The sequence below is a fragment of the Planctellipticum variicoloris genome (genome assembly GCF_030622045.1).
GTDB classification, from domain to species: Bacteria; Planctomycetota; Planctomycetia; order Planctomycetales; family Planctomycetaceae; genus Planctellipticum; species Planctellipticum variicoloris.
Genome location: NZ_CP130886.1, coordinates 4,727,787 through 4,785,457, shown reverse-complemented (window position 1 = coordinate 4,785,457; position 57,671 = coordinate 4,727,787). Strand labels below are relative to the sequence as shown.

At 63.7% G+C, this 57,671-nt stretch carries 47 protein-coding genes, 1 tRNA gene and 1 pseudogene; 29 read left to right on the top strand and 20 right to left on the bottom strand.

Going from position 1 to position 57,671, the window contains the following annotated elements:
- The first annotated feature begins 788 nt into the window (after window positions 1–788).
- From SH412_RS18635 to SH412_RS18605, 7 genes are all read left to right on the top strand, one after another.
- Window positions 789–1,019 (top strand): hypothetical protein, encoded by a 231-nt coding sequence (locus tag SH412_RS18635; RefSeq protein ID WP_336519518.1) that lies wholly within the window; start codon window positions 789–791, stop codon window positions 1,017–1,019.
- 98 nt (window positions 1,020–1,117) lie between these two features.
- Window positions 1,118–2,140 (top strand): hypothetical protein, encoded by a 1,023-nt coding sequence (locus tag SH412_RS18630; RefSeq protein ID WP_336519517.1) that lies wholly within the window; start codon window positions 1,118–1,120, stop codon window positions 2,138–2,140.
- A complete protein-coding gene (locus SH412_RS18625; protein WP_336519516.1) occupies window positions 2,140–3,207 on the top strand; it encodes a helix-turn-helix transcriptional regulator in 1,068 nt (355 codons plus the stop codon). The genes SH412_RS18630 and SH412_RS18625 overlap by 1 nt, the downstream gene beginning before the upstream one ends.
- A 107-nt stretch (window positions 3,208–3,314) precedes the next feature.
- Complete coding sequence (locus tag SH412_RS18620) at window positions 3,315–3,719, top strand: hypothetical protein (protein WP_336519515.1); 405 nt, start codon at window positions 3,315–3,317, stop codon at window positions 3,717–3,719.
- Between the two features lie 335 nt (window positions 3,720–4,054).
- Window positions 4,055–4,498 (top strand): hypothetical protein, encoded by a 444-nt coding sequence (locus SH412_RS18615; protein WP_336519514.1) that lies wholly within the window; start codon window positions 4,055–4,057, stop codon window positions 4,496–4,498.
- A 60-nt stretch (window positions 4,499–4,558) separates the two neighbouring features.
- Window positions 4,559–4,957, top strand: a complete 399-nt coding sequence (locus tag SH412_RS18610) for a hypothetical protein (RefSeq protein WP_336519513.1) — start codon at window positions 4,559–4,561, stop codon at window positions 4,955–4,957.
- A gap of 109 nt (window positions 4,958–5,066) precedes the next feature.
- A complete protein-coding gene (locus SH412_RS18605) occupies window positions 5,067–6,371 on the top strand; it encodes an MBL fold metallo-hydrolase (RefSeq protein ID WP_336519512.1) in 1,305 nt (434 codons plus the stop codon).
- An 18-nt stretch (window positions 6,372–6,389) separates the two neighbouring features.
- Here SH412_RS18605 and SH412_RS18600 read toward each other — a convergent pair whose 3' ends face one another.
- On the bottom strand, window positions 6,390–7,124 hold the full coding sequence (locus SH412_RS18600; protein ID WP_336519511.1) for a hypothetical protein: 735 nt from the start codon (window positions 7,122–7,124) through the stop codon (window positions 6,390–6,392).
- A 330-nt stretch (window positions 7,125–7,454) separates the two neighbouring features.
- Between SH412_RS18600 and SH412_RS18595 the strand changes: the two genes are divergently transcribed.
- On the top strand, window positions 7,455–7,871 hold the full coding sequence (locus SH412_RS18595) for a helix-turn-helix transcriptional regulator (protein ID WP_336519510.1): 417 nt from the start codon (window positions 7,455–7,457) through the stop codon (window positions 7,869–7,871).
- Window positions 7,872–7,965: 94 nt separating this feature from the next.
- On the opposite strand, the gene SH412_RS18590 is transcribed toward SH412_RS18595, so the two are convergent.
- Complete coding sequence (locus SH412_RS18590) at window positions 7,966–8,241, bottom strand: helix-turn-helix domain-containing protein (RefSeq protein ID WP_336519509.1); 276 nt, start codon at window positions 8,239–8,241, stop codon at window positions 7,966–7,968.
- 101 nt (window positions 8,242–8,342) lie between these two features.
- Between SH412_RS18590 and SH412_RS28660 the strand changes: the two genes are divergently transcribed.
- Window positions 8,343–8,786: a helix-turn-helix transcriptional regulator gene (locus SH412_RS28660; RefSeq protein ID WP_419555744.1), complete on the top strand. Its 444-nt coding sequence runs from the start codon at window positions 8,343–8,345 to the stop codon at window positions 8,784–8,786.
- A 56-nt stretch (window positions 8,787–8,842) separates the two neighbouring features.
- Here the strand turns inward: SH412_RS28660 and SH412_RS18585 are convergent, their stop codons facing one another.
- Window positions 8,843–9,337: a hypothetical protein gene (locus tag SH412_RS18585; protein WP_336519508.1), complete on the bottom strand. Its 495-nt coding sequence runs from the start codon at window positions 9,335–9,337 to the stop codon at window positions 8,843–8,845.
- On the opposite strand from SH412_RS18585, the pseudogene SH412_RS28655 reads away from it, so the two are divergent.
- Window positions 9,311–9,946, top strand: a pseudogene (locus SH412_RS28655) (tyrosine-type recombinase/integrase); the annotation flags it as partial. The gene SH412_RS18585 and the pseudogene SH412_RS28655 overlap by 27 nt on opposite strands.
- Window positions 9,947–10,274: 328 nt before the next feature.
- Here SH412_RS28655 and SH412_RS18580 read toward each other — a convergent pair.
- The 4 genes from SH412_RS18580 to SH412_RS18565 all read right to left on the bottom strand — a co-directional run bounded on the left by SH412_RS18580 (window position 10,275) and on the right by SH412_RS18565 (window position 12,766).
- Window positions 10,275–10,348, bottom strand: a tRNA-Arg gene (locus tag SH412_RS18580).
- Window positions 10,349–10,508: 160 nt separating this feature from the next.
- Window positions 10,509–10,976, bottom strand: coding sequence for a nucleoside-diphosphate kinase (gene ndk / locus SH412_RS18575; RefSeq protein ID WP_336519507.1), 468 nt, complete (start codon window positions 10,974–10,976; stop codon window positions 10,509–10,511).
- 78 nt (window positions 10,977–11,054) lie between these two features.
- Window positions 11,055–12,191 carry a glutamine-hydrolyzing carbamoyl-phosphate synthase small subunit gene (gene carA / locus SH412_RS18570; protein ID WP_336519506.1) on the bottom strand — a complete coding sequence of 379 codons (1,137 nt, stop codon included), beginning with the start codon at window positions 12,189–12,191 and terminating at the stop codon, window positions 11,055–11,057.
- A gap of 182 nt (window positions 12,192–12,373) precedes the next feature.
- Window positions 12,374–12,766, bottom strand: a complete 393-nt coding sequence (locus SH412_RS18565; RefSeq protein ID WP_419555743.1) for an ArsR/SmtB family transcription factor — start codon at window positions 12,764–12,766, stop codon at window positions 12,374–12,376.
- A 666-nt stretch (window positions 12,767–13,432) separates the two neighbouring features.
- Between SH412_RS18565 and SH412_RS18560 the strand changes: the two genes are divergently transcribed.
- The 6 genes from SH412_RS18560 to SH412_RS18535 all read left to right on the top strand — a co-directional run bounded on the left by SH412_RS18560 (window position 13,433) and on the right by SH412_RS18535 (window position 20,774).
- Entirely contained in the window at window positions 13,433–14,179 is a 747-nt protein-coding gene (locus tag SH412_RS18560; RefSeq protein ID WP_336519504.1) for an SDR family NAD(P)-dependent oxidoreductase, read from the top strand.
- 38 nt (window positions 14,180–14,217) lie between these two features.
- Window positions 14,218–15,666 (top strand): DUF6513 domain-containing protein, encoded by a 1,449-nt coding sequence (locus SH412_RS18555; protein WP_336519503.1) that lies wholly within the window; start codon window positions 14,218–14,220, stop codon window positions 15,664–15,666.
- On the top strand, window positions 15,645–17,108 hold the full coding sequence (gene pabB, locus SH412_RS18550) for an aminodeoxychorismate synthase component I (RefSeq protein WP_336519502.1): 1,464 nt from the start codon (window positions 15,645–15,647) through the stop codon (window positions 17,106–17,108). Before SH412_RS18555 ends, pabB begins: the two co-directional genes overlap by 22 nt.
- Window positions 17,105–17,773 carry an anthranilate synthase component II gene (locus tag SH412_RS18545; RefSeq protein ID WP_336519501.1) on the top strand — a complete coding sequence of 223 codons (669 nt, stop codon included), beginning with the start codon at window positions 17,105–17,107 and terminating at the stop codon, window positions 17,771–17,773. Before pabB ends, SH412_RS18545 begins: the two co-directional genes overlap by 4 nt.
- Window positions 17,774–18,087: 314 nt before the next feature.
- Window positions 18,088–19,620: a thioredoxin family protein gene (locus SH412_RS18540; protein ID WP_336519500.1), complete on the top strand. Its 1,533-nt coding sequence runs from the start codon at window positions 18,088–18,090 to the stop codon at window positions 19,618–19,620.
- A 398-nt stretch (window positions 19,621–20,018) separates the two neighbouring features.
- Entirely contained in the window at window positions 20,019–20,774 is a 756-nt protein-coding gene (locus tag SH412_RS18535) for an SMI1/KNR4 family protein (protein WP_336519499.1), read from the top strand.
- 34 nt (window positions 20,775–20,808) lie between these two features.
- Here SH412_RS18535 and SH412_RS18530 read toward each other — a convergent pair whose 3' ends face one another.
- Together SH412_RS18530 and rho are read right to left on the bottom strand one after the other, a co-directional pair.
- Window positions 20,809–20,985, bottom strand: a complete 177-nt coding sequence (locus SH412_RS18530) for a hypothetical protein (protein WP_336519498.1) — start codon at window positions 20,983–20,985, stop codon at window positions 20,809–20,811.
- A 209-nt stretch (window positions 20,986–21,194) separates the two neighbouring features.
- Window positions 21,195–23,075, bottom strand: a complete 1,881-nt coding sequence (gene rho, locus SH412_RS18525; protein WP_336519497.1) for a transcription termination factor Rho — start codon at window positions 23,073–23,075, stop codon at window positions 21,195–21,197.
- Between the two features lie 910 nt (window positions 23,076–23,985).
- Between rho and SH412_RS18520 the strand changes: the two genes are divergently transcribed.
- From SH412_RS18520 to SH412_RS18500, 5 genes are all read left to right on the top strand, one after another.
- Window positions 23,986–28,362: an amidohydrolase family protein gene (locus tag SH412_RS18520; RefSeq protein WP_336519496.1), complete on the top strand. Its 4,377-nt coding sequence runs from the start codon at window positions 23,986–23,988 to the stop codon at window positions 28,360–28,362.
- Window positions 28,363–28,487: 125 nt separating this feature from the next.
- Entirely contained in the window at window positions 28,488–30,101 is a 1,614-nt protein-coding gene (locus SH412_RS18515; RefSeq protein ID WP_336519495.1) for a HEAT repeat domain-containing protein, read from the top strand.
- A gap of 610 nt (window positions 30,102–30,711) precedes the next feature.
- Window positions 30,712–31,668, top strand: coding sequence for a DUF1559 domain-containing protein (locus SH412_RS18510; protein WP_336519494.1), 957 nt, complete (start codon window positions 30,712–30,714; stop codon window positions 31,666–31,668).
- 35 nt (window positions 31,669–31,703) lie between these two features.
- Window positions 31,704–32,132: a hypothetical protein gene (locus SH412_RS18505; RefSeq protein WP_336519493.1), complete on the top strand. Its 429-nt coding sequence runs from the start codon at window positions 31,704–31,706 to the stop codon at window positions 32,130–32,132.
- Between the two features lie 244 nt (window positions 32,133–32,376).
- On the top strand, window positions 32,377–32,862 hold the full coding sequence (locus SH412_RS18500; protein ID WP_336519492.1) for a YbhB/YbcL family Raf kinase inhibitor-like protein: 486 nt from the start codon (window positions 32,377–32,379) through the stop codon (window positions 32,860–32,862).
- 24 nt (window positions 32,863–32,886) lie between these two features.
- Here the strand turns inward: SH412_RS18500 and SH412_RS18495 are convergent, their stop codons facing one another.
- Window positions 32,887–33,705 (bottom strand): hypothetical protein, encoded by an 819-nt coding sequence (locus tag SH412_RS18495; protein ID WP_336519491.1) that lies wholly within the window; start codon window positions 33,703–33,705, stop codon window positions 32,887–32,889.
- A 588-nt stretch (window positions 33,706–34,293) separates the two neighbouring features.
- Here SH412_RS18495 and SH412_RS18490 point away from each other — a divergent pair.
- Window positions 34,294–34,827 carry an HNH endonuclease gene (locus SH412_RS18490; RefSeq protein ID WP_336519490.1) on the top strand — a complete coding sequence of 178 codons (534 nt, stop codon included), beginning with the start codon at window positions 34,294–34,296 and terminating at the stop codon, window positions 34,825–34,827.
- Between the two features lie 287 nt (window positions 34,828–35,114).
- On the opposite strand, the gene SH412_RS18485 is transcribed toward SH412_RS18490, so the two are convergent.
- Entirely contained in the window at window positions 35,115–38,333 is a 3,219-nt protein-coding gene (locus tag SH412_RS18485; protein WP_336519489.1) for a hypothetical protein, read from the bottom strand.
- A gap of 442 nt (window positions 38,334–38,775) precedes the next feature.
- On the opposite strand from SH412_RS18485, the gene SH412_RS18480 reads away from it, so the two are divergent.
- Window positions 38,776–40,275, top strand: a complete 1,500-nt coding sequence (locus SH412_RS18480; protein WP_336519488.1) for a hypothetical protein — start codon at window positions 38,776–38,778, stop codon at window positions 40,273–40,275.
- Window positions 40,276–40,935: 660 nt separating this feature from the next.
- Window positions 40,936–41,388: an IS200/IS605 family transposase gene (tnpA, locus tag SH412_RS18475; RefSeq protein ID WP_336519487.1), complete on the top strand. Its 453-nt coding sequence runs from the start codon at window positions 40,936–40,938 to the stop codon at window positions 41,386–41,388.
- 817 nt (window positions 41,389–42,205) lie between these two features.
- Here tnpA (SH412_RS18475) and SH412_RS18470 read toward each other — a convergent pair.
- On the bottom strand, window positions 42,206–43,288 hold the full coding sequence (locus tag SH412_RS18470) for a sugar kinase (protein ID WP_336519486.1): 1,083 nt from the start codon (window positions 43,286–43,288) through the stop codon (window positions 42,206–42,208).
- Between the two features lie 110 nt (window positions 43,289–43,398).
- Entirely contained in the window at window positions 43,399–44,211 is an 813-nt protein-coding gene (locus SH412_RS18465) for an SDR family oxidoreductase (protein WP_336519485.1), read from the bottom strand.
- Between the two features lie 221 nt (window positions 44,212–44,432).
- Here SH412_RS18465 and SH412_RS18460 point away from each other — a divergent pair, with 221 nt between their 5' ends.
- Window positions 44,433–44,813: a PGPGW domain-containing protein gene (locus tag SH412_RS18460; RefSeq protein WP_336519484.1), complete on the top strand. Its 381-nt coding sequence runs from the start codon at window positions 44,433–44,435 to the stop codon at window positions 44,811–44,813.
- Window positions 44,814–44,879: 66 nt separating this feature from the next.
- On the opposite strand, the gene SH412_RS18455 is transcribed toward SH412_RS18460, so the two are convergent.
- The 3 genes from SH412_RS18455 to SH412_RS18445 all read right to left on the bottom strand — a co-directional run bounded on the left by SH412_RS18455 (window position 44,880) and on the right by SH412_RS18445 (window position 48,118).
- Window positions 44,880–45,506 carry a tetratricopeptide repeat protein gene (locus SH412_RS18455; protein WP_336519483.1) on the bottom strand — a complete coding sequence of 209 codons (627 nt, stop codon included), beginning with the start codon at window positions 45,504–45,506 and terminating at the stop codon, window positions 44,880–44,882.
- A 415-nt stretch (window positions 45,507–45,921) separates the two neighbouring features.
- Window positions 45,922–47,238: a serine/threonine protein kinase gene (locus SH412_RS18450; RefSeq protein ID WP_336519482.1), complete on the bottom strand. Its 1,317-nt coding sequence runs from the start codon at window positions 47,236–47,238 to the stop codon at window positions 45,922–45,924.
- 184 nt (window positions 47,239–47,422) lie between these two features.
- Window positions 47,423–48,118 carry a sigma-70 family RNA polymerase sigma factor gene (locus SH412_RS18445; protein WP_336519481.1) on the bottom strand — a complete coding sequence of 232 codons (696 nt, stop codon included), beginning with the start codon at window positions 48,116–48,118 and terminating at the stop codon, window positions 47,423–47,425.
- A 754-nt stretch (window positions 48,119–48,872) separates the two neighbouring features.
- Between SH412_RS18445 and SH412_RS18440 the strand changes: the two genes are divergently transcribed.
- Complete coding sequence (locus tag SH412_RS18440) at window positions 48,873–49,094, top strand: hypothetical protein (protein WP_336519480.1); 222 nt, start codon at window positions 48,873–48,875, stop codon at window positions 49,092–49,094.
- Window positions 49,095–49,254: 160 nt separating this feature from the next.
- On the opposite strand, the gene tnpA (SH412_RS18435) is transcribed toward SH412_RS18440, so the two are convergent.
- Entirely contained in the window at window positions 49,255–49,707 is a 453-nt protein-coding gene (gene tnpA / locus SH412_RS18435; protein WP_336519479.1) for an IS200/IS605 family transposase, read from the bottom strand.
- A gap of 416 nt (window positions 49,708–50,123) precedes the next feature.
- The gene (locus tag SH412_RS18430; protein WP_336519478.1) at window positions 50,124–51,056 is read right to left on the bottom strand and encodes a hypothetical protein; all 933 of its coding nucleotides are present in this window, start codon (window positions 51,054–51,056) and stop codon (window positions 50,124–50,126) included.
- Window positions 51,057–51,396: 340 nt separating this feature from the next.
- On the opposite strand from SH412_RS18430, the gene SH412_RS18425 reads away from it, so the two are divergent.
- Together SH412_RS18425 and SH412_RS18420 are read left to right on the top strand one after the other, a co-directional pair.
- On the top strand, window positions 51,397–52,836 hold the full coding sequence (locus SH412_RS18425) for an alpha/beta hydrolase (protein WP_336519477.1): 1,440 nt from the start codon (window positions 51,397–51,399) through the stop codon (window positions 52,834–52,836).
- Between the two features lie 306 nt (window positions 52,837–53,142).
- Window positions 53,143–53,484 (top strand): hypothetical protein, encoded by a 342-nt coding sequence (locus tag SH412_RS18420; protein WP_336519476.1) that lies wholly within the window; start codon window positions 53,143–53,145, stop codon window positions 53,482–53,484.
- 420 nt (window positions 53,485–53,904) lie between these two features.
- Here the strand turns inward: SH412_RS18420 and SH412_RS18415 are convergent, their stop codons facing one another.
- Both SH412_RS18415 and SH412_RS18410 read right to left on the bottom strand, forming a co-directional pair.
- Window positions 53,905–55,839 (bottom strand): sodium/solute symporter, encoded by a 1,935-nt coding sequence (locus SH412_RS18415; protein ID WP_336519475.1) that lies wholly within the window; start codon window positions 55,837–55,839, stop codon window positions 53,905–53,907.
- Window positions 55,836–56,102, bottom strand: a complete 267-nt coding sequence (locus tag SH412_RS18410) for a DUF485 domain-containing protein (RefSeq protein ID WP_336519474.1) — start codon at window positions 56,100–56,102, stop codon at window positions 55,836–55,838. Before SH412_RS18410 ends, SH412_RS18415 begins: the two co-directional genes overlap by 4 nt.
- Before the next feature lie 476 nt (window positions 56,103–56,578).
- On the opposite strand from SH412_RS18410, the gene dusB reads away from it, so the two are divergent.
- A complete protein-coding gene (gene dusB, locus SH412_RS18405; RefSeq protein ID WP_336519473.1) occupies window positions 56,579–57,664 on the top strand; it encodes a tRNA dihydrouridine synthase DusB in 1,086 nt (361 codons plus the stop codon).
- The last annotated feature ends 7 nt before the right edge of the window (window positions 57,665–57,671 follow it).

Here is a 57,671-nt window from a genome sequence, read left to right as displayed (position 1 = left end):
AAGTCCCCACGGGCCGAAGGTCCTCATGAATGCGATGCGAAAATGACTCCGCCAATCCACAGCGGCCGTCGCACGAGTTCGCCGGCACATTCGCTGCTCTGGGTCTTATCGGAAAAGTCAACCCATCGAGACTCGTTGACGCAAAACCCGCCTCACAGAGAACGCGGTCCCCCTATCTTTCCAGCGGACGTTGCCGCAAAGGAATGGCTCTTCGAGTTGGTGCGCAGACCGTTTTCAGCACTTCGCTCGAAGACTCGAAGAGCAGTAAGGCGTTCGGCGTTCCACGAAGACGCTCGCGTTCGGCCCTAGTTTCGTGTCGTCGTACCGGGTGTGGCGGCGGTCTGAATATGCAACGCCGGGCCGCTCGACAGCGCGGTACTGTGTAGGAAGCGGAATCCTGCGGGCGTAGTGGAAAGCTTCGTCGACTGGTCAGTTGTCCTCGTGTGGGATGTCGGCAATTACGCTGGATCACGCAGGCGGAATGGCGGCGAAACTGCGAACTCTCGCAATCCGCCGCACAACACAGCTGCGGTGCGAGCGATCAGATGATGGCACCGACTGAAACTTTCGGACTGCAGCAGCCTGAATCTCTGACCGTTGGCTTGCTGAGAGCAGAGTGCCACTTAATAGACTGATCTCATACCTACCGTATCGCGATTATGCGAGACAAGTCGGAAGGAATCCAAGGTACGAATCGGCGATTCCTCTTGCTTCAACAAGAACACTGGCTTCCTGCGGGTAGTCGGAGAAGTGACTGTTTACCCGACTCACGAACAAGGAACGCGACGATGGCGAAAGCAAAGCAGCAACCGGCCCACGAAATCCGATTCGGAGCCATCAAGGCGACGATCTGGGAGAACCAGACGACCGTCGGCACCCGTCACAACGTGACGGTCAGCCGGATCTACAAGGACGGCGAAGAGTGGAAGCAGACCGAGTCCTTCGGACGCGATGACCTGCAGCTGCTGGCCAAGGTCGTCGACCAGGCTCACACCTGGATTCATCAGCAGGGAGCGTAACGCACGGTCGTTGACGGAGTGTTTTGCGACCGGTATGACCCACCCGTGGCCGAGGACGATGCCACCCTGTTCGACGGTCCTTTCTGGCGGAGCAGAACGTGGCGGTTTCGGACAAAGCCTTCAACGCGATTGTCGAACGATGCTGGTTAGCCCTGCAGCTCAAGTTCCAGCACGGGACTGAGTCTCGGGCGAGGCCGTTGCTGGATGCGGAATTCCGACTGATCGAGCAGCGGGGATTCCAGGAAGCCCTCGTGGAGATTGTCGAGTTCGCGGATCGAATTCATAAGCAGAAGGCCGTGTTTCACGCCATCGGGGCGGGTGGCTCGTCGGTCATTCTGTTTCTACTCGGATTTTCGGATGTCGATCCCGTCCGCTACCGGACCCATTTCCAGCGACTCTGGTGCACATCAAACGGTGAGCCACCGACGGTGCAATTCGTCGTGCTCCCGGCGGATGGCAAGCCGTGGGACGACATCCCTCGACCTCTCTGCGTCACAGTTCATTCTATGACCTCCCTGGAGGCGATCCCCGAGATCCTCCGCCGGCAACTCCCGGATGTCACGGTTCGGAGGTCTGAGAAAGCTGTCTTTGCCGCGATCCAATCCGGCGACACTGACGAAGTCTTTCAACTGGACTCTGAACCTGTTCGATCCCGGCTGTCTCAAATCCGCCCATCGGGAATCCGAGCCCTGGCGACGGCGACTGCCGTGGAGCAAATCAGCCTCAGTCACCCTGAGATTGCCGAAACATGCATCGCCGGGCGAGGGGAAGAACCGACACTGCCGATCCTGTTCCAGGAAACCATCATGGAACGGCTCCACCGGCAGGGACGGGTTCCGTGGAACGAGACCTATCGCTTCGTCCAAGCAGCAGCGAAGGGGAGGGCGAGCCATGTCGATGCCATGAAGTCTGGGTTCGACCTGCAGGTCGACCAGGAGCACGCCGCTGAGGACGGAGCACTGCCGGATCAACTGGCGGAGGCGAGTCGATGGGCGGTTTGCCGGGCTCACCATGTGGCGAACGCCATCACCAGCTACCGAGCGGCCTACTATCGGACGTTTCATCGGCAAGCCTTTGAGAACGCCCTGCAACGAGTCTCTGATTGGGATCGAGCAAACTGATGGCAAAGCGGCTGAAGAAGACCTCTGCAACCGGTTCCACTGGCCCGAAGCCTGGCAAGCAGGATCGGCCGGACCGAGATCGACGAGTCCGCCAGGCGGATCGACTGGCCCGCATCCTGCGAGTTCTCGAATTGATCCAAAGTCGAGGACGCTGGACCACGAGAGCGATCGCGGAAGAAATCCAGTGCTCGGAACGGACCGTTTACCGTGACCTGGACGTCCTCAAGTTCGCCGGGATTCCGTATTTCCGCGAAGGCTATCAGCAGTTCGTCCGAGTCCGTTCTGATTTCCGGTTCCCGGTGATGTCATTGACCGAAGACGAAGTTCTGGGACTTTCCCTGGCGACGGTGATGTCAAAAGCTCCCGGCCTGGATGTCACTCCCGGAGCCGGTCCGACCACCCGGAAGCTGGCGGCGGTCTCCCGTGAAGAGACTCAGGAACTCATCGACGACGCGATGCGGCTCGTTTCCGTCCTGGACCTGAAGCTCGCGGACCACAGCCGGCACCATGAAGTCATCAAGACGATTCAGCTGGCACTGCTGCGGGGCTGTCAGATCTCCGGACAGTACGAAAGTCCGTATGAGCCGGCCGCGGTGAAGCTCAAGCTGCATCCCTACCGCCTCTGTCTGATCAAGAACGCTTGGTACGTCATCGGACGCCAGACTGAGGACGCGGCACCGAAGACATTCCGAGTGGCTCGCTTCAAGGCCCTGCGTGCGGTCGCGGAACCTGCAGTCGTGCCAGAGGATTTCGATCTGCGGGACTACTTCGGCAATGCCTGGGCGGTGTACCGGGGGGATCGCTCTTACGACGTCGAGCTCTGGTTCCCCAAAGCTTCCGCTCCGCTCGTGATCGAGACTATCTGGCATCACACGCAACGGGTGACGCGGCAGAAGGATGGCAGCGTGATCCTGCGGTTCCAGATCGACGGTCTGAACGAAATCCTGCACTGGCTGCTCTCGTGGGCTGGCCGGGTGCGGGTGCAGCAACCCGCCGAACTGAAAGAACTGTTCGTCAAAGCCTTGAAAGACGCGATCTCCCTCCAGGCAGCGGCCGATCAGGTCTGACCCGCCCCAGTCAGGTCCTTCGGGTATCAGGGGAAGAGACGTCGGACGGTGGTGATCGCATGCAGATCACGGTCCGGCGCTTGCAGCCCTGATCTGGAGGATGACCGTTGAAGACGTCGCAATGCTGGAGTGTTCTGGTTCTGGTCGGGATGATCGGGTGTTCGGCCAATATGGTCGGTACCGAGGCCGCAGCCCGAAAGTTCTTTGATGTCGAATTCCAGAAGTGGATGGCCGGCGAGAAGAATTCCGTCTCGACCATGAAGTCTCGGGTCAATCTGCACCAGGAACCGATCAGCTACGAAATCCGTAGCGTGGTCCCGGACGAACCCGACTTTCTGGCGTACGACAAGTCCCGCGAACTGCCGAAGGATTGGAGAAGCTGGCCAGCCTTCAAGCTGAATGTCGCCATCGAGTGGAAGTCCCAGGTTGGGACGCCGCTCACGAATGTCACGACCTACACCTTGACCTGGAATGCCGACGAGAAGCGGTGGTACGTCATGGAACGCTTCTGATTGACCCAGCTCACCAATTCCGGTCTGTCGGCTCGAAATGACCGAAGTCGCCGGAAATCACCGGTGGCTGACCCTGACTGACCCGCCCTTGTCGCACCGAGCGGATATTTCTGGGGATGACTGGCTCCCGGAGAGACGCAATCCCCGCGAGGGGGAGGCGAGTCGGAACAATCCCGCTGGCTGCCGGCCGTGAGTCCTCGTGATTCGCCAAGCCGGTCGGACCAGCACACCAGGGGTGATCGGCCGACACACCGCCATGAACAACCCAAGGCTCTCCGGGAGCCCGTTCCTTGAGGCATCAAGCCGGATGGTCACCGCCGACGATGGAGAGGCTCATGCCGCGACGGAGGCTCCGGCCGTCAGTCCTGTATCACTTCGACCAACAGACGCTGAGGCGAATCCAGCGGACTCCAGATTATGGCTTCCATGTGGGAGTCTGGTGGCAGGATGACGAACGTGTCGTGGCGTTCCTGCAATCGATTGCTGAGATCAAAGCCACAGGGTATCTCATCGACTCGGATCTCTCCCACGATTCTGCCTGGGAGACAGCCCGTCGCGAATTGTCCTGTGCAGAGGCGACCGAATTCTTCGACGTTCCCCGCGGTCGCATCCTGTGGGATACCGCACATCAGGCCGGCATCATCTATCACGGAAACTCGACTCCGGCCGAAGTCTTTGACGATCTGGCCCGCCTCTATCGGCTCCCTCGCTGGCAAGCCCGGTTGGACGAGCACTACCTGACCGGCGAGGCACTGGAAGAATTCTACCGGCTGGACTGAAGGCCAGCCCAGATTCGGCGCCGCAGGCAACCCTTCTTCATCACAGGACGTTCAATCGCCATGAGCTACCGCCCCAAGGTCTACACGATCGGCCACGTTCTGGGAATGACTGGAATAGTGGCCGCAACGACTGCAGTCATTTACGTGTCTCGGCACAGGAACCCGGACCTGGTGTGGTTCATCGAGAATGTCGGCCTCTATATCGGCATTGCCTGCACCGTCCTCACGTTCCTGTTCGGTCTGTCGATCCTCGGAACCCGCTGTTACGACGAGGAGACCAACCGGCAACTCGAAGCCGAACACGACCGGGCGGTGTTCGAGTGGAACGGCAAGAGTCCGGAAGAACGGGCCATCATCACGGCCGCCCGACAAAACGAATTGCTGCAGCTCACACAAATCCTGCAATACGACAGGATCATCCGCAATCAGGAAGCATTGAACCGAAATCGTCCAGGCTGACAACGGACGATTGTGCGCAACGGCGCTTTAATCCACGGATCTCCGGCAACCTCTCGACGATCTGACTCAAACCCCGATTTTCAGCTCCAGCAAGCAAAGCAATCCCAGCATGCAAGTCACGATTCACCGGGGAACTCACGAGATCGGTGGCAATTGCATCGAGATCGCCACGGATCGAACTCGAATCATCCTCGACATCGGGATGCCGCTGTTCAACGAGGACCGGGAGCCCCACGATTCGGCCCAGCTCCGGCGACACTCTGCAGAGGAACTCCGCCGAGTCGGAATTCTGCCCCAGGTGCCAGGGCTGTTTGAGGACGGCCCGGCTCCGGATGCCATTCTCCTCTCCCACGCTCACGAGGATCACACCGGACTGATCCGACACTCTCAAAATGAAATCCCGATTTATGCCGGAGTGGGGACGAGCAAGATGATGCTGGCCGGAGCGAAGTTTGCCGGTCAACCGACACTGCCGAGACATCGACATCGGGAACTTCCTTCCGGGCAGACCATCCAGATCGGGGACTTCGCGGTCACCGTGTTCTCCGTCGACCACTCCATCTACGGGGCTCAGGCATTCCTCATCGAAGCCGAGGGCAAGTCGGTCCTCTACTCGGGGGACCTGCGGCTCCACGGCCGGAAGCCAGGGATGCACCGGTCGCTCATTGAAGCCGTCAAAGACCGGGCCATCGACGTCCTCCTGATGGAGGGGACGCACATCAGCCATCCCGACCATTGGGGACCGAACGAGTACGAACTCGAAGACGAGATCACGGAGCTGGTCCGGTCGGCTCCTGGGCTGGTCCTGGCGTCATTTTCACCCCAGCACGTCGACCGGCTGGTTGGCTTCTACCGTGCGACGATCAAAGCCGGCCGAACCTTCGTCGCCGACACCTACACCGCCTTCGTGATGCACCTGCTCGCCTCAGAGACTTCCATCCCGAGGCCGGAGTCGGCCGAGAATGTGAAGGTCTTCTTCCCGAAGTTCTTTCTGGAGACTTTCGAAAAGAAACGACTCGAAGGATTTTTCTTTTTGATGTCCCCGGCCCGGATTGGGGTGGAGGAAATCCGCTCGAATCCGTCCCAGTACGTCATGCTTTTCCGCCCCAGCATGCTGGAGAGCGACTTCGGCGGAACCCTTCCGCCGGGCACGCGATGCCTCTACTCACGCTGGACGGGTTACCTCGACCGCCCGGACTGGCAGCCCGTGAAAGACGCTCTGACGAAAGCCGAAGGCGACCTGATCGAGGTCCACACCAGCGGCCACATCTTCCACGGCGATATCATCGACCTCGTTGGTCAGCTCAGCGCGAAGCTTGTGGTTCCGATTCACACGTTTGAACCCGAGAAGTTCCAGGCGTTTCTATCGACAGTGAAACTCCTGGCGGATGGCGAAACGATGGAGGTGACGTAAGCTTCTGTTCGTGACGAATCAGGTCAGCCAGGACGCGGTACGCGAGAAGAAGCCATCGATGTCCGACTCTGCCTGTGCAAACCGCATCGAGATCGACGTCGGGCGCCGACCGTGTTTGATCAGATCGCGCCAGCCTGGGCTGCGTTCCGACCGGTCGTGGTAGTTGAAGTACTCCGAATCGGCAAGCACGATGACTGCCGGCGGCGCTGCGAGATTTGGCTCAATCCCCTCAAAGCCCGCTGGAACGGGAATTCTCTGCTTCAAGTCACGGAACTCTGAGATCAGTCTCTCGAAGGTGCCGGCCGATGTCAGGCAGGACAGGTAGTCCAAGCCTTCGAGAACTGCAGAGATAGGTGGACAGCTGTTGGAACCGAGTTTGCCCTCGAAAACGACGAGGCCGCCGATCTGCGTCAGCCCGACCAGGTCAGCTCGTCGCCCATTCTCGTCAGCCTGATTTGGCACTTCGTAAGAAAGGAGCCAGACAGGCGTGCCTTCGATCAGAAGGGCGCCCTTTGTTTCCTGCCAGCAGCGATGGCAGAGTCCATAGACTGCCCGCTTTTCGGGAACTTTCACGTTGAACTCGTGACGAGTCCGGTCAATCAGAATTCGCGATCCGGAATACGGTCGATCGACCTGCCGTTGCCGTTCAAACTCCGTCTCCAGCATCCAGCTCAGCAGCACCGGCCACTCGGGACGTGGGCCGACATCCTCTCTCAAACCATTCATCCAGCTGCGAAACGTCGTGTCTGGCAAGGTGGCTGCTCCGATCGCGGCTGCGAAACTGATGGTGGCGTCGCGACAGCGCCATCTCTTCGTCGGAGCATTGAAGCAGTTGATAGTGCCAACAGATGGGCACTGCCAATTCCCAGTTTCGGACTTTCCTGCGGCGGCTGCGTGACGACAGTGGCGTTCGCGAGAATTCCGGCACAATGACTTTCCGACCCGTCGTTTGCAGCGGATCGCACTGTCACTGCCGGACTGTCAATCATCTTGAACCACAAGACCGTGAAGTGACCCACAGGTGTCTCATTGGTCTGCGACGATCTCGATTCTTGTCACAGGAGTCGGGAGTCACGGACGGGCGTGGGCACAGAGAAGAAGCGAACTGATGCGGAACGCCGGGCGCGGCAGTGCGAGCGTCTGAGTCGCCTGCTTCGTATTCTGAAGCTGATCATGGGGCCGGGGCGCTGGGATGCTGAGGCGCTGGCGCGCGAACTGGAATGTTCGCGCCGCACCGTCTACCGCGATCTGCAGACACTGTCCATGTCCGGTGTTCCCTGGCGGTACGACGATCAGCTCCAGGCCTATCGTGTGATGCCGGGGTTCAAGTTCCCGGCGCTCCCCGGCAGTCCGTCGAACGGCACACCGCCGAGCATCCCTCAGGAACTGCTTCAGTCGGCCCGCACCGTGCTCAATAGTGGCGAAGCATTTCTGGGGGCGTTACGGCAATTCTGCGCCGCACTTGAAGAATTCAGGCCTGCCAGCGGCGACGATTTGTAGGCCGATTACGGCATGGCAGAGATCGCTGAAGCACGGACGACCGAACGAGTGCTGGAACGCAGGGGAAAATGCCTGGCATAGCCGGTCGGAGCCATCAGCGACGGCGGTCCGGATAGAGTTCATCGACATGACGAGCCGCGCCGTTGGGAGCGTCAACCAGGATCATCAGGTCGTTCGGGGTACAGGCGAAGTATCGGCAGAGAGCTTCGACGAAGGCCGTGTTGGTCACGACGGGCCGGTCCGGAGACGTCAGGCTCGACAGTACCTGAGCGGAGATTCCAGTGATCTCGGAGACTTCTCGCATCGGAATACGACGGCCTTCCTGCCGTTCTTTCGCTGCCAGTAATTCCCGAAGCCGAAATCGGATCACTTGAAAAAATCCTGGGGAGCGGTTGATCTACTGTCTCGTAGTAGCCTAGAATCTGGCTGTGGTCAATCCACATCGATCAGTGGAACCAGACAGCCGACCGGATGCCAAGGCTCAAATCTAAGAAGCGGCGAGCCGATGCCGGTCTGCAATGTCTGCTGCTGCTCGTACGCAGTTTAAGCGTGCGTGAGCCATGTCCGGAAGGCTCCCTCTCTCCGGCCGGCAAGAGATCTCCGTCACCCGCGTGTGCGCAGCACAATTGCTGCCGGAGGTCCCTTGTCATGTCGAGCAAAGTTATTGGTGCGCCGGCCCCGGATGAATCGACCGCCCTCGTAACGGCAGAAGCCGCAGCCCAGCTGTGTGGTATTTCGTTGCGGACCTGGCGCAGACTCGAAAGGGAGGGAATGGTCCCGAAACCGGTTCAGCTTGGTGGGCGTATTAAACGGTATCGCCGCGCGGAATTACTGGCCTGGATGGAGGCCGGCTGTCCCTCGGGCGAGCAGTGGGATCACATCCGCCAAGTGGAACTGCGCCGGAGGGCCAAATAATGGGACGAGTCTTCAAAAAGCGAAATCCTTGGACTGATCCGGTCACCGGCAAAACTTCAGAGCGCGAATCGCGGAAGTACTACATCGAATTCCGTGATGAGCACGGCAAGAAGCGCCGGAAAGCCGTCAGCACGGACAAGTCCGTCGCGACACGCAAACTGGCTCAGGTTGAGCGAGATGTTGATCGGCGGCGGAACGGGGAAGTCGACCCGTATGAAACGTATCGGCGACAGCCGATCGCCGAACACCTGCAAGACTTTGAGCAGTTTCTGCGTTCCAAGGGGAACTCCGAGAAGCATGTCGCGCAGGTCGTGAAGCGTGCGACCGACGTGATGACGGACTGCGGATTCGTTCTGCTTGCCGACATGCGCCCTGCCGCGGTTCAGAACAACCTGCACGACCGTCGGAAGGCCGGTCGCTCTCCGCAGACTTGCAATTTCTATCTGCAGGCCGCGCAGCAGTTTGTCCGGTGGCTGGTCCAGGATCGCCGCCTCCTCGACAACCCGCTGCGCGGTTTGACTCCGATGAACGTCCGAGTGGACCGTCGCCACGACCGTCGTCCCGTGGAACTGGACGAATTCGACCGACTGCTCCGTGCCGCCGATGAGGGAAAACCTGTTGAAGGAGTTGCGGGGCCGGACCGCCGCATGGTGTATCAAATGGCAGCGGCGACCGGTCTTCGTCGAGGTGAGCTGAGCTCCTTGACACTGCGATCACTGGATCTGGATGGCGAGTATCCGTCAGTCACCGTGCTGGCGGCGTACTCGAAGAACGGCCGGGACGATACGTTACCTTTGCATCCGGTAATCGTCGAAGAACTGCGACGCTGGCTGGCAACGAAGAAGTTTACGCCGTCTCAACCACTGTTTCCTCTAAAAACAGCCGGGGGAGCATTGCGGGATACAGCCAAGATGATGCAGCGGGATTTGGAGGCCGCGAGGCAGGCGTGGATCAACGAGACGGACGACCCCGATGAGCGGGAGACGCGAGCGAAATCGGATTTTCTGAAGTACAAGAACAGCGCAGGGCTGTTTGCGGATTTTCATGCCAACCGGCACACGTTCGTCTCGAATTTGGCCAAGGCGGACGTGCATCCGAAGATGGCGCAGACCCTGGCCCGGCACAGCACGATCAACCTCACCATGAATACGTACACCCACGTCAACATGGCAGAGAAGTCCCGTGCCGTCGGTCGACTCCAAGCCCCCGGAGCGAACGATCACGTCGTTGCAGCCGTCAGCCCGGAAGCGACCGTTCTTGAGCCCGCCGAGGTGTCCGTTTTGGGACCCTCAGGTGTCCCAAATGGGGCCCCAGATCAGTCCGCTTCTGGCACGGATGTGGCATCCGCTGGCACGATCACCGAGGAGAAAGTCGACTCTCAAAGCCATCAAGGCCAGGAGTCGAACACCTTGCCGGAGAGCAGCTTAGGCACTTCAGGGCCGCTGCTGGCATCGCCTGACACTGGGGCCGGGCGAGCGAAAAAAGAAGTACACCTCGCTGGGCTCGAACCAGCAACCTTCGGTTCCGTAGACCGATGCTCTATCCAATTGAGCTAGAGGTGCATCCGCCGCCAGACCAGACATCCCGGCCCGCCAACGGGTTCGCCGGCAGGCTCGGACTCTCGTCCGGAAGCCCCGGTATGGTGACAGATCGACCAACCTTTTGCAACGAATCGCCGCGACGAAACTTCGACCAGCCGCAACGTTCACGCGCATTCGCCGACTATCGTTCGTCCGCCGCGCTCGTCAGGTCTTCCAGCGGCGACGCGTACGTCAGCAGCTCACCCGGCCCGAAGTAAATCGCCAGCTCCTTCGCCGCCGCTTCCGCGCTGTCGCTGCCATGCACCAGGTTCATCTGACGGCTCAGCCCCAGATCCCCGCGGATCGTCCCCGGGGCCGACTGCCGGCCGTTCGTCGAGCCCATCATCCCCCGCACCACCGTCACCGCCTCCGGACCCTCCAGGGCCAGAGCCACGACCGGGCCGGATGTGATGAAACTCTCCAGCAGCGGATAGAACGGCTTCGAGACGTGCTCCGCATAGTGCTGCTTCGACAGCTCGGGCGTCACCTGCAGCATCTTCATGCCGGCAATCTTGAGCCCCTTCCGCTCGAAGCGGGCCAGGATCTCGCCACACAGCCGGCGGGCCACGGCGTCGGGTTTCAGGAGGACAAGCGTACGTTCGGCTGGCATTTTCGTCGGTTCCAGGAATGAAACAGGCCCCGGCACAAGCGCCGGGGCCGAGATTCTGGCAGAACAGGCCGGTCGACGTCAATTCGCCGGGACCGGCTCGGTCATCAGTTCCCGGAACTGCCGGAACAGATAGCTGCTGTCGTGCGGACCCGCGGCCGCTTCCGGATGATACTGCACGCAGAACGCCGGGAATTCCTTGTGCCGCAGGCCTTCGACCGTCTGGTCGTTCAAGTTGATATGCGTCACTTCCAGGCAGTCCGGCAGATTCTCCGACGAAAGCGCAAAACCGTGGTTTTGCGAAGTGATCTCCACCCGCCCGGTCGCCTTGTTCAACACCGGCTGGTTGCCGCCCCGATGACCGAATTTCAGCTTGAAGATCTCCGCCCCGCAGGCCAGCCCCATGAGCTGATGTCCCAGGCAGATCCCGAACACCGGCACCTTCCCCAGCAGCCCCTGAATCGTCTCGATCGCATACGTCAGCGGACGCGGATCTCCCGGGCCGTTCGACAGAAACACCCCGTCCGGATTGTGAGCCAGCACTTCCTCGGCAGTCGCGGTTCCAGGCACCACCGTCACCCGGCAGTGCATATCCCGCAGATGTCGCAGAATGTTCCGCTTCATTCCGTAGTCGATCGCCACCACATGCGGCTCGCCCGGCAGGTCCGTCTTCGAGCCGGGCGGCCGACCCAGATCCGACAGCGGCTCGCTCCATTCGAACGATGCAGCCGGCATGACTTCCCGGACGAGGTCCTGTCCGACGATCTGCGGGGCCGCCTGGGCCTTGCGGATCAGCGACGCGTCGTCGAGATCGACGGTCGAGAGCACCCCGGTCATGGCCCCCTCGTTGCGGATCCGCCGGACCAGTGCCCGCGTGTCGATCCCTTCGAGGCCGATCACGTTGGCCTGCTTCAGATATTCGTCCAGCGACTGCTCCGAGCGGAAATTGCTCGGAATCTGGCACAGCTCCCGGATGATGAACCCGCGGATGAAAGGCTTGCCGCTCTCGACATCCTCGGCGTTCACCCCGTAGTTGCCGATCAGCGGATACGTCATCGTGACGATCTGACCGCAGTACGAGGGATCGGTCAGGATCTCCTGATACCCGGTCATGCTGGTGTTGAACACGACTTCCCCGTAGACCTCCCCTGACGCCCCGAAGGCGTTTCCGGAGTACACGGTTCCATCGGCGAGAGCGAGCTTGGCGGGAGCAGGCATGGCACGCATCGGGCAGGAGGCATCGAACGGGGGCAAAATTGTGACGGTTGTACCACAGCGTGAAACGCAAAAAAAGCGACTCGCCCAATCGCAGCCCGACAGCGGTCCGCTCGCAAAAAAAGCGGCTCCCCGCAATCACGAAGAGCCGCTCTTCAATGACATTTTCGTCAGCCGCAGGTCGGCTACGGCGTCTGCTTCAGCAGGAAGTCCTTGAAGCGGATTCCGTCCTGGTCGGCGCTGCTGATGCTCTGGAACAGCTCCGCGATAATCCGGTGGAAGTGCTTCTCGCGCACGGAATAGAAGTTGTGCTTCCCGTCCCGGCGAGCTTCGATCAGCCCCGCCACGCGCAGCAGCGCCAGGTGATGGCTCACCGCCGGCTGGCTCTGGCCGAGCTTCTCGCACAGCGCCGTCACGTGCATCTCGTTCTCCCGCATCAGATACATCAGAATGCGGAGACGAGTCTCGTCCGACAGCAGTTTGAAGACCTGAACCAGATCTTTCTCGAGCTGATTCGACAATTCGGGGAAAGAAGAACCCGTACGTTCAACGACTGGTTCAGCGACATTCGCAACCATATGCTTCTCACTCTCTGGTGGTGGTGGCGGCGATGGAGTGGCCTCTCCATTGCCACCGAAACCCGTTCCTGGTTCGGACAACTGTGGGAATCCTTCGAATTTCTCGCAGCAACCTCGGCTGATGTGCACTCCGTGCCCCCCAGAGCTTTCGCTCCAAAAAGCTGGCGACTCAGTGAATTCGGAAGAGGCTGGTGAAAATCACTGGAACGTCGCGACGGAGACCGGCAGCCGCAGGGCCGGAAGTCTCGTCTACTACATCTGCAGCATTACGACGGTCCAAACCGCAGAACAGCGAAAGACAGATGAGATTGAGACGATGTGGTCGATCATGGGCAAAATTGCAGACCGGTAGGGCCCGCAGTCTTCTTTTGAACGAAGGACGGCGGCATTATGCCGCACAGAACCCGCAGAGTCAACGACCCTGTCGAGAATTCCCGAAAGGGGTAATCACACACAATTCCTTAAGAAATAAGGACTAGCGACGCGATCAGCATCGGTCATCCGCACCGGATGCCGATCGCCAGAGAGAGCTCTCTCCGCTCTAATGAGCAAAACAAATGCCGCTGCGTCATAAATACGCCGCCGACGGTTTTCTCCCATCAATAGACGCGTCAACATGCTCCGATGTTGGAAAAAAACGTGCCTCACATCCAAGAATTTGCAAATTTGTCCAGACTCAACGCCGTCGTCACCGGAGCCTCTTCAGGCATCGGCCGCGCCATCGCACTCGAAATCGCCCGGGCCGGCGCCAATGTCGTGATCCACTATTCCCGCTCCCGCGAGGCCGCAGAAAAAGTCGCCGATTCGATCCGCCAGCTCGGCCCAAACGCCCATCTCCTCCAGGCGGATTTCACAGAACCGACTGCTGTCAAACGGTTTGCAGAACAAGCCTGGGATCTGACGGGGGGAGTCGATCTCTGGATCAACAACGCCGGCGTCGACCTCCTCACCCGACCGGAAAACCAACTGTCCTTCGAAGACAAACTCCGACTCCTGCTCCAGGTCGATGTGCAGTCAGCTCTCGAACTCGCGAAGTCGATCGGTCTCCGGATGCGGGATGCCCGCGGCGGAGCAATCCTGATGATCGGCTGGGATCAGGCTGATCGCGGCATGGAAGGAGACAGCGGCGAACTCTTCGCCGCTGCAAAAAATGCCATCATGGGCTTCACCCGTTCCCTCGCCGTCAGCCTCGCCCCGCACGTCCGCGTAAACTGCATCGCCCCCGGCTGGATCAAAACCGCCTGGGGCGAAACCGCCTCCGACGCCTGGCAGGAACGCGTGCTCCAGGAAACTCCCCTCAAACGCTGGGGAACCCCCGAGGACATCGCCCGCTATGCTCGTTTTCTCCTCAGCGCCGACGCCAGCTTCATCACCGGGCAGGTGATCAACGTCAACGGCGGCGCCGTTCGCTGAACTCAATCGAACCAACTCCCGCCAGATGGCGCCCCGGAATGCCTCGCGAAAAAATCCTGTTTGTGACCGGACGGCTGGCCGCTCCTGCTCTGCAGGATGTGGTCGCGCCCCTCGCTGCGCAGCAGGGGTTCGATTACGAGATCGCCGTCGTCGGCATCACTGTCGCCGCCCTCATGCAGTCCCCCTGGCTGGCCCGCAAATTGACGGTCCCCGCCGGCATCTCCCGCGTCATCCTGCCGGGCTGGTGCGGCGGGTCCGTTGATTCCCTCGCCGAACGCTTCGGCGTCCCCTTCGAACTGGGGCCGCGCGATCTCTTCGACCTGCCTCAGCACTTCGGCCGCGCCCGCCGACCGCTCCCCGCGTTCAACGATTACAGCATCGAAATCCTCGCCGAGATCAATCACGCCCCGCAGCTCGCTCTCGACGAACTGCTCCGGCAGGCGGATCACTACCGCCAGTCCGGAGCGGATCTGATCGACCTCGGCTGCGTTCCCGGAGAATCCTGGCTCGATGTCGCATCCGCCGTCCGCGCCCTCCGCGCGGAAGGTCACCGAGTTTCCATCGACAGCTTCGACCGCCAGGAAGTCGCCGCCGCCGTCGCAGCCGGCGCGGAACTGGTTCTGAGCTGCAATCACACCAACCTCGACTGGGCGATCGACATTCCCGCCGAGTTCGTCGCCATTCCCGACGAACCCACCGATCTCGCCTCGCTCGATCTCATCGCCGCCGCGTTGCACACGGCCGGTCGCCCGTACCGGCTCGATCCGATCCTCGAACCGATTGGCTACGGCTTTGCGGCCTCGCTGGCCCGCTATCAGGACGTCCGCCGGTCTCATCCCGACGCCGCCATGCTGATGGGCGTCGGCAACGTCACCGAACTGACAGAAGTCGACACTGCCGGCGTCAACTTCCTCCTGGCCGCCTTCTGCGAAGAGCTCCGGATCGGCAGCATCCTGACCACCGAAGTCATCAACTGGGGCCGCACCGCCGTTCGCGAATTCGACCTGGCCCGCCGCTTCGTCCGCCACGCCATCGTCAACCGGGTCCTCCCCAAACACTGGGGGGGCGAGCTGGTCCTGCTGCGCGATCCCAAGCTCCGCGAACTGGGTGAAGACAACCTCCGCACACTCGCCGGTCAGATCACCGATCCCAACTTCCGCATCTTCGCCGAACGGGGCGAGATCTTTCTTCTGAACCGCGACGGCTGCTGGCACGGCGGCGATCCCTACGACGTCTTCGACCGCATGCTCGCCGAAATCGGCCCCCTCTCGGCCGAGCACGCCTTCTATCTGGGGATGGAGCTCCAGAAGGCTCGTACGGCCCTCACGCTCGGGAAACAGTACATTCAGGATGAAGCCCTCCGCTGGGGGTTTCTGACCACCGAAGAAATCAGCGCGGTTCAGCGCCGCAAACGCCACGCCGCCGGCGCCGCGGAATCCCCCGCTCCTCAGGAACCATCGCCCCGATGTCCCCCCGCCCGGAGTTAGCCTCCGTCGTCCACGAGGGCAGGGGAGGCCCCCTGATCCTCGAACTGCCGCAATTGCCGGACGTCGCTGCGACGGTCCGCCGGTTCGCGGACTGGCCCGATCTGATCCTCTTCGACAGCCCCCTCCAGCGCCCCGGCCTGGGCCGCTACTCGATCCTCACCGCCGATCCGCTCCAGCGCTGGACGCGACAGACGCCCCAGTTCGGAGTCGATCCGTTCGCGGAGCTCCGTTCTGTCCTCACCCCCTGGCAGTCGGAGTCTCTGCCGGACGAAATTCCCTTCGGCGGCGGCCTCGCCGGCATGCTCGGCTACGAACTCGGCCGCTGTTTCGAACGTCTCCCCACCTCCCGCGACGACGAATTCGCTCTCCCCGTCGCCGCAGTCGGCTGGTACGACTGGGCCCTCGTCTGGGATCACGAACTGCACCGCGCCTCGGTCATCGCCCAGGGCTGGCCCGAAACCAATCCCGCGTCGCGCCGCTCCCGTGCCGATCAGCGCCTGCGGCAAGTTCTCGCCACGCTGGACGGGCCGGTCGCAGCAGAGACTGATCGCTTTCGCGTTCCGCCATTGCCGACAACCGACCTCGCCCCGCAGTTCTCGGCCCCCGGACTGCCGAACCTGACCAGCAACTTTTCCCGTCCCGCCTACCTGGCGGCGGTTCAGTCGGTGATCGACCGCATCTACGCCGGAGATATCTTCCAGGCCAACATGACCCAGCGGCTGCTGCATCCTTACTCCGGCAGTCCTCTCGACCTCTACGCCGCGCTGCGGCGCTGCAACCCCGCCACATTCGCCGGGCTCTATCTCCGCGACGACTGGGCCGTGATCAGCGCCTCGCCGGAACGCTTTCTCCAGGTCCGCAATGGCGAAGTCGACACTCGCCCCATCAAGGGAACCCGTCGTCGCCGACCGCTCCCCGAGGCCGATCTCTACACCCGCGACGAACTGCGGGAGAGCGACAAGGATCAGGCTGAGAATGTCATGATCGTCGACCTGCTTCGCAACGATCTCTCCCGCGTCTGCGCCGCCGGCTCAGTTTCCGTACCGCAGCTCTGCGACGTCGAAACCTACGAAACCGTCCAGCACCTCGTCTCTGCCGTCCGTGGCCGGCTGCGCCCGGGGCAGGGGATCTGGGATCTCCTCGCCGCGACCTGGCCCGGCGGTTCGATCACCGGCGCCCCGAAAGTCCGGGCGATGGAGATCATCACCGAACTGGAACCCACCGCCCGCGGTCCCTATACCGGCAGCCTGTTCTACCTGACGCCCGATGGCGGCTTCGACAGCAACCTGCTGATCCGGACCTTCGTCCAGCGCAGCGGCTGGCTGCAGTGCAGCGTGGGCGGCGGCATCGTCGCCCAGTCCGACCCCGCCGACGAGTACGCCGAAACCCTCCACAAGGCCGCCGGCATGCTCCACGCACTCCGCGAGGCGCGCCCGCGATGATCCTGCTGATCGACAACTACGACAGCTTCGTCCACAACCTCGCCCGCTACCTGGTCGAGCTGGGGGTCGAAACCGAAGTCGTTCGCAACGACGCTCTGACCGTCGCGCAGATCGCCGCCCGCGCCCCGCAGGCCATCGTGATCTCGCCCGGACCCTGCACCCCCCTCGAAGCCGGCGTCTCGCTCGACGTCGTCCGTCAGCTCGGTCCGACGATACCATTACTCGGCGTCTGCCTCGGCCATCAGGCCATCGCCATGGCTCTCGGCGGCCGCGTCGTCCGCGCCCCGCAACCGGTCCACGGTCGCACCTCGCTCGTCCATCACGAGTCGACGCCCCTCTTCGCCGGCCTGCCGAATCCCTTCCGGGCCTCCCGTTACCACTCGCTGATCGTCGAACGCGAATCACTCCCCGCCGATCTGATCGCCACCGCATCAACCGCCGACGGTCTGATCATGGCCCTCCAGCACGCCACCTGGCCCCTCTACGGCGTGCAGTTCCACCCCGAGTCCATCCTGACCGAAGGGGGCCACCAGCTCCTCGCCAACTTCCTCCACCTGGCAGGAATCGAAGTCCCCGCCCCCCCCACCGACCACCTTTCAGAACTCCCTCCCCCCCCAGCAGACCGCCCCTGGCCTCCCCCCGACCGCCTCCCCGCCCACTGGTAACTCCCCCCGGGTCACCGCCTCTTCCATTTTGCACTTTTCATTTTTCATTTTTCACTTTGCACTCTCTCTTCGGCCTCCTCCCCCGCAATCTTTCACCAGTCCAACCAGCCGATTTCGCCCGCAAGCTTTCGCTCGTCCGAGCAGCCGCTTTCCGATGCACCCTCCCCGGCAATTTTCGACGCCGCCAACCGATCCGACGCATCCTCGCATCCCTCGATAGCGCAGAGTTCGGACGAGGCCCTCTGGCGCGGTCAGATTCTCGCCTCGGGAACGGGAACGCTCCCAGGCCGCGCAATCGGACGGAGATCCGGACCATGTCGAATTCAGTTCCCAATGGTCGATCGTGTGCCACGGGCGCCTTGCCCCCCCGTGCGAACGGTTTCACCGACTGCACGCGCCGCAAGCCGTCCGCGGTGCGTCGTCCGGCTCCAGCTCGGAATCGGGCCTCCGGCGTCTCCCTCTGCCTGATGGTCTTCCTCGTTTCGTTCGCCTCCGCGACATCCGCCGCGGAGGCGCCCCTCTGGCAGGCTGACTATCAGCAGACGCTGCAGCTTGGCCGCGAGAGCGGCCGCCCGGTCCTCCTCCACTTCGGCGCCGCCTGGTGCGTCCCCTGTCAGAAAATGGAACGCGAGGTCTTCGCCACGCAGGAAGTCCGCAGCGAGATCGCTCAGAAGTTCGTCGCCGTCCGCATCGATTACGACCGCGATCGCGCCGTAGCCAGCCGCTACGACGTGCAGGTCCTTCCGACCGATATCATTCTCGATCCCGTTGACGGGCGGCTCGTGGCCCGGACCAATCAGCCCCTCGGAGCCATCGCCTACCGGCAGTTCCTCCAGCAGCAGTCCGTTCGCTATCAGCAGCTCTTCGCTGTCAGGAAGCCCGTCGCGCCGCCGGCCGCGACCGCCGGCCCCCAGCCGGCCGCCAGTCCGCGAACTGCCGCACGCCCGCAGCAGGTCTGGTACGCCAATTACGAAGAGGCTCTGGCCGCCGCCGAGCGGCTCGAACGCCCGCTCCTGATCCACTTCTACGGCCCCAATTGTCCCCCCTGCCGACAGATGGAACGGGACGTCTTTTCCTCACCCGACGTCCAGCGGCTGCTCGCCGAGCGCTTTGTCGCCGTGAAAGTCGACGGCGATCGCCTCCCCGCCCTGACGCGGCACTACAACGTCGACGCCTATCCCACCGACGTCGTGCAGGAACCCTTCAACGGCCGCGTCGTCTTCGAGTCCGGCGGCTTCCTCGATCGCAACGGCTACCTGGCCATGCTCTCCCAGACCGAGGCCCGCTTCGCCGTGCTCGTAAAGTCCCATCTCGCCGCCAAAGCCGCCAACGGTCCCGCGGAGACCCCCGAGCCGGCCCGCCCGGCAGCCCCCGTCGAACCGCTGCAGCCGCAGGTCCGCATGGGCGAGGCCCGCCCCCTGATCGCCCTCGACGGCTTCAGCCCCGTCGCTCTGTTCAAGGGCCGCCGCTGGGCGCGGGGACGAGCCGCCTTCGCCTGGCAGCATCAGGGACTGATCTACTACATGGAGTCCCGCGAAGAGCTGGAAGCGTTCCGCGCCACCCCCGACGCCTACGCCCCGCAATTCCAGGGCTGCGACCCCGTCGTCCTCGCCGAAAGCGATCGCGCCATCGCCGGCGACGCCCGCTTCGCCGCCTTCTACGACGACCGCCTCTACCTCTTCAGCACGGCAGAGAACCGCGAAAAATTCCAGAAGTCCCCCGCGGAATACCTCCGCCTGAAGCACGTCATCAAACCCTCGCGCATCGAAGGCCTCCGCCACCGCCTCGGCGACCTCCCGGACGAAGACTCAAAACAAGTGCTGCGAATCCGTGGGACGGAACGATAGAGGAATTTGGCTTTTGGTTCTTTGTCAGTTGTCAGTTGTCAGTTGTTGGTTGTTGGTTGTTGGTTGTTGGTGGCAAAGTCGCAGAGTTCCTGATCCCGCAAGGATCGCTTCTGACCCCGCAGGGGTCAAAGACGGTAGCCGGGAGTTGAGCGCAGCGACACCCCTGGAAACTCGCCCCCGCCGCGACTCTTCGACCTCGCCGGGGTCGCAGATCTGAGTGCGAAACTCGATATCGCCAATCTGCAAAGCTTCAATCCCGCCGCGCCAAGTTCTACTCACTCCTGCGGCGTGCGAGATCGACGGCAGACTTCTTCGTACGGTAATATCACGGGACGTTATCGTATCGCTGTGCAGGTTCATCGTTTCGACCACCGTCCGATTCGCTGAGTTCGGGGCCCATGAATCTCGAAGACCTCCAGCTCATAGAACGCCATCTGAATCTCGTTCTACCGGACGTGTATCGTCAGGCGCTGTTGGTCGGAGTCACCATCAACGGAGCAGATCCGGAACCATATTTCGTGCAGGATGCGAAGGAGCTGCTGCTCTCGAATCTGGAATTGCGGATGCGTCCGACTCCGAATGCGTTCGCCGGAGCGCCGTGGCCAGCGGAGTACTTCTGCATTGGGAATGACGGGTGCGGCAACGAATATGCGATCGACGTTCGCGATCCGGCGTGCCAAGTTCGCCTTTGTGATCACGATCTCGGCGCATTTGATCCACGCGGCGACGATCTCCCGGGTTACCTTCGCTCCCTCAAAGATCTGTTTGATTGGCGCGATACGACGATTGATGTTTACGAGGACGCCACGGATGTTGGAGTCGATTCTGCGCCGTCGCGCTATTATGCCGTAGTGACCCGAGCGAATGAGCGCCGTGAGAGCGTTTTGAATCCGATTACGCTCGACGAATGGAAGACTGTTGTGGCAGCGGACCCCGATCTGCAGTTGCGGGAATATGAAATCCGCCGCAATCCGTTTTCAGCCGAGGAGATCCGCATCAGTCGCCCCGGATTGGCCGTGATGAATGGACTCGGTGCGATGGAGAAATTCGAGTTTTACTACGGGCGAATCACGGTCTGCTGCCCCAGTGTCATTGCACTGGAGAAACTCGCCCAGTTCGCGTTGGCGCTGAACGCGAAGCTGATTACGGACTGATGACGCTTCGCAGGCCTCACCTCACCCCTCCGCCTCACCTCCACCCGCTCGGCTTCACCAGCCGTCGCGCCCGCTCCGCAACCGTCCAGTGCGACTGAATCTCCCGGCAGGCGTCGCGAATCTCGCTCCCCGTCGGATCTCGATGCCATTGCCCGTTCTTATCGAGCGTTCTGACGACAGATTTCACAGGTTCGGAAGTTCTGACCAGCATCGCGGACTCCACATCAAGAGGGAAAACCCGCCGTGGTCTCCAGAGATCACGGTAACCGCATTCCACCGTACCACGTCGCCCCGATCGCTGCCATTCGCGCCGCGCGGAACGGGACGGTTCAGGCCGGCGCCCCGCATGCCCCCACAAAAAAACGCCCGCCAGGTCAAAAACCCGGCGGGCGCTCCATTTCCATCCGCTTTCCCGGTCCGTTACATGATCGACCGGATCTTCGCCAGGAACTCCGCGTTCGTCGGGTACTTGACCAGAATCCGCGTCAACTGCTCCATCGCCTCCACCGGACTCATCGAAATCAGGCTCCGTCGCAGCAGCGTCACGCCTTCCAGCACCTCCGGCGACAGAATCTTCTCCTCGCGCCGCGTCCCCGATCGGGTGATGTCGATCGCCGGCCAGATCCGCCGATCGGCGAGATCCCGGCTCAGGACCAGCTCCATGTTCCCCGTCCCCTTGAACTCCTGGAAGATCGCGTCGTCCATCCGGCTGCCGGTTTCGATCAGGGCCGTCCCCGCAATCGTCAGCGACCCCCCCTCCTCGAACTGCCGGGCATTCCCGAACATCTTCTTCGGCAAATCCATCGCCCGGATGTCGAGCCCGCCCGTGCCGGTCCGGCCCGAGTTGCTCCACTTGTTGAACGCCCGCGCCGTCCGCGTGATGCTGTCCAGCAGCACGAACACGTCCCGCCCTTCTTCCGCCATCCGCTTCGCCCGCTCGAACACGAGCTGGCTCACCCGGATATGACTTTCGAGCTCGCGGTCCAGCGAAGATGCAATCACTTCGCCCCGCACCCGACGCTTCATCTCCGTCACTTCTTCGGGCCGCTCGTCGATGAGCAGCACCATCAGATAGATCTCCGGATGATTCTTGGCGACTGCGTCGGCGATGTCCTGCAACAGCATCGTCTTGCCGGTCCGCGGCGGAGCCACGATCAGCGCCCGCTGCCCCTTGGCGATCGGCGTCAGCAGATCCATCACCCGCATCGTAATCGGCATCGAACCGGTTTCGAGGATGATCTGCTCGTGCGGATTGATCGGCGTCAGCTCGTCGAAACTCTTGACCTCGGCATAGGCCTCCAGCGTCCGACCGTCGATCGTCTCGACCGACCGCAACCGCGGCCCTTGCCCTCGACCGCCGGAGACGCATTCGCCCGTGATCCAGACCCCTTCGCGAAGCTTGTGCTTCTCGATCAGCGTGCTGGAGACAAACGCGTCCGACTCCTGCGAAGCGTAGTTGGCCTTGGCGTCGCGCAGGAAGCCGTAGCCCTTGGGATGCAGTTCCAGCAGACCCTGAACCGGTTCGCCCGGCAGGTCCGCGCGGGGCGGAGCATTGTAGTTCGGCTGATTTCCGTAGCCTGGCTGCCGCTGCTGCCCCCCTTGACCGCCCTGGTAACCGCCGCCACCGCCGCGGCGCTGGCCATGCTGCTGGCCGCCCCGCTGGTTGCGACCGCCGCCACGCGGCGGCTGCTGGTGATGATGACCGCCGCCACCGCCGGCGTTGGGACCGCCGGTCGGTCCGCCGGACGTCGGCTGGTCGCCGCCACGACGACGACGACGTCGGCGACGGGGACGACGACCGTCGTCTCCCGCTCCGCCTTCTCCCGAGTCGCCCCCATCAGCACGCGGAGCAGCGCCGTTCTCGCCGCGAGGCGCTTCCATTTCGGCGTCGCCGCCGGCAGGTCCTGCGCTTTCATCGGGGCCGAAACCGACCGTATCGTACGAAATCGGAGGCTCGCGCTCGGGGCGAGCCCGCTCGGCCCGCGGCGCAGGAGCACGTTCTGCCGGTTCGCGCTCGACGGGCGCCGGCGGCGGGGCCGCCGGTTCGACCGACTCCACCACCACCGCCGCTTTGCGAGTCCGCGGTCGCGCTGGTTTCCGCGGAGCGGGGGCTTCGAGCGCTTCGAAGTCCATATCGCGCTCCGTCGGAGGTGCGTCGAACTCGGCACGGGCTGCCGCGGCTTCCTCGAAGGCGTCTTCAATCGCCGGCCGGGCGACATGCGATTCGTCGCCAGCAGCCGCCTTGGTCGTGCGACGCGGTCGTGTGGTCCGCTTGGGGGACCCGGAGCTCTTTTCCGCCATACAGGTTGTCCAAACCTCTCAGGAATCCGTCACGCCGCAGGCCTGATGCCCGGCGGCAACACGAAACATTGGGCGTCTGACGGGAAATCAATCACGTTCGGAGTCGATTTCCCGACGGGCCGGAACAGTCCGACCCTCAACGCAAGACAGACAGGCTGCGTCCGGCAGACGGAGAAATCGCATCTGCAGCACGCACAAACCGCCGCGGCGTGGCAACCGCATTGGCGATGCTCGGACGAGCAGAATCCCGCCTCGTGAGGACGCCGAAACGACCCCTCAATCAGCCGGAAGCCCGCTCACGGAGTTTTTGCAGAACCGGGATTTCGCGAATAACTTCCGCGAACCAGGACCCCCCGCCCAGATCCTCGTGACCAGCACGAAGCCATGACGCGGGAATTGGCCCACATACTGCCAGCAACCAGCTCCGGGAACAACGGTCTGCGAAGCATCCGGGAACGGAACCACCCCGACATCGATACCAAGTCATCACTCGAAAGGAGGAGGTTGCCACTCTCGGCAACCATCACCCGGGACGAGCGGCGCCCACTCGGCAGACGTCAAACTGGTCTGATCCTGGACCATCGCAGGCCGTAACCCGCTTAGACTTTCGAGACTGACGACCACCGGAACCGCAGCATCCTGCCGGAACCCTTCGGTGAAATCGTCTTCGCAGAACCTGTTGGCGACATGCCGTGACGCATCAAAGCCTGCCAACACTCACAGCATCATATCGAACGCACCATCCCTGTCAATTCAGCTCTTACGGTATTTCGGGCAAATTTCATCACCGGCGCAGGGCATGGCGGGACGCTCACCCCCGCTGGTATGCTGCAGACCGGAGAGTTTGCCCGATTCCCCCAACCCGAACGCAGCCCGGTTTTTCCGGCCGCGAGGATGAATATTGAATCCGATGAACAACCCGGAGACCGATTCCATCGACGCCCCCCGACCGGCCCGGCGCGGCTGGGGCCGTTGTCTGCTGATTCTGACGCTTGCCGGACTTCCCCAGATCGCCACCGCCGCCGAACCGGCATTCCAATCCCAGGGATTCGCCGTCCGCTGCCTCGCAATCACCGGGGCGCGGGTCGTCGTCGCCCCCGGACGGGAAATCGAGAACGGCCGCGTCATTCTCCGCGACGGTCACATCGAAGCGGTCGGCGGACCCGAAATCCCGCTGCCCCTCGACGCCGAGGAACTCAAAGCCGACGGACTCATCGTCTACCCCGGCTTCATTGACGCCGGCTACACCGGCTGGCTCCCCGCCGACGCGCGCAGTCCCGAGGACGAAGGCCGCCCTGTCGACAATTCCCGGCAGGCCCTCGCCGGCATGCGCGAAGCGTACTACCCCGGAATCGTTCCGCAGTGGCAGGCCGCCGAGCGGCTCAAGCCCACCGAAGACTCGCTCGAAAAGCTCCGCCAGCAGGGGTTCTGTGCCGTCCACGTCACCCCCACGCACGGCTTCATTGCCGGGCAGGGGGCGCTTGCCTCCACCGGAACCGCCCCCCGCCGTGAAACGCTCCTCCTGCCCGTCACCTTCGTACCGGTCAATCTCTTCACGCGCGTCGGCAACGAGTATCCCTCCACCCTCATGGGCGTCCACGCGCTGCTCCGCCAATCCTTCCTCGACGCCGCCCGCCACGACCAGCAGCTCGCGCTCGCCGCCACGCCCGCCAGCAAGCTGCCATCCCCGGCGGTCGACCCGGTCCTGACCGAACTGGCCCGCCTCCAGCGCGGCGAATTGCGATCGCTCTTCACCGCTCAATCGCGAGACGATATCGAACGCTCCGTCGCACTCGCCCGCGAGCTGGGACTCAAGCCCGCACTCTGGGGCGTCAAAGAAGGCTGGAAAAGTCTCCCCCATCTGCAGAACCTCGGCACGGGGCTGATTGTCGACGTCAGCTTCGGCGACGAACCAAAGATCGACCCTCCCGAAGCCAGCAAGGACGGTCTGGTCGATCCGTTCGTCCCCGAACGCGTCCGAAAATTTCGCCACGCCGAGTGGAAAGCAGGAACCGCCAATCTCGCCAGACTCCACGAGGCCGGCCTCAAATTCGGCCTGTCGAGCCGCGATCTCAAGCAGCCCGATCAGCTCCACAAGCACCTGCGGCAGGCCATCCAGGCCGGGCTCCCGCGCGACGCCGCCCTCGCCGCCCTGACGTCGAATGCCGCCGAATTGCTCGGCGCCGGCGACCGGCTCGGGACGCTCGACGCCGGCAAACTCGGGCACGTGATCATCCTCTCCGGCCCCTTCGACGACGAACGCTCCCGCGTCCGCCACGTCATCATCGACGGTCGCCGGTACGAGTACCACCAGGACGCCAAACCGGTCCCGACGGACATAGAATCAGAGAAAACGGTCCTCGACATCGCCGGAACCTGGCAGGTCGAGATTGATGGAGCCGACGGCAATTTGCGCGGGACGCTGGAACTGGTCCAGGTGAAGTCGGCCCTCTCCGGACGATTCAGCAGTGATCAGGGCGACGGCAAAATCTCCTCGGGATCGGCCTCGGCAGACTCGTTGGAGTTCGTCGTGTCGATCGGCGCCGGCGACCGCGCCGTGCAACTGAAATTCTCCGGCAAGAAGTCCGACGTCGGACTGGCCGGAACTTTGAAATCCGCCTTCGGCGCCCCCGTCGCATGGACCGCCCGGAAACCCGAAACGCCCCCGACGCCCGACAACCCCATCGCCCTCAGCGGTCTCGAAGAGAGTCCCGCCGACGCCAGCCAGCCGCAGGCCGGCGCCGAGACTCCGGCGACCGTGACCGGCGAACAGCCGACCGAATTGCCGCCGGATCGCCTGGCCCGGCCGTTGCAGACCGGCGGCAACGTCCTCGTCCGCGGGCTGACAATTCTCACCGGAACCGGAGCGGTCCTGGAGAATTCATCGATCCTCGTCCAGGCAGGCAAAATCATCGCCATCGGCCCGGAGATCGAGGCCCCCGCGGGCGTCACGGTCATCGACGGCGCCGGCCGCTTCGCCATGCCGGGGGTCATCGACACCCACAACCACATGATGATCTCCGCCGGGCCGGGACTGGCAGGCGTCAACGAGGCGACCGACTCGATCGTCTGCGAAGTCCGCATCCGGGATTCCGTTCACACCGACGACATCTCCGAATACCGCACCCTCGCGGCAGGCGTCACCACCGCCCGGCTGCTGCACGGCTCGGCCAACACCATCGGCGGCCAGGACGCCATCGTGCAGCTTAAGTACGGAGACGATATCGCCGGCCACCTGCTGCCGGATTCGCCGCAAGGCGTAAAGTTCGCCCTCGGCGAGAACGTCAAACGCCGCACCGGCCGTTTCCCCAATACGCGGCTGGGCGTCGAAGCCACCATTCACCGCGCCTTCGTCGAAGCCCTCGAATACCGCCGCAACTGGCAGGAGTACGATCGCCAGAAGCAGGCCGCCGGCGAAGCCGGCCAGAACCTCCTCCCCCCCCGACGCGACCTCCGGCTCGAAGCCCTGGTCGGAATCATCGAATCGCAGATCTTCATCCACAGCCACTGCTACCGCGCCGACGAAATCCTGATGCTGCTGCGCTCGGCCGACAAAGTCGGCGTCCGCGTCCGCTCTCTGCAGCACGTGCTCGAGGGCTATAAAGTCGCGCCCGAGATCGCGAAACACGGCGCAAGTTGCAGTACGTTCGCCGACCACTGGGGCTACAAGGTCGAAGCCTTCGACGCCGTCCCCCACAACGCCGCACTGCTCCATGCCGCCGGAATCAACACCGTCATCAAAAGCGACTTCCCGGTGATCCCCTGGCCCCTCCGCTGGGAAACCGCCCGCACCATTCGCCACGGCAACATGCCCCCGGACGCCGCTCTCCAGGCCGTCACGCGCAATCCCGCCCGCGAACTGGGAATCGACGATCGCCTCGGAACGCTGGAAATCGGCAAGCAGGGCGATTTCGCCCTCTACAACGGCCACCCGCTCAGCGCCTTTTCCCGCTGTGAAATGACCTTCATCGCCGGCGAATGTTACTTCGTCCGCGAGCAGCAGCCCTCCGCGATGTCCCAGGCCGCCGTCGCACAGACGAAGCTGGCCCCTCCTCTCTCACTTCCCGCTCCCGAGGAACGCAAGCCCGTCCTGAGCCACCTCGAACGCCACCTTCCAAAGGTCGCTCTCGTCGGCGCCACGCTCCATCCCGTTGACGGGCCGGAAATCCCGAACGGCACGCTGCTCATCGAAGGGGAATTGATCACGTCGATCGGTCCGGGGCCGGGGATTCCGGCCGACGCCACATTCGTCAACTGCCAGGGGCTCCACATTTACCCCGGGTTGATCGACGCCGGTTCCATGCTGGGGCTCAACGAAATCGGTTCGATCCAGGAAACGCACGACACGAACGAGGCGGGCCTCTTCCAGCCCGATCTCCTCGCCGGCACAGCCATCAATCCCGATTCGGAGCTCCTCCCCGTCGCCCGCGCCGACGGCATCACCACCGCATTAATCCGCCCGCTGGGGGGCATCATCTCCGGGCAGGCCGCTCTCATGCAGCCCGCCGGCTGGACCGCGCCGGAAATGGTCATCGAGCCGGCCGTCGGCCTGCAGATGCAATGGCCTGCCGCCAAGGACCGCAAAAAAGTCATCGACGAGCTCCGCCAGTTGCTGACCGACGCGCGGGTCTACGACAAAGTCCGCTCGGCCCCGCTGGCCGACGGCCAGCCACGGGTCGTCGAGGATCCTCGCTTCGAAGCCCTCCGCCCCTACATCAAGGGCGAACGCACAGTCTTCATCGAAGCGGTGACTCGCGTGCAGATTCTGGAAGCGCTCCAGTTCGCAAAAGACGAACGGCTCAAGCTCGTCCTGACCGGCAGCCTCGACGGCTGGAAAGTCGCCAAAGAAATCGCCGAACACCAGGTTCCGGTCATCCTGGGGTCGGTCATGCGCCCCCCGCTCGAAGACTTCGACCCCCTCGACGCTCCCCTCGCTTGCGCGGGCCTGCTCCACGAAGCCGGCGTCAAAGTCTGCTTCCGCTCGAACAGCGCCGCCCTCGCCCGGCACCTGCCGCTCGAAGCCGGCGTCTGCGTCGCCTACGGCCTCCCCGAAGACGTGGCCTTAAGGGGCGTCACCTTGACCGCTGCGGAAGTCCTGGGCGTCGCCGACCGGCTTGGCTCGTTGACCCCCGGCAAGTGGGCCAACCTGATCATCACCGACGGCTCCCCCCTCCAGCCGACCACCCAATACAAGGGAATCTACATCCGCGGTCAGGGGTTCGCCCCCGAGAGTCGCCAGACTCGCCTCTATGAAAAGTACAAAGCCCGCCTGGCGGAAAAACCGTAGTTCCCCTGGCGCTCCGTGACCAAATGCCGATTGCTTCGCAGCCCCCGCACAGCTAGTCTGCCGAATCAATCTTCAACCTGCGGCTTCGGCATCCATTCCTGCGAGCGCTTCACGGAACCCCGAATATGTGGTGGCGGAATTGGTGGGAAGCTGTTCGCGACCCGTTCGATCCCGTCCCGCGCCGACTCTGGAAAGCCCTCGTCCTGCTGGCGGTCGGCCTGTTCGGCATCTACGTCGTCTGGCCCCGCGTCCGGATCGAGTGGCTGGTCGTCAATCTCCACGCCAATCCCGACAGCCAGACCGCACGCGAAGCCGCCTGGCGCCTGGGCGAAATCGGCAATACCGCCCGGGGCGCGTTGCCGTCGCTGATCGAAGCCCTCGACGCCGGCCCGATTGAGCAGCCCGCCGCCGACTCCTCCTCCCGCACGCATCAGATCGGACTCCTCAGCGTCGAAGCGGCGCAGGCAATCCGGAAAATCGGCGACCCCGAAACCGTCGCACTGCTTCACAGGCGGATGATCGCCTGCCGCGACTCCGATTCGGATGCGGGCGCCGGCGCCGCCCGACTCTACATTGCTCTGAACAATGCCGGCGGCGTCCAGGCGGGCAATCGTTCCGCCGCCGACATCGACGTCGCCGAAGTCTTCGACGTGCTCCGCGACAGTCGGAATGCGTTAACCTGCAACCTTCTGCTGAGCTGGCTCAACGCCCGCTCATTGGTCAGTCCCGACATGGACCCCGACGGCCAGCTCAAAGCCATCTTGATCGATTGCCTGAATCGGCTGCAGATCGCCGCCGCCGCCAGAATCCTGGTCGCGTGGGCCGAGCACGATCCCGCCGTCGTCCCCGTGATCCTCGACGAAGAATGCCGTCAATACCGCGCACACTCTCAAGACTTCACCTCCTCCGGTGTTCTCTATCAGCCGATTCACGGACGGGAAAACGCGACCATCCGCGAGTCGCTTCCGTTGCTCACGACCGAACTCGACGGCCCCGACGCACCGATGATTGTCCGCCTGTTCGCCGAATGCTTCTGGTTCGACCGGCAGCAGGACGAACGCTATCGGCGACAACCCCCCCGGGCCGAAGTGCTGCTGGAGTACTTCCGCACGTCCCTGTCCCACGAAAAAGCAACCGTCCGCCAGGGGGCGGCGCAGATCCTGACGCGGATCGCGGAAACCGCCGCCGACGACGACGCGCATCAGTCGGCCCCCCTGTTTGATGCCGAAATCCTCGCCCGCCTGGAACATCTGCTGAATGATCCCGATCCGCCCGTTCGCCTCGCCGCATCCGTCGCCCTCTGGAAAATCCGCCAGCAGGCCGAACCAGGCCTGACGGAGCTCCTGGCGGGCCTCGAAAGCCCCCACGAGGCGTCGCAAACACTCGCGGCAGCGTTCTTCCGCGGACTCGGTCCTCATGACGCCTGGGCCGTCTCCGCGCTGACCGCACATCTGCAATCGACCTCCACAACGGTACGCGTCGCCATCCTGCGGGGCCTGGCCGTTCTCGGACCGTCCGCCCGTGATTCGATTCCCGCCATCATCGCCACGCTCGATTCGGACGACGAGGAAACCCTGACGGCTGCCGTCGAGTGCCTCGCGGCCTTCGGTCCGGACGCCAGCGAGGCGCTGCCACGTCTCTGGGACGTCTTCTTGAACTCCGACGACGTCGACATCCGCCGCCTGGCCAACACTGCCATGGCCAAAATCGACCCCAACCGCCGCAATCGCGACCGCTGACAAATCACCGGCATCGATTCTGAAACCGTGCCTCTTTGAGTCGTGTCCCCTCCCCCGCTGTCTTCAGTGGGAGAGGGCCAGGGCGAGGGTCTTCGAAAGTGCCGCAGCGTCGTCCACGGAGAAAAGACGGCGCGCCTCACAATCGCGACCGCTGACCAGAGATCGCGGAAACGCGGGAGAGTCTTGACAGCCGTCCGGGTACAGGACGGCAACGCCAAGCTTTCGAGCCCCCAGACGCTCTCCCTTCGCCGATTAAGGGACATTCACCCATATCGGATTTCCCATACCCCATGCGGAAATCTCCTCGACCTCGGGCAGTTCCAGCGCCAGCAATTCCCAGCGCAGAGCGTCTGACGACAACGCCCTGCCTCCAATCCGAACAAAAAAATCGCCATGTCACGATAATAAGATCACTTTTGGAACCAGTAGGTCGCGTCACGAATTTCGTGACATAGTGAATGCGAAAATACTGGAATTTGCGATTGCCTGCGTGACGGAAATGGCCTTAAAGTAGGCGGCTATTCAGGTTCACTTCTGTTCGCCATATCGCCGCTGAACCTCAATCGGCCGTTCGTAATCGTGATCGCATTTCCTTCTGAAAGGGCCCCGAATGACTCTCCGACCCTCCCCCGGATCGCGGTCCGGCTTCACCCTGATCGAGCTGCTGGTGGTGATCGCCATCATCGCAATTCTGATCGCTCTGCTGCTCCCCGCCGTGCAGCAGGCCCGCGAAGCCGCCCGGCGCTCGCAATGCAAAAACAATCTGAAGCAGCTCGGCCTGGCCATGCATAACTACCACGACAGCATGCTCGTCTTTCCCTTCGGCACGATCTCGCGGATCAACGGCAGCGCCCCGCTCCCCGGAACCAGCAACACCCGCCAGAACTGGTTCCACATGATCCTCCCCTACGTCGATCAGGCCCCCCTGTACAACTCCTTCGCCCCCCAGTGGGAAGCCAACATCTTCCCAGGCTCCTGGACCGGCTGCACGACCGTCATCCCGGTCTTCATGTGCCCGTCGGACCCCGAAAATCCCAAAACCACCAACCAGGGCTTCCACGGCAACTACTTCCCGTGCCACGGATCGACCAGCGCCGGAACCAGCAACACCTTCGCCGTCACCAACGGGCTCTTCTATCCGCTGTCGCGCACGTCCATGAAAAGCATCACCGACGGCACGTCGAATACGATCATGTTCAGCGAGATTCGCATCCAGAAGGACAACATCGGCACGGCGATCGGCGTCGGCAACGTCCTCTGCGGCAGCCCGCACGATCTGCGCGGCCGCTACTACAACACACACCACGGCAACGCGACCTTCACGACCTTGCGACCCCCGAACACCACCGTCGGCGACGTCATGCAGTATTGCCAGGGAACCATCAACGTCCCCTGCCGCCAGTGCCTCGCCGGCGGAACCGAAATCCACGCCCGCAGTTGGCACACCGGCGGCGTCCACGCCACCATGGCCGACGGCGCCGTCAGATTCATCGGCGACAACATCGACACCGGCATCTTCCAGGGACTCGGCACCATCAGCGGCAGCGAAACGCTCGGCGAGTTCTAGTCCGTCTCCCGCCATCATCCGGAGATCGCCATCTCATGTCTGCGCAAAAAATCTCTCTCCGCCTCCGACTCGCCTGCATCAGCCTGGCCGCCTCCGGGTGGCTCACCGGTTGCAACAGCGGCCCCGCCATGCCGACCACCTATCCCGTCTCCGGCGCCGTCACCCTCGACGGCCAGCCCATGCCGGCCGGCAGCATCGTCTTCGACTCCGCTGACGGCAAAGGCCAGCCCGCGGGCGGCGGCATCAAAGACGGCGCCTTCTCCCTCAAGTCCTCGCCCGGCGACAAAATCGTCCGCATTTCCGCGTCCAGGGAAACCGGCGACAAAGACGAATACGGCTCCCCAGTCTCCGTCGAACTGGTCGGCGAAGCCTTCAACCGGAACTCGACCCTCAAGTTCACCGTCAAACCTGAAGCCACCACCGACGCCAAGTTCGAAGTCCAGAGCCCCGCCGCGAAAAAATAGGCCGCGCCTCCACGCGATCCGCATCGTCGGCCCCCTCTTGGCGCGCGTCCCGTCGCGTCCTACTGTGGTAGAGAATGTCCGCGGTCCCCGCCCGCCGGAAGCCTCGCGACAGCGGTTGCGCCGGCGCAGGTCGTCGTCTGGGCGGAGAAGGGGGGCTCGGCCCGGCGGGCAGGCCGTTGTGGATGGCGCCGGGGGGCGGACCGGGGAGTCCGTTCGCCGTTTGAACTTTGTCGTGGAGTCCCGCATGTCTCTGCAGGTGACCAGCCCGGCTTTCGCCGACGGCGATCGCATCCCCGACAAGTACACCGGTGAAGGGGCCGACGTCTCGCCCCCCCTCGAATGGAGCGGCGTCCCCGATGGGACTCGCGAACTGGCGCTGATCTGCGACGACCCCGACGCCCCGCAGGCCGAACCTTGGGTCCACTGGGTCTTCTACGGCCTCAACGCCACCGTCCGCTCCCTCCCCGAAAATCTGCCGTCCGGCACGCGCCTGTCGACGCCCGTCGCCATGCTGCAGGGGCGCAACACCTGGACCAGCGGCCGGACCACCGGCTACCGCGGCCCCCTCCCGCCCCCCGGGCACGGCACCCACCACTATCACTTCAAACTCTACGCCCTCGACGCCCCCCTGAGCCTCAACCCCGGCATCGACAAGGCCGCCCTCCTCAAAGCCATGCAGGGCCGCATCCTCGCCACCGGCGAGCTCATCGGCACCTACTCGCGGGAGTAGCCCGCTTGGCGGCGGCCCGCGCCATCAACCGTCGCCAGTCGCCGCCTCAAGGTCCCCCGGCCAGCCCGGACCCCGTTCCCACGGCGGCGGATTCGGACGCGGGTCCCGCGGATCCCGGTCACGCAGCATCTCCGGAAACAGCCCCGCCCCGATGTCCACAATCGGCACCGCCAGCGGATGGTTGTAGAACGCATTCCACTCCTCCTGCGTCAACCCCTCCTCCTCCCCCAGTTCCAATGTTCTTCTCTTAGCCCCCGTCGAACCGCCGGGGGCCTCTTCTTTCCCCTTCGCCTTCACCGGCTTCCACCCCGCCGGCGGCGGTCCAAGGAGCGACGGGTCGAGATACGCCAGCATCTCGTCGTAATTCTCGATCGCTTTCTGCCGCGCCGCGGCCGACGTATGGCTCGTGACTCCCGGAATCGCCGCCGGGTCCCCCGCCAGATTCACTCCCCGCAAAAACTCCGGCCGGGCCTCCTCCCCCTGCGTCGCCAGCCACTCCCGATATCGCTCCCACACGGCGGGCCGCTTCCCGAACCGCCGCTCGATCGTCCCCCAGCAAAAACTCGACAACCGGTCAAACGCCGCCTTCGTCGGGAACTCCCCGTAAGCCGCGCTCACCCGGTTCAACTCCGCCAGCAGCACCGCGTCCGTATGCACCATCCCCGGCCGCCCCCGCTCCGGCTGCCCCGCCGCCCGGCTCAGCGACTTCCAGTCCCCCCAGCGACGATACACCTGCCTGACGCTGATCCCAGTCTCCCGCTCAAACTGCCGCAACGTAACCCCCGGCCCCTCCCGCTCGATCAGCCCCTGCAGCAGTCCCAGCAATTCCTCACGCGTCGACATGAGATTCCCTCGCGAACGTCCTTCACCGGGCGACACGCCCGGCCAGTCGCCGCACGCCCCCGTCACCCTATGGCACTTTGTTGCGCGGAATTCACAATCCCCCCCCACCTGTCACCTCCCCCTCTTAGCCCCCCTCCAATGGAGGGGGGCCGCACGACGAAGGGGGGGGCCGCACGACGAAGGGGGGGGCCGCACGACGAAGGGGGGGGCCGCACGACGAAGGGGGGGGCCGCACGACGAAGGGGGGGGCCGCACGACGAAGGGGGGGGCCGCACGACGAAGGGGGGGGCCGCACGACGAAGAGGGGGGCCGCACGACGAAGAGGGGGGCCGCACGACGAAGAGGGGGGCCGCACGACGACGGGGGGGGCCGCACGACGAAGGGGAGCCCGTTTACAAAAGGGGACCGGTCGCGCCCGGCCCCCTTCCCGCCAGACCAGCGCGGGAGCACCACGGAACAAGCACATCACCGCGCGAGTAACGGCGGAAGAATTCGCCGAGGTCCGCCGCCGGGGACTCCCGGCCCGGCGAATGCCGACACTCGCGATCGTCTGTGTTAAACTTTCCTTCAGGAGGACCCGCGCACCCGATGACTCTCAAACTCCTCGACCGTCTCTACTTCTCCCAGGGAGGGCGCTGTTTCTTCTGCCGGCTCTTCCTGCCGCGCCACGAGGCCAGCGTCGAACACCTGTTCGCCTCGTCCAACGGCGGACCCAACTCGGACGACAACTGCGTGGCCTGCTGCAAGGCGGTCAATTCGCTCCTCGGCCGGATGCCCCTCAAAGAAAAATTCCGCGTCGTCCTCGACCAGCCGGGCCACTTCCAGTGCCCGGCCGACATCGGTTCCCCAATCCCGGTCGCCGATCCCGCCCCGCCGCCGCCTGCGGCCGCAGACCTCCCCGCGGTTCCGCCTCCGCCGCGCCAGCGTCTCGAATTCGACCGCGTCGTCGTAATCCTGAAAAAACAGCACCGCGCCCGCCCGAGAACGCTCAAGTCGCTGACGAACGCCATCGCCGCAATGGCGAACGGAGCCACGGCGGAGGAAGTAGAGGAAATTCTCGCTCAATTGCAGGACCAGAGGCTGGTGCTGATCGACGGGACCAGCGTGATCTACGCGCTGTGAGCCTTTCAAGCTCCGGCTCTCTCACTTCCGCCGAACCGGACACTCGGAAGACCGAGCGGGAAGCGTCAGCTCCCGGAGGGTTGCTTCGCCCGCTCGCCCCATGAAACTCCGTAGTGCGGAATCTGCAATAAGGCGCAGCCCTGTCCTGTTCACAAGGGCGCCGAAACACGGGAATGATGCGGGACATGATCGCGAATAACGCCGCTCGCGCAGTCCCCAAAGCCGAACGACCCGCGGAGGAGTTTCCTCCGCGGGTCGTTCGCTGCAAAACTCGGGCGATGCTCGAACTACGGGACTTCGGTAAACGTGATGGGAATTTTCAATTCGCCGGACACCGGGAGACCGGGGAGTCCGGCGGGGGTCACCGTGGCCGTCAACAGGACGACATAGGGCTGGTTGCCGGGCGACTTGGGATCGACCGACTTCAGCCGCGTTTCAACGGCCTGCTTGATGGCCGTCTGCAGTCCGATGAAAGGCTGCAGCTCGATCACATAGCTGCGGTCGCTGCTGTCGAAACGCACGTTGTCCAGTTTCAACAGGCTGGCTTCGGTCGGTTTCAAGAGCGTGTACTGGGCATCGGCGAGACCGCATTGCACCACAGCGGCAGTGCTGGGGACCGGCACGCCCGCCGGCACGCGAATGCGCAGCTCCAGCGGCGTGCTGGCGCGGACGTCCTCGATCGTAAACGGACTCTGATCGTTCGCCGGCTTCTTCCACAGATACCGCACGCCGTACTGTTGCTGCGACCACGAGAGATTCGCCGTTGCGGCATTCTGCGGTTTTGAAGCCACGACCGGCACCAGCAGCGGACTCGACACGCCGTACGGCGTCGCCAGTCGGATTTCCACGTACTTGTCGTTGCAATCGCATGGTGCGCACGAGTCCGAGGCTTCTTTGCGCGGCGTGCACTGACGGGACTCGATCTGCGCTCCGCGTGGGATTGACACCTGCATCACCTGCCGACTGAGCAGCGAGAACTGGTTGCTGGCCGCACTCAGATTGACGTTGCCCGCAATCACCCGGGTGCCGGTCACGCTGAAGTTCTTGCCGACCAGGAACAGCTCCGTGTCGCCGTCCGGATTGATTCCGGGCGCGCCGTAGAAGCCCACGAGTTCGGGAGCGAGATCTGTGACCCCCGACGAGAACATTTCGAAACCGCCGAGTGTATTCTCATAGGGCACCTGGGCGTGCATGGTGTTGATCGGCAGCTCCTGCGAAAGCTGATGCGCCCGCTTGAGCATCCGCTCGACTTCACCGTCCCGATAGAGGTGCTCGTCCTGGATGCACATCGCGACCGAGTCTTCCATCGTCTTGATCATCCTGCTCCACTCGACGGTCTGCTCCATGCTGGGGGGCGTCAGACCCGCCTTGAAGGCATTGGGAACGTGGCACGGCACGAGCGGAAACCAGTTCGTCCGGACGTCGAACCGCACGTGCTTGACGAACGAGGGCATGACGACCAGGGCGACGCATTCGCGCATGCCGGGTTCCATTCGCCGCTGTTTGAGCATGGCGTCTTTGCCGGGACCGCCGATGAGCATGTCGCGGGTGAGGACGGTCAGGTTGCTTTCGACGCCGGGCGTCTGAACGCGGGGGAAGAAGCGCCAGCCGAAGGTGTCGTCACCCGAGCCGAAGCCGACGACGGTTTGATTGAGCGAGATCGTGCGGATATCCTGTTCGATCCGCCGCATGTAACGGGTCAGGCTCTGAGCATTGACACGCCGCTGGGAGAAAGCGAGGGCAATGGCGACCTGCATCTCGCGTCGCAGGCTGAAGGCGTCGGTGACATTCTGCTGTTGGGTGACGGGATCGAGGGCGAAGACGCGGACGGGCCAGCGGCACTTGACGTACTCGGCGAACGCCATCTTGGCGGCGGGGTCGGGATCGGGGCCGTAGAACGTATAGCACTGCCCGGCCGGGACGCAGTGGCAGCTCGGGTCCTGGCTGACTCGCTTCAGGTCTTCGTTAAGCTGCTGATTGAGGAGGACGGATTCTACGAGAATGGCCCAGGCGAGCGCTTGCGTGGAATTGTTTGGGGCGCTAGCATCATGCCCATAGAGGTTGTCGCGACAGCTCTTGAGATCCTCCCTGTCGACACGGCGAATCGCCGCGACCGGCGGCACGGCAGTGGAGTACCAGATTGGCATACTCCCCACACCATCGGGTGAGTGGCCCGTCGAGTGATTGAGAAAGTCAAACGCCGCCTGCAACTCATTTCGCAGGAAGGCTTGTACGTCGGTCATTCCAAGTCGATCCCGACAGGCGTTGCGATCACGGGCCAGGAATGCGGCTTGGGAGATCGCCATCAATTCTCTCAGTCCTATTACGTTAACTAGCTGGCTTGCGGGGATCGCATAACGTGAACGCCGTTCACGAGAAGTGAGCGCGCCTTGCCACGTGCTGCCCGTTGCCCTAGCAAGGCTCTCCTCCACTTCAGCTCGTACAGTATCCCTCAGTTTAATCGCTTTCGTTCTGGCGTCATTGATGTTCTCTTCCGTCAATAAGTTGAAGTCAACCATCGGCATGAGAGCACGGAACTTGTTTGCTTGGAATTCTGTTAGTTGTTGTTCTGAAGGTTTTGGAGATTCAAGGAGGCTGAGAAGATATGCAGTGTCTTGTATTGTAATTTCAAGCCTAAGAAGTCCGTCCCACACTTCCTCAACGATTTTGACAATCGGCAGCGCCAACTGATCCACCAGATCATTGATCACCAGCTCGCGGAACGTGCTGGCCAGCAGTTCCTCGGACAAGTGCGATTCCACCGTCAGCGTCACTTCGGCCCCGTAGTTCTCGCGGGTTTTGTCGCCTGGGATCAACGAAACAGGGATGCGGACGAGATTCAGCGCGTAGCCGGGAGCGTCGACGGAATCGTCCCCTTCGTTGATCCGCCGGATCTGGTGAAGGTGGTCGAGATAGCGTTTCCGCTGGTCGAGCAGGATTTCTGGCTCGACAGTCAATTTATCAGTGCTGCTGACCAGGCCACTTGGTACCGTTCGAGTAATCACATTCGTTGTGATTTTGCTGTCGCCAGACGCTTCTCCTGTGTTTGGAACCGCAAGCAGGTCACTGGTCACGGTCGTGATCGTTTGGCCGGTTGCCTCCCCGTCGGCCCCGGGCGCTCCCATGCTCGGAAGCGTTCCAGTCTTGCTCGCCATTCCGAGAGCAATCGCCTCCGACAGAAACGCCTGGTCTGTCACGGCGATGTTGGCCTGGACGCTCCCCTCCGGGAACTGCGTGAGCTGCTTGGCCATCTCCCGCTCGAATTCCTGGCGGAAGGCCGTCAGGCGGGCCTGGCCCCAGACGTCCGGCGCTTTCACCGTGACTCGTCCGTAATACTGGAGCGACCGTTCTACGTGATCGAGCTGCTTCGCCAGCCGTTCGACCGACGTCGTCGTCCGCCACGGATTCCGGAACGGTCCCGCCGTCACGTCGGGCGCGAGCAGCGCCGCCAGCATCACAATTCCGCCGGCCGCCAGCGGCCAACCCAGTCCTGTGGCCCGTTTCATCTCACAACCCTCCCTGGTGTGCAGCGGAATCCGCCGCCGCGCCGCGTCTCTCCCCGGCCGACCATGGCCGTACTGCACAAAAAGGATCGTCTCGCCGGGCCACTCTGAACGCGCATTTTGGTGGACAGCAGCCAGTTTTTCGGTGCAGTCGACAAGATTGCACATTCTTCCGGACGAATCGTCACAGATTACGCACTTCACAATCGACAATACTCATGGATGGTCGACAAAATGCTTCTGAACGGGATTGCGCGCCGATCGGCGTGTCACCGGAGCATCGTCACCATTCGGGGTCGGAAACGTGACAGGTTTTGCTTGGCAAATACGGTGCGTAATGATACTGACGTGTATGGCAGTAATGCCAAGTCCAGTGCAGTCCGCCGACGGGGAGCCGGCAGCGCCGCAGATTCCATCGGTCGTTGTGTCGTCCACGAAGCAAGTCATGCAGGTTGCGGTCCCGCCGCAGCCCGGACTCTCCCTGAAACTCGTGTTTCCCAAGCCGGCCTTCGGGACCGACGTTGCCGGTAAGGCGAGCTTCAGGCTGCTCGAAAAGGCGACCGCAACAGCCCCGGCGGTCGCCGCGCCTCCGCCGCGCCAGTCCGTCAGAACCTTCGTCGAAGAGTCAGCGACCGACGTTTCCGTGGAGGTTTCGGCGGCCGGCGGGGCGCAGGGACGCGAGACGCTCCTGGAGATGACCATAACGAATCCTGGCGTCGAACTGCGCGAGACGTTTCTAAAGGTGACTCCGCCCGACATGGCGCCTGAACCCGTACTGGGAGATCGCGACGCCGATGTGTGGGCCGCCGTAACAATTACCAATCAGACGGGGGTCACATGGCCCGAAGGAATGTCGCTGCAGGTCCAGCTTGATGCCGATACGAAGATCGATACGACAGTTCCCGCCGGAGGTTTGAAGACCGGCGGACGTCTCACGCTGTCGGGCAAAACCAATCAGACTCTCGCGCTGACCTTTGGCGTCCGATTGACGGACCTCGTCATCCCGCCGAACGGAGACCCGCCGGCCGATGTTTCAAAGACGAAGCTGAACCTGTCGGTCGGGGTGAAGGAAGCCGCGTCGGCCCGGAAAGCGCTGGCCTTTCTTCAGACAAAGCCGCCGTCGCGCATCGACACGGGTGCCGGTATGGACTGGTCCGAGCTGTTGCCCCTCTCAAGCAAGCAATCGGCTCTGCTGGTCGCCGGGACAACTGTTGTGAATGGGCCGCTGGGCGGCGAGACCCGGGTGAGCGGCGCCAAAATGTCGGCCCAGTACGATCTCGCAGGGATCAGCGCCGGGTATCTGTTTTACCGACCGTCCTGGACGTACAGCATGCAGGTCAGCAGCAAAACATTGATCGAGTGCAAGGCACTCGAAGCAGCGCTGCGGGCCTCGACGCCGATCGGCTGGGCGATTTCTTCTTCCACGATTACAGCGATTGAGGGGATCCCCTCCGGTGCAGATCTGAAAACCAACTTTAAACTAACCGCCACCTTCAAGCCGGAAGGGCTCGTGAGTCGTTCGCTGCTGCTCACCGACGTGGACGGCCTGAGTCAACTCGGTTCGCGGGGAGATCTGCTGGCGGTCAATGAGAAGTCGCTCAAAAAGTCCTTGGATTCCTTCGAGAGCCTGCAGAAGTTTCTGGAGGCGGCGCTCAAGATCCAGCCCCAGCCCCCAAGCAAGGTTCAGGGGGAGTTGCAGTCGATCGCAACGGAAATTGGCAATTGGCGGACGCAACTGACGGATTTGCTCGCTGAAATCAAGAGCACAGCGAACATTCCCGATGCAATCGCAAAGCTGCAGGAGCAGGCCCAGACGGCGGCGGATGATTTCAACGCCTTCAATGATCGGGTTCTGGCGATTCGGATTCTGCCCACGGAGCTCGTTCAGAATCAATCGCCATCGCCCGCCGATGGAAAGCCGTGCCCGACTCCGGCTGCGCCGTAGGCGTACCGGGCCACCACGGCCGGGGCGGCGGCAGGTTGCGATTCCGCGGCACGTGCGGCGTTCCGTTGCCCCTCCGGGGCAATTTGCGCCGTGGAGACTTGGGGCACGGGGCATGGTCCGGACCACGGGTTGCGCGTCGGTCGGCTTCGCCTCCCGCCGCTCCACCCGTGGCGACAGCCCGTCGCCCCTTCGGGGCTGAAGGCGGGGGCACCTCCCTAGACTCAATGGCAAGGGCGACGCAACGCTGTGACCAGGCAATCGAATTCACATTCAGTCTCTTCCGCCCCAACGGGGCGCAGGGCTGTAGCCACGGGTGGAGCGCAGTCCGCCAACAGGCGGACGAAGCGCAACCCGTGGACCACGGGACGGCACACCACACCGCCCCGGCAGGGGCGGAGGAACATCGCGACGCACCCGAGCCGCGCGACGTTCCGTTGCCCCTCCGGGGCAACACGTCCGGCATAACGTGGACCACGGGTTGCGAGTCGGTCGGCTTCGCCTTCCGCCGCTCCACCCGTGGCGACAGCCCGTCGCCCCTTCGGGGCTGAAGGCATCACTCGTTTGTCAGGCGGAATTCAGAGACGGAACCCACGTCTGCGTAGTACACTAATATTCTCTGCGGTGTTGGTACTGTCCCTCTGATCCGGCGAAGGAGATTCCATGTCCGGCACTTATTCGCAACTTCTGCTCCACGGCGTCTTCAGCACAAAACATCGCAGGCCCTGGATCTCCTCGGAGGTCGCCGGGCGGTTGTATCCCTATCTCGCCGGCGTCATTCGAGGCGAGAAGGGACTCCTGTACGACATCGGCGGCGTTGAGGATCACGTCCATCTCTACTGGCGCTGGAGGCCCGATGAATCGGTGTCCAACCTGATGCGAAACCTCAAATCGCAGTCCTCCGGATGGATCCACGAGACATTCCCGGCTCTGAAAGACTTCGCCTGGCAGGAAGGGTACGGCGTGTTTTCCGTGAGCAAGTCGCAGGAACCGGTCATTAAGTCGTACATCGCCAGCCAGCGTGAGCATCACCAGCGGACAGACTTCAAATCGGAATTCCTGAGATTGCTCCGCGCCCACGACGTGGAATTCGACGAACGGTATGTGTTCGATTGAGGAAGGCCGCAAGGCCGGCCATTGTTCTCAGCCCCAACGGGGCGCAGGGCTGTAGCCACGGGTGGAGCGCAGTCCGCCAACAGGCGGACGGAGCGCAACCCGTGGCCCCAGCCCCAGAACACAGATTTCAAATCGGAGTTCCTGAGATTGCTCCGCGCCCACGACGTGGAATTCGACGAACGATATGTGTTCGATTGAGGAAGGCCGCAAGGCCGGCTATTGTTCTCAGCCCCAACGGGGCGCAGGGCTGTAGCCACGGGTGGAGCGCAGTCCGCCAACAGGCGGACGAAGCGCAACCCGTGGACCACGGCACCTCACGACACACCGCCCCGGCAGGGGCGGAGGAAGACCGCGACGCACGCGTTGTGCAAGACGTTCCGTTGCCCCTCCGGGGTGATTGCGCGCGGAGGGCGCGTCGTCCCACGGGTTGCACTCCGTCCGCCTGACGGCGGACTGCGCTCCACCCGTGGCTACAGCCCGTCGCCCCTTCGGGGCTCAGAGCCGCCTGGAAGTCTGTTATGTGGACCATCAATGGCGACTCTCCCCATCGCGAGACGTTCATGGCGGGCGCAGTTACCAACGCATTCTGGCCATTAGTGCAGGAGCTTGGGTTGCGTCAGGGCGACCATCGTTCGTAATGAGCCGCGATCACTTTCCCATCCGTCCTCTGTCACACTCACCCTCCCCCACTTTGCACTTTGCATTTTTCACTTTTCATTTTGCACGGCCTCTTCCTCCAATAAAAAAGCCGCCGGAAAACCCTCTCACAAAGGTCTCCCGGCGGCTTTCTCTCAACCCTCAACGCTCAACGTGCACTCTACCGCTGCACGCGCGCCGAGCCTCCCTTGGCAAACGCTTCGACTTCCGGCAGTTTCGCCATGGTGACGTCGCCGGGGAAGGTGGTCAGCAGGGCGCCGTGGGCCCAGCCGAGTCGCAGCGCCTGTTCCGGTTCCTTGCCGGTCAGCAGGCCGTAGATCAGGCCGGCGGCGAAGCCGTCGCCGCCGCCGATGCGGTCGACCACGTCGAGCTGGGCCGTCGGGCTGACGTACTTCTGGCCGTTGAGCCAGACGACTGCGGCCCAGTCGTGGCGGTTGGTCGAATGGACTTCCCGCAGCGTCGTCGCGACCATCTTGATGTGCGGGTGCTTCTGCACCACCTGCTCGATCAGCTTGAAGAAGTTCTCGGGGTCGAGTTTGGAGGCGTGCTCGACGTCCTGGCCTTCCAGGCCGAGACCCTTCTGGAGGTCTTCTTCGTTCCCCACCAGGCAGTCGACGTGCTTCACGATATTGCCGATGACTTCCTGGCCCTTTTTGTCGCCGCCGACCGAGGCCCAGAGCTTGGCCCGGTAGTTGAGGTCGAAGGAGGTAATGGCGCCGCTGGCCTTGGCGGCCTGCATCCCTTCGATGATGACCTGCGAGGTCGTTTCGGAGAGCGCGGCGAAGATCCCGCCGGAGTGGAACCACTTCACCCCTCCGCCGAAGATCTTCGCCCAGTCGAAGTCGCCCGGCTTGAGCATGGCGCCGGCTTCGTTGGCTCGGTTGTAGAAGACGACCGGCGGCCGCACTCCCAGCCCGCGGTCGCTGTAAACCGTGGCGATGTTCGGTCCGCGGACGCCGTCGTGCTTGAACCACTTGTAGAAGGGCGTGACGCCCATCTCGCGGACCTTGGCCTGGACCATTTCGCCGATGCCGTAGTCGACCATGGCGGTGGCGATGCCGGTTTTGAGGCCGAAGCAGTCGGAAAGGTTGGCGGCGACGTTGTATTCGCCGCCGGAGACGTGAATATCGAACGAGCGGGCTTTGCGGAACGGAATAATCCCCGGATCGAGCCGGTGGACGAGAGCGCCGAGTGAGAGCAGATCCAACTGGCAGGCATCCTGACGAACATTCAAGGCAGACATGGGGGAATCCTGAAGAGAGTGGTTAGTGATTAGTGGCTGGTGGCTAGTGAGGAGCAGAACGAAGAACGCGGCGTGTCTTTCTCGACGCTCAACCCTCAACCCTCAACGATTCAGATCGTGACCGACGAGAAGCCGCCGTCGACGACGATGTTCTGGCCTGTCACGAACGAGGCCGCCTTCGGAGCGGCGAGCCAGACGACGGCGCCGGCGAGTTCTTCCGGCTTGCCGAAGCGGGCCATCGGCGTATGCCCGATGATCTGCTTGCCCCGGTCCGAATAGCCGCCGTCTTCGTTGAACAGCAGCTTCCGGTTCTGCTCGGCGGGGAAGAAGCCTGGGCTGATCGCGTTGACCCGGACGCCTTTGGTCGCCCATTCGCGGGCGAGGAACATGGTCAGGTTGATCACCGCCGCCTTGGCGGCGGAGTAGGCCACCACGCGCGACAGCGGGATCATTCCGGACATGGAGGCGATATTGATGATGCTGCCCTTGCCGGCGGCGACCATCGATTCGCCGAAGACCTGCGAGGGGAGCAGCACGCCGCCGGCCAGGTTGAGGTCGAAGACCTCGTTCCAGGCGGCGACGGGGAGCTTGCAGAAGTCGGCGCCGGGGGGGAGCGTGGCTTCGGGTTTGTTGCCGCCGGCCGCGTTGACGAGGATTGTGACGGGGCCGAGCTGGGCCTGGATCGCGTCGCGGGCGGCGACGAGCGAGTCCTTGCTCATGGCGTCGGCGGGCTGGAACATCGCGGTTCCGCCCGCCGCCTGGATGGCGTCGACGCGCTGCTGGCCCCGTTCGGCGCTGCGGCCGACGACGGCCACCCTGGCTCCCGCGGCCGCCAGGGCGTCGGCCATGCCGCCTCCCAGCGCGCCGGTGCCGCCAATGACGACGGCGACTTCGCCGTCGAGTCGAAACAGATCGTGATGCATGGCAGATCTTCAGAAGAACAGGGGGCCGTTACCGATCAAGCGGCCGGATTGTACCTCAGGAGACCGCGGCATTGCAGCCAACCGGAAGGGTGGCGGATTATCGACGCCGAGGAGCCGGCGGAACCGGTCGATTCGCCGGAATGGGCACGACTCGATTGACCTGATAACCTGTTTGCATCAATGTGGTTACGTCAGGATTTGCGGCGGGAGAGGACAGATCGGTGACGGAGCATCCGAAGGAAGAAGCGGGAGACGCGCCGCCGGCGGCCGATCCGCCCGCCGTGGCCCACGAGGTCCATACCGTGCTGCCGCTGCCGTGGGCCATCTGGTTCTGGGCTCAGGCGCGGAAGATTGTCGTCGCCGTGATCGGTACGACCGTGATCCTCGCCGGCGTGGCGATGCTGGTCCTTCCCGGACCGGGCTGGCTGGCTATTTTCGGCGGGCTGGCGATTCTCGCGACCGAGTTCGCCTGGGCGAAGTGGATGCTCAAATACGCGAAGAAGCGCATGTCGCAGCTCGCCGAGAAGTACGTGGGGCTGGGTGCGACGGAGAAGTCTCCGTCGTCGAAACCGCAGTCCCGCGACCCGGCCAAGTCTGCGTGAAGCGACCGGAGCAATCCGACGCACTGCCCGCCTCCTGCCGGCAGTGCGCGACTGCAGGACTCCTTCCTACAGCGAGGAGAGGAGCTTCCGGGCGGCCCCGGCGGCCTCTGTCGACTTGTAGTCGGAAACGAGCTGCTGCAGCGATGCGCGGGCCGCGTCGGTGCGGTCGGCCTCCAGCAGCTTGCGAGCCAGCCGCAGCTTGGCTTCCGCCTGTTGTTCCTGGCTGGGTGGCGTGACGGACTCGGACGACGCAGTCGTCGTCCGTCCGGCTGCCTCACGGCGGAACCGGTTGGCCCGGGCGGCCTTGCGGCGCTCTTCCTGCGCCTGCCGATCGGCCAGGGCCTGCTTTGCCTGGGCCTGCAGGAGCGGCGCAAGCTGCTGCTGCAGCCGGTGCTGTTGCTGCATTTCCCGCTGCATCTGCTGCTGCCGGTTCTGCTGCAACTGATTGGCAAACATCAGCCCCTGCATCAACCCTGCGGACGAAGTTCCGCCACTGGAACTGCCGCCGACGCTTCCGTTTCCGCCGGCTGCGCCGCCCGCACTGCCACCCGCTCCGCCCCCTCCACCGGCGCACATGCCGCCCCCGGCGGACTGCGCGCTGGCCGGGATGGCGGCCAGCGTCAGCAGCAGGGCTGATGCCGCGGCCAGCCCCCGGCGGACCCAGGGACTGCACGAAAAGTTCCACGATCGCATGAGAGGATCTCCCCAACAGGGCGCGGGCCGGAGTGGCCCGCAAGCTGGGAGCGAGCCTGTTTTCGCTCCGTCCTACGGTGAAACGCGGAGTCCCGTTCGCCGTCAACAGGGGGATTGGAAGATTTCTCGCGGAGGCGCAGTGCGACGAGGAGTTTGCAGAGAAGGGGAGGTGACTGGGAGGCTGGGGCAATCGCTGAATCGCCGGCCACGCTCATGGCGCGCCTCCGATCCCCTTGTGCGCCGTGTTCGGCGGGAGTGTGACCGGGTGAGGGCCGACTGTTCTCCGTGGACGACACCCCGACACTTCTGAAGACCCTCACCCTGGCCCTCTCCCACATCAGAATGCGGGAGAGGGGACAAGGCCGAGAAGCACAGTTTCAGGATCGATGCGGGTGCTTTCGTTCCCAGGAAGTTGTCAATCTTTCTTCCGCCGCTTCAGCGCCCGATTCTGCGGACTCAACGCCCGAAATACGCGGCCGAGCGCCTCGCGCAGTCGACTTGGACGGCGCGTCAGGATGGGGCGGCCGTTGATGAAGCGCAGCAGCTCGCCCGCCATCGCCTTGGCCGTCGGGTAGCGTTCCGACGGATCGCGCGAGAGGGCCTTCAGCACGATCGTCTCCAGCGGGACCGGAATCTGCGGATTCACCTGCCGCAGGGGCTTTGGCTGCGACTGGAGCACCAGGTTCACCAGTTCGCTCCGCTCGCGGGCCTCGTAAACGGGGGTCAGGGTCAGCAGTTCGTACAGCGTCGCCCCCAGCGCATACACGTCGCTCCGCGGATCCGATTTTCCGTAGAACCGCTCCGGGGCCATGTAACGGAGCGTCCCGGTGCCGTGGTCCGTTTCGCCGGTCAATTCGTTCTCCAGCCGCAGTCCGACGCCGAAGTCGGTGATGATCACCCGGCCGGTCGAATCCAGCAGCAGATTCGCCGGCTTGATGTCGTTGTGCAGCACGCCGGCGCCATGCGCATGCGACAGCGCGTGGGCCACTTGCACGCCGATCTTGGCAAACGCCGTCCACGAATCGCGTCCGACTCCGCGCTTGTGGCGTCGGCTCTTCGCCGCGCCCGGCTCGTCGTCGCCGCGGGCCACCTGCAGGATCTCGTAGACCCGCAGCAGATCGTCCTTGGCGAGCAGCCGCTTGATCACCCAGTCGAGATTCACCCCTTCGACGTACTGCATCACGTAATAGCAGTACCCTTCGTGATGTCCGAACGCGAACACCGGCACGATGTTCCGGTGATGCAGGCTCGCGATCGTTTCCGCCTCCCGCAGAAACTGGGCCTGACGACGGGGGAGATCGGCCACGAACCGGAACGGCAGCAGCTTCACCGCCACCGGCGCCCCCGTCTTGATGTGGGCCGCCTCGAACACCACCCCCATGCCCCCCCGGCCGATCTCCCGCACCACCCGGTACTCGCCGAGCTGCCGGTTGCTGAAGTCCTCCGGAAAATTGCTCCGGACGCACTCGATCTCCTTGTCGACGCTCCAGCGCTCCAGCGACGCGATCAGCGGCAGCAGTTCCCCCAGCTCCTCGGCGTGCTGCGGGTATTGCCGCAGATAGTCGGCGACCGACGGGGATCGCCCCAGCCGGACGTCTTCCGCAAACCGGCTGACGGCGACGTCGACCACTTCCTGAGCGGCCACGTGCTGCGCATCGTGCCGCACCGGAAACCCGACCAGCGTGGCTTCGTCAGGGGGGTCGGGCGACTGAGGCTGCTCGGCAGCAGACATCGAATTCCGTCTCATCGTACGACGGACGTCCACGTCCGTCGGCCTTTTCGGTCGGGCCACAACGCCTTCAAATACGACGGACGTGGACGTCCATCGTACGGGACTTCGCCCTTCGACACTTGAGCTTCTTCACTGGTTCCGCGTCCTCGGCATCCCGGCGGCGGAACAACTTCCTTTTCAGCGGTCAATTCTTCGAAGACTGGTCGGGGGTCAGGCCCGGCATGACCTGCAGGATTTTCTTGAGCTTCTGCAGCGCCCGCACGTACCGGGCGCTCGCCGCCTGCTCGGACATCTCCAGCACCAGCGCGGTCTCGCTGTTCGTCAGGTGCTCGAAGTGCCGGAGCGCCAGCACTTCCCGGTCGATCGCGTCCATCGTCTGGATCACCGCGTCCACCTGCCCCGCCGTCTCCGCCCGGACAAACGCACTGCTCGGCGACGTCAGGTTTCCCATCAGATGAAACGCCAGCGACGACGACGTCGACTCCGCATTCCACCGGCCGTTGATCGACAGCTCCCGGGCGGCACTCCGCTTGTCCGCCCCCAGATGCCGCCGGTGGACCTCGATCAGCGTCTGACTGACGACGATCCGGAACCAGACGAACGGCGAGCGAGATGCGTCCGCGAAGAAGTGTCCGATGCGATCGACCGCCCGCAGCCAGGCATCCTGCAGAACGTCGTCCGGGTCGACCCGTCCCCGCAGCTTGGGATGGAGCCGGAAATTGACCATCCGCCACAGCCGGGGACGGTAAATCGTAAACATCTGGGCCAGAGCGGCCCGGTCCCCGGCGATGATCCGATCGACCAGCGCCTCGATTTCCGGCCCCGGACCGTCCGCCGGCTGACGGGAATTCGCTGCATCGGGGGGATTCGGAACGCCCATGACCGGCCCGGATCGGAACGTAAGTGCATGACAAAAGCAACGAAGAGGAATTGTAGCACACCGGATGGGCCGACGTGAGTGGCCGCCTGACGCGGCCCGGCTGCCGACTCAGAGATGGGTTGGGCGTGGATGCCACATTCGGCGGCGGCCGCCACACGCGGCTCGGCTGCCGACTTAGAGATGGGTTAGACGTGGATGCCGCATGCGGCGGCGGCCGCCACACGCGGCTCGGCTGCCGACTTAGAGATGGGTTAGGCGTGGATGCCACATGCGGCGGCGGCCGCCACACGCGGCCCGGCTGCCGACTTAGAGATGGGTTAGGCGTGGATATCGCATTCGGCGGCGATGGGGGGGAGGGGATTTGTGGGGCGTGCTGCGAGTCCGTGACGGGTGTGTTTTGCGTCTGGCGTCGCCTGCAGGGGACGGTCTGGAGGTCGCGATGAGGCAAGGCGGAGTTCCGCGGAGCTGGTTCCCGGACGGTGCCATAGAACCCGGAACATGAGGGCTGCCAGCCGGTCGTCTCTCGCGTCCGTGGGATCAAGTTCCCGAAAGGTTCGAGCGGAGTTTGCGGAAACGTAAGCGGCGAACCGGCAGTTCGCTGGCATTGTTGAAAGGGGGCCGCAACTCCTCTGGAAGCGTCGGAGGGAAATGCCGTAATTCCCAAGGACGGGGCTGTGATTCCCAGTGGCGGGAATGCGACGAACGCGGTTCGCCGGAACGGCCAGAGTTTCGCTTGAGGAAGAAAGGGTCTGCGATGAATTCTTTGCGAAGCCTGTTCGGGGTCGGTATGGCGCACCTGATGGTGCTGAGCGCGGTGACGCCGGTCTGTGCGGAGGAAAACGAAGACCAGGAGAAGCACCGTCGGGCGCACGGTCGCCGGCACGCTCACGTGGTGAGCTATGACCGTGCGGACTACCCCGTGATCCTGAACTGGGTCACGTCGCCGGAAACGGTGTCAGACTCGGAGGCGGAGTAGCGGGGCGTCGGGAAAGGTTCTGTCGCCCCTCCGGGGCTCAGGAGGTTCGGGGGGCACGTGTTCCACGGGTTGTGCGTCGGTCGGCTGCGCCGTCCGCCGCTCCACCCGTGGCTACAGCCTGTCGCCCCGTTGGGGTTGAAGATGTGGGGCGTGAGCGACGTCAGTCAAAGACGTAACGTTCGTCGAATTCCACGTCGTGAGCACGAAGCATTTTCAGGAACTCCGATTGGAAGTCTGTCTGCTGGTGATGCTCATGCTGCCTGGCGATGTACGACTTGACGGCTTGCTCCTGCGATTTGCTCACCGAGAAAACGCCGTAGCCTTCCTGCCACGCGAAGGTCCGAAGTGCGGGCCAGTTCTTGTGAATCCAGCCGGACGAATTGGCCTTCACGGTGCGAAGCAGATTGGCGATTGAGTCGTCGGTCCGCCAGCGGAAGTACAAATGGACGTGATCTTCAATGCCGCCGATGTCGTACAGGATGCCCCTCTCGGCCTGAATGACGCCCGCCATGTACGGATAGAGCCTTCGAACAATTTCGTCGGTAAGCCAGGGTTCGCGGTGTTTCGTACTGAAAACTGCGTGCAGCAGCAGTTGCGAATACGTGCCGGACATCAGAATTCCATTCGCCTCTGAAAAAATGCGGACCACGACGCGACAAACAGGCCGCGAGAATATTCAGAAGATACGATATACACAGAATTGTATACAGGAGAGGTCTTCAAGTCAGATTTCCATTCCGCATCGGAACACATGACGCACGGGTTGCGGAAAAGGATTCCCAGCCCCGAAGGGGCGACAGGTTGTAGCCACGGGTGAAACGGAGACCGCCGTCAGGCGGGCGGAGTGGAACCCGTGGGATTCAGGCGGTACGCGCGAGACCGAGCCTCGGAGGGGCGACAGAGATTCCGATCGACGTCGCAGGCGCGGGGAAGGTTCTGTCGCCCCGTTGGGGCTCAGGAGGTTGGGTGGGGCACGTGCTCCACGGGTTGCGCGTCGGTCGGCTGCGCCGTCCGCCGCTCCACCCGTGGCTACAGCCTGTCGCCCCGTTGGGGCTGAAAGAGGTGGGGCTTCACGGTCTGGCGAGCGGCATGCGTGGCGGTGCAGTCTCCCACATCAGGGCGATTTCCTCGGGCGTCAGGCCGTAGGCTTCGTTGACGGCGTCGCTGATCTGGCGTTCGAGCCCGGCGGCCTCGGCGGCCCGTTGGCGGACGGGTTCGATGGTCCGGTCGTATTCGTCGCGAAGAGCCTTCGGACCAGCGGCGCTGAGAGGATTCTTCTTTCCGCGGACTTTCGTAACACGTGCCCATGAGTTCGCGGCCGATCTTCTCGGACGATTTGAGCAGCTCGGGCAGATGGCAGAAGCCCCCGGCGTTCACGACCCGCTCGGCTCCCAGCAGGAACACGAACTTGCGGAGCTGGTGCTCGTCGGTCGCCAGGTCGACGGTGTTGAAGACTTCGTAGGTCGACTGGTCGGCCCCCTTGTGATAGAGGCGGGTCTGTCGCATCGACGTGACGATGTACCAGTCGCATTTCAGATTGACCGCGTAGCCGAGGGCCTGGTCGACGGCGGACTTCTTCCGGCCGGCAAACGGGCGGTCGAGCGGGTCCTTCGTGCCTTTGCCTTCGACGGCGACGACGAACCGCTGGCCAGCGGGGGTGAAGTCGCCCAGGACGGCGTCGGCGACTTTGCCATCGACGGCCACGTTCTCCTCGCGGGAAATCGTGTAGCGGTCGCCGCCGCTCGCGGGGCCGGTGTAGCCCAGCAGTTCGCCGAAAATGTCGGTCAGAAAATCGGGAAGGAGTTTCGTTTCGTTGAGCTGATCGGCCTTGCCGGATTCGATCAGCTTCCGCCAGTGCTGCAGCTTGGCCCGGTCGGCCTCGGCGTGGGGCGGCAGGACGAAGGCGGTGTGATGCGGGCGGATGGCGTCGGGGCGGAAGAGGGGACGGATTTCGGCCGGCACAGCGGGCGAACCTCCAGTGGTGATCGAGCGTGCCGAGTGTACTGGCTGGCGGCGGCGGTGAAAACCGGCTCGATGGGCCGCAGGGCTTCGGCGGCCCGAGCAGGTTGGAGCGGTCCAGAGAATGCGGCTGACCGGCAGAATGCTCCGTGAGCGCGACCGGCTTCCCTCTGGCGATGAACTGCTGCGGCGTCATGCCGGTCCGAGTTTTCAGGGGTTGCGGGGAGAGCATTGTTAGCGGGACAATGGTGCACTGCACACGCAGGGGCCTGGCGGGGGGCGCTGAGGCTTTCGATGCGCAGCAATGGAATCGGCCGGACCTGCCGGTCCTGTGGAGGCGACCATGACTGAGAGCGATGAGACGACGTTGCATGCGCTGCTGGCGGAACTCAAAGCGGCCGTCGCCGCCGGGGATCGGGCGCGGGCGATGGAGGTGCGGCAGTGGATTCTGCAGCGGCTGGCGGCGAAGGACGCCGCGGGGGATCGGATCGAGCAGGAAGTGAATGTCCTGCTGGCGGATCTGGACGAGAACGAGGGGCGGCGATTGCGACAGGAGCGGGAGCAGCGGGCTTTGCAGGAGCTGCAGCAGAGACAACAGCAGCAACAGCAACAGCAAGACATCTCCCGGTCGTGGCCTCCGCCTGGACAGCAGCAGCAACAGCAACAGCAGCAGCAAGAGATTCCTCGGTCGTGGCCGTCGTCCGGGCAGCAGCAGCAACAGCAGCAACAGCAATATCCGTTCGAATCCGGTTATGGCTTTGGACCGCAGGTGGTGGGGGCGGGGTCGCGGGGGACGGCGACGGGGGTGGACTTTCCCGTGTGGTTCGGGACGAATCGGAAACCGCTGGCGGGGGGCAAGTCGTTCGGCTACGAGCGGAGCGTGGAAACGACGCTGGGTCAGATGTGGGTGCACGTGCCGAAGGGACATCGGTATGGGGAAGTGGCCTCGTCGTTCTGGCAGAAGCTGTGGCGGCTGAACTTTGAAGACGACGCTTTGAAGGTGGTGGGGATCGAGCGGCAGCCGGCCGACAAGTTTTATGCGGGTCTGCAGGCGGTCATGCAGGAGGCGCGGGCGAGCGGGGCGAAGCCGCAGGCGGTGGTGTTTCTGCACGGATTCAACGTCGAGTTCGACGAGGCGGCGATCCGGGCGGCGCAGATCGGGTATGACCTGGGGGTTCCCGGAGCGACGGCGTTTTTCAGTTGGCCGTCGCAGGGGAAGGTTCGGGCGTACGCCGCGGATGAAGCGACGATCGAGGCGAGCGAGCAGGCGATTGCGAACTTCCTGATCGACTTCACGGCGAAATGCGGGGCGGAGACGGTCCACGTGATTGCGCACAGCATGGGGAACCGGGGGTTGCTGCGGGCTCTGCAGCGGATTGCCGGGGACGCGCAGTCGCGCGGAAAGGTGAAGTTCGGGCAGATCATTCTGGCGGCGCCCGACGTGGATCGGGATGTGTTTCTCGATCTGGCGCACGTGTATCGCGCGTTCGGCGCCCGAACGACGCTGTACTGTTCGGACGGGGACAAAGCGGTCTTTGCGTCGTCGGTCCTGCACGATGCGCCGCGGGCGGGGTATTTCCAGCCGTATACGATCGCCGACGGCGTCGACACGATCGCGGTGCCGAATTTTAACGTGGAGCTGCTGGGGCACGGCTATTTTGCCGCGGCGGAGCCGCTGCTGTACGACATTGGCGGGTTGCTCAAGCACGACTCGGCCCCGCCCCGTCAGCGGATGGACCCGGCGAACGACGGGGGGAAGGTCTATTGGAGCCTGCGGAAGTAGTTGTCGACTCCGTAAGGTCGGAGCCGTCGAAACCGGGTCACTCATGCGAAATCCTTCATGTCCGGATCTGTCGATCATTGTCGGACAGGCTGGTCGAGATGTGACCGATCGGGTGTGAGACGCGACAGTCTGCTGCCGGAGAGATCAGGACTGGCGGGGTCTTTGTGCAGGGGAGGCTTGCGGATGGCGGAGTCTGACTGGCACGTCGGTTGCTTACCTCGTCACTCGCAGCGACGCCCCTGCGCGTGGCGCAGCCGGTGACGTCGCTGCTTGCCTGCGGGCCAGGCCGATTTGAAGGAGATGGAGATGTCTGGAATCCGAACCGCTTGTCTGGCTGGGTTGGCTCTGGCGCTGATCGCCGTTCCCGAGGACTCGGAGGCGGGCTGGCGACGCGCTCGCCGTTGCTGTCGCGGCGGTTACACGACAGGCCATTACTCCAATGGCGGCTACGCCGGGACCGCCGCGACGACGGGCTATGCCTGTCCGGTGCAGACGACGGATGGGCAACCGTACCAGCAGTCGTCCGGGTATGCGCCGCAGGGGGCGTTCGAGGGGGCTTCCGCCCCGGCGCCGGCGGACGGAACTGCTCCGGTGCCACCCGCGCCGCCTGCGGAGGCTCCCGAGCCGAGTCCGACGCCGAACAATTAGTCGCACGGCCGTCCGTCTGAGCGGAGAGAGCGAGCTTTCGCGTTCTGGCGCGAGAGCAGTGGGGACGTTGTCGAGACTCGCGCCTGGGGGGACCGGGCGCGAGTTTCTGCGCTGGCGGCCTTCGTGCGAAGTGGCAACGTCGCATTCTGCGACGGGCGTTCTCGGACAACGCGGGGAATTCCCAACGCAGAATTGCACCGCTGCGGCAGGTTCTTCTCTCCGGGGAAGTCTGTCGTTTCGGGAAAATTCGGTTGGGACTGGGGGCGGTCTTCGGGGCGTGATGGCCGGCGAGGCGCTGAAGGGAACCTGTGGGGGGCGATGCCCCCGTCGGTGAATTCCAGGTTCAGGCTGCGTCGAATGTCGGGTGATTTTCTCCGAGTTCCGTATGGCAGAGGTGAGCCTCGAAGACTCGACGTCACCCTACTTTGAAACGACGGGGGGGCGGGTCAGGAGGGAGACCACGACCAGCACCACGAAGCCCAGCGGAATGGTCACCAGGCCGGGCTGGCTGAAGGGGACGGGGGCGGCGAGGGCGGCTTCGGCGGCGGTGTAGCCGTAGAGATCTTTGAAAGCCTGGGCGCTGAGCATGACCCAGCCCAGCGAGGAGGCCATCCCGAACAGGATGGCCGTCGTGATGCCCTGGCGAGTGGTCCCCTTCCAGAACAGCAGCATGATCAGGGCGGGCAGGTTCGCCGAGGCGGCGATGTTGAAGGCCCAGCCGACCAGGAAGGTGACGTTGAAGTTCTTGAAGAGGATGCCGAGGATCATCGCCAGCACGCCGACGACGACCGCGGCGATCTTGCCGCAGCGGACTTTTTCGTGGTCGTTGAACTTCCAGCCGAAGCCGTGTTCGAGCAGGTCGTGGGCGACGGCGCCGCTGGCGGCCATGATCAGTCCGCTGACAGTGCCGAGCACCGTCGTGAAGGCGACGGCGGAGATTACGGCGAAGGGCAGTTCGCCGAAGCTGCGGGCCAGGAGGGGGGCGGCCATGTTCGAGTTGGTGACGTCGAGCGCGCCGCTGGCCATCGCTCCCAGGCCGAGATAGAGCGTGAGCACGTAGAAGAAGCCGATGCTGGCGATTCCGACGACCGTGCTGAGCCGGGCCGCGGCCTGATTTTTGACGGTGTAGTAGCGGATCAGGATGTGAGGGAGGGAGGCGGTGCCGCAGAAGAGAGCGAGCATGAGCGAGAGGAAGTCGAGCTTGTCCATCAGCTTGCCGCTGCGGAGGCCGGAGAAGGTGGGGCTGCCGCCGGGGAGGAGGACATCCGCGCCGCGGGTGATTCTGGGATAATAGACGGTGGTTTCGGCCCCGTCGTCGTCTTTGAGTTTTTCGGAGCCCCAGGTGATCAGCTCGGCGGTGTCGAGCTCGCGGAAGAACTGGAGCGGGCCGAGGGGGCCAGTCGTTTTGCGGTCGCCGGCGAGGCTCAGGACGTGGCCGGTGGGGTAGAAATCGGCCTGACCGTCGAGAGTCCCCTGGGGGAGTCCATTGACGAACTTCTGGCCGTTTTGCGTGGTGAGGGTCTGGGCGGCCCAGACGACTGTGTCGCCGGTCGGGGCGCCTTCGGCGGGATTCTGAATTCGCCAGACGGAGAGCTGGCCTTCGGCGTTCTTGATGCGGAGGTAGGGCTTGTCTTTCCAGGTCCCGGTGGGGGGGAGGATTTCGTCGCCCGGTTTCTGGACTTCGGCGAGCGTCCGGCGGGCGGGGCCGGACTTGAGCGGGTCGTCGACGTCCTGCGTGCTGAAGCCGCGCTGGAGGATCATCACGGTCAGAATGGTGCAGAGAAAGACCAGCAGGCCTCCCTTGATGAACTGGACCCAGGTGGTCGAGACCATTCCGGCGGTGACGACGATCAGGATCACCACCACGCCGACGGTCAGGACGCCGATCGCGTGCGAGAAGCCGAGCAGGGGCTGGACGAGGGCGCCGGCTCCGACCATCTGCGGAATGAGGTAGAAGATGCTGACGACGAGCGCGCTCAGACCGGCGGCGACTTTGATCGCCGGGGACTGAAACTTGTGGTTGAGGGCGTCGGCGAAGGTGTACTTGCCGAGGCGTTTGAGGGGCTCGGCGATGACGAACAGGGCGACGATCCAGCCGGCGAGATAGCCGATGGAATACAGGAAGCCGTCATAGCCGTAGAAGGCGATCATCCCGCAGATGCCGAGGAACGACGCGGCGGAGAGGTAGTCTCCGGCGAAGGCGACGCCGTTGACGAACCAGTGAATTTCGCCGTGGGCGGCGAAGTAGGAGCTGGCGGTCTGCTTGCGGGAGCCGAGCCAGAAGCTGAGGCCGAGGACGAGGGCGACGAAGGCGGCGAAGACGGCGACCGCGGTGAAGGAGGCTTCGTGAATCACTGACGGCCTCCCCGTGCCGGGCCGTGGCTGAGGGCGGCGTAGAGCAGGGCCATCAGCACGGCGCCGCCGATGAGACCCAGGCCGTAGACGATGGCGAGGTTCAGTCCGGCGAAGACCGGCTGTCCCATCAGGTCGATGCGGAAGGCGCTGAGGATCATGAAGCCGGCGTAGAAGGCGAGGTACAGCCAGAAGAGGGGCATGGCGTACCCTGCGCCGGCGGAAGGAGCTTCCTCCGCCGGGGAGGGGGGAGCGGCATCGTGCATGGAGTTGAGACCCGGATGTGCAGACCGATCAGTGGAAATTGATCGGGGCAGGGTACCCGAATCGGGAACTGCGGACCATCGCCGGGGCGTCTGAAAACGCAAGAACCCCGGTCAAACCGGGGTTCAGGAGTGCATTGCAGCGGACGGCGATCAAATGCCGTACTTCTGCTTGCGGATCTTACGGCGCTTGACCTTCCAGCGACGGTTCCGCTTCTGCTTGGTGGTGAGCCGGGCAGCCATGATTGGTGAATTCCCTGAAAAACCGCGAAGTCCGATGTCCGAACGAGCCGGGAAGGATAGCAGATGGGGTGGGGGGGCGGAAGGGAAGGGGGAAAAGTGGCTGGTGGATAGTGGCTGGTGGTTAGTGAGGAGAAGAATGGGGAGGACGCTGCGCGTCCGCGAAGGGCGTGGCCTTCGGCTATCTCCGTCGCTACACTTGGGGCTCGAACCCGACGAGATCCTTGGCCGTGGACGTGATGCAACCCGATTTTTGGCAACAACTTGCGAAAAGCCCACCCCTGGCGTATGGCCGCCTGACGCTGGCCAGCCGGTACGTTCTGTCTCCCTTGGCCGGTTTCACCAATCTGCCGTTTCGGCGGATTGTCCGGGAGCTGGGGGGCGTTGGCCTGGCGACGACCGACCTGGTGAGCGCGCGGGGGCTGCTCGACGGCAGCGCCAAGTCGTTTCAGCTCATCGAAACCTGCCCGGAAGACCGGCCGTTTGCGGTGCAGATCTTTGGCGGTGATCCGGTGATCATGTCCGACTGCGCCCGGCTGCTGTGCGAGCGGGGGGTCGATTCGATCGATATCAACATGGGTTGTCCGGTGGCCCGGATCACCGGCGGCGGGGCCGGGGCGAGCCTGATGTGCCAGGCCGACGCTACGCTTCGCATGGTCCGCGGCGTCGTCGAGGCCTCCCGCGTTCCGGTGACGGTCAAAATGCGGCTGGGGTGGGACAGCACCCAGCTCACCGCGCCGGGTTTTGCCCGCGAGTTTGAACAGGCGGGCGTGGCGGCGGTGACGATTCACGGTCGCACCCGCGAACAGGGCTTCCGGGGCGTCGTCGACCGGACCGGCATCCGGCAGGTGGTCGAGGCGGTCGACAGGATCCCGATCATCGGCAACGGCGACGTCCGGACGATGGCGGACGCCCGGCGGATGTTCCAGGAGACCGGGTGTCAGGGGATTGCGATCGGCCGGGGCGCGCTGGCGAATCCGTGGATTTTCCGGCAGCTCGTCGAATGGGAACAGACCGGCGAAGTCTCTCCCGCGGGCAGCTTCGATGACCGGCTGAACCTCATGCTGCGGCAATTCGGCTACCTGGCTGAGCTGCGGGGCGAAGACCGGGCCATCAGCATGTTCCGCAAGATGGCCCACTGGTACTTGAAGGCGATGTTCGTTTCGGCTCCGCTGCGGAACCAGTTTCAATCGGCGGCCACGCGGGAGGAAGTGGAAGAGGCCCTGGCGGCCATTCGCGAACACGGCCCCAGCCGGGGGAGCCGCTCGGGCGAACTGCCGCAACTGCACATTCCGGTGCCGTCGGGACCTGTCGAGCGCTGGTAGGTTCCGG

Excerpts from the sequence above, each read along its gene's own strand:
- SH412_RS18635 (WP_336519518.1), top strand. The coding sequence starts at position 789 with ATGGCGAAAGCAAAGCAGCAACCGGCCCACGAAATCCGATTCGGAGCC.
- SH412_RS18625 (WP_336519516.1), top strand. The coding sequence starts at position 2,140 with ATGGCAAAGCGGCTGAAGAAGACCTCTGCAACCGGTTCCACTGGCCCG.
- SH412_RS18615 (WP_336519514.1), top strand. The coding sequence starts at position 4,055 with ATGCCGCGACGGAGGCTCCGGCCGTCAGTCCTGTATCACTTCGACCAA.
- SH412_RS18610 (WP_336519513.1), top strand. The coding sequence starts at position 4,559 with ATGAGCTACCGCCCCAAGGTCTACACGATCGGCCACGTTCTGGGAATG.
- SH412_RS18605 (WP_336519512.1), top strand. The coding sequence starts at position 5,067 with ATGCAAGTCACGATTCACCGGGGAACTCACGAGATCGGTGGCAATTGC.
- SH412_RS28660 (WP_419555744.1), top strand. The coding sequence starts at position 8,343 with ATGCCAAGGCTCAAATCTAAGAAGCGGCGAGCCGATGCCGGTCTGCAA.
- ndk (WP_336519507.1), bottom strand. The coding sequence starts at position 10,976 with ATGCCAGCCGAACGTACGCTTGTCCTCCTGAAACCCGACGCCGTGGCC.
- carA (WP_336519506.1), bottom strand. The coding sequence starts at position 12,191 with ATGCCTGCTCCCGCCAAGCTCGCTCTCGCCGATGGAACCGTGTACTCC.
- SH412_RS18565 (WP_419555743.1), bottom strand. The coding sequence starts at position 12,766 with ATGGTTGCGAATGTCGCTGAACCAGTCGTTGAACGTACGGGTTCTTCT.
- SH412_RS18555 (WP_336519503.1), top strand. The coding sequence starts at position 14,218 with ATGCCTCGCGAAAAAATCCTGTTTGTGACCGGACGGCTGGCCGCTCCT.
- pabB (WP_336519502.1), top strand. The coding sequence starts at position 15,645 with ATGTCCCCCCGCCCGGAGTTAGCCTCCGTCGTCCACGAGGGCAGGGGA.
- SH412_RS18545 (WP_336519501.1), top strand. The coding sequence starts at position 17,105 with ATGATCCTGCTGATCGACAACTACGACAGCTTCGTCCACAACCTCGCC.
- SH412_RS18540 (WP_336519500.1), top strand. The coding sequence starts at position 18,088 with ATGTCGAATTCAGTTCCCAATGGTCGATCGTGTGCCACGGGCGCCTTG.
- SH412_RS18535 (WP_336519499.1), top strand. The coding sequence starts at position 20,019 with ATGAATCTCGAAGACCTCCAGCTCATAGAACGCCATCTGAATCTCGTT.
- SH412_RS18530 (WP_336519498.1), bottom strand. The coding sequence starts at position 20,985 with ATGCTGGTCAGAACTTCCGAACCTGTGAAATCTGTCGTCAGAACGCTC.
- rho (WP_336519497.1), bottom strand. The coding sequence starts at position 23,075 with ATGGCGGAAAAGAGCTCCGGGTCCCCCAAGCGGACCACACGACCGCGT.
- SH412_RS18520 (WP_336519496.1), top strand. The coding sequence starts at position 23,986 with ATGAACAACCCGGAGACCGATTCCATCGACGCCCCCCGACCGGCCCGG.
- SH412_RS18515 (WP_336519495.1), top strand. The coding sequence starts at position 28,488 with ATGTGGTGGCGGAATTGGTGGGAAGCTGTTCGCGACCCGTTCGATCCC.
- SH412_RS18510 (WP_336519494.1), top strand. The coding sequence starts at position 30,712 with ATGACTCTCCGACCCTCCCCCGGATCGCGGTCCGGCTTCACCCTGATC.
- SH412_RS18505 (WP_336519493.1), top strand. The coding sequence starts at position 31,704 with ATGTCTGCGCAAAAAATCTCTCTCCGCCTCCGACTCGCCTGCATCAGC.
- SH412_RS18500 (WP_336519492.1), top strand. The coding sequence starts at position 32,377 with ATGTCTCTGCAGGTGACCAGCCCGGCTTTCGCCGACGGCGATCGCATC.
- SH412_RS18495 (WP_336519491.1), bottom strand. The coding sequence starts at position 33,705 with ATGTCGACGCGTGAGGAATTGCTGGGACTGCTGCAGGGGCTGATCGAG.
- SH412_RS18490 (WP_336519490.1), top strand. The coding sequence starts at position 34,294 with ATGACTCTCAAACTCCTCGACCGTCTCTACTTCTCCCAGGGAGGGCGC.
- SH412_RS18485 (WP_336519489.1), bottom strand. The coding sequence starts at position 38,333 with ATGAAACGGGCCACAGGACTGGGTTGGCCGCTGGCGGCCGGCGGAATT.
- SH412_RS18480 (WP_336519488.1), top strand. The coding sequence starts at position 38,776 with ATGCAGGTTGCGGTCCCGCCGCAGCCCGGACTCTCCCTGAAACTCGTG.
- tnpA (WP_336519487.1), top strand. The coding sequence starts at position 40,936 with ATGTCCGGCACTTATTCGCAACTTCTGCTCCACGGCGTCTTCAGCACA.
- SH412_RS18470 (WP_336519486.1), bottom strand. The coding sequence starts at position 43,288 with ATGTCTGCCTTGAATGTTCGTCAGGATGCCTGCCAGTTGGATCTGCTC.
- SH412_RS18465 (WP_336519485.1), bottom strand. The coding sequence starts at position 44,211 with ATGCATCACGATCTGTTTCGACTCGACGGCGAAGTCGCCGTCGTCATT.
- SH412_RS18455 (WP_336519483.1), bottom strand. The coding sequence starts at position 45,506 with ATGCGATCGTGGAACTTTTCGTGCAGTCCCTGGGTCCGCCGGGGGCTG.
- SH412_RS18450 (WP_336519482.1), bottom strand. The coding sequence starts at position 47,238 with ATGTCTGCTGCCGAGCAGCCTCAGTCGCCCGACCCCCCTGACGAAGCC.
- SH412_RS18445 (WP_336519481.1), bottom strand. The coding sequence starts at position 48,118 with ATGGGCGTTCCGAATCCCCCCGATGCAGCGAATTCCCGTCAGCCGGCG.
- SH412_RS18440 (WP_336519480.1), top strand. The coding sequence starts at position 48,873 with ATGAATTCTTTGCGAAGCCTGTTCGGGGTCGGTATGGCGCACCTGATG.
- tnpA (WP_336519479.1), bottom strand. The coding sequence starts at position 49,707 with ATGTCCGGCACGTATTCGCAACTGCTGCTGCACGCAGTTTTCAGTACG.
- SH412_RS18425 (WP_336519477.1), top strand. The coding sequence starts at position 51,397 with ATGACTGAGAGCGATGAGACGACGTTGCATGCGCTGCTGGCGGAACTC.
- SH412_RS18420 (WP_336519476.1), top strand. The coding sequence starts at position 53,143 with ATGTCTGGAATCCGAACCGCTTGTCTGGCTGGGTTGGCTCTGGCGCTG.
- SH412_RS18410 (WP_336519474.1), bottom strand. The coding sequence starts at position 56,102 with ATGCACGATGCCGCTCCCCCCTCCCCGGCGGAGGAAGCTCCTTCCGCC.
- dusB (WP_336519473.1), top strand. The coding sequence starts at position 56,579 with ATGCAACCCGATTTTTGGCAACAACTTGCGAAAAGCCCACCCCTGGCG.